Below are 45,996 nucleotides of genomic sequence, written 5' to 3' on the forward strand. Positions count from 1 at the left end.
CAGATCTGCATCCTCAAGTAATCGAATCAAATCTTGAGTCAGTTGTTCAGTATCTTTTTCAGGTGCCAGCAAACCGGTTTCGCCATGGATGACAGCTTCAGGAATGCCGCCTGTGGCAAAGCTAACAACAGGTAGTCCCATGGCCTGAGCCTCAGCAAAAACCATGCCAAACCCTTCGGCATCGCCTGACCGGGCAATAATGCTGGGACCGCAAAATACCTGAGCCCGATTCATCCAATAACATACTTGGTCGGGGGATTGTTTCCCTAGAAACTGGACACGCACTGAAAGCTGATGGGCCAGGGTTTGGAGGTGCGATCGCAAAGCCCCATCACCAATAATCACCAGTTGTACCTGAGGTATCTGACCCTGCACAGATGCCATGGCACGGACCAGATAGTCCACCCCTTTTTTCTCAACCAATCGTCCAACAAATAGCACAATCGGCTCTCGTTCTTGATCTAACCGGGGTTGAAACCGCTGTCGATCAATGCCGATATAGTGCACCACAATCTTGTCATCAGCTGCCCCCCTAAGCAGCAACTGATGACGAATAAACTCTGATACAGCAATGATGCGATGGGCCTTCGATAGTACCTGATCTCGCTTGTACAGCAGCAACAGTCGAAAGACATCACCCTGATCACGAATCGTGGTCCAAGCAGGCGTATCCCAAGTAGCGTCATATCCATGGAAAGTGACCACAAGGGGAAGATTGAGTTGCTGGCATAGGGGCAACACCAAACCGCCATCACTCCCAAAATGAGCATGCATTAGTACCGGAGTATGCTGCTTCAGCACCCTAACCCACTGGGGATGAACTGCACCGCCAAACTTATATAGCCCCTGCCAAAGACGCCTAAAAGGGCGGCCAAGGGCAAGGGTCTCACCTAAGATAATAGTGTTCTGGTGCTCAAGGTACGCTGTTAAGCGACGAGTACCCACATAGACCGGACCATAACGCGATAGACTTCCCCCCTGGGCAGGAATAAAGGTCTCCGAGTAGGGTAAAAGTTGGTCACGATAGATTAGAACCGTGGGCATGGGGGAGGGCTGCCTTTTTTGCTAAACCTTGTCCACGTCCAGAACTGGAGTTTTACCGTGGGAGAAACCACAGGTTTCAACTTGGACGTGGTTTAGGTCACTTTCTTTTTCGTCGACTGGATTAGACCTAAGACGGGTAGTGATATATCTAGTGAAATAACGTTTCCAAGCATAGATTGGGCTGAGAAAACTACTAATAAACAGCTGTAGCTCAGCCGCTGACACAACATCCTGACGTAAGTGGCGATGATGTTTGATCAAATGCTGCAGCAATTTACGCCCATCATTTCCCATGAACAAAAGGGTTAACAATAAACGCTTCCAAAAGCTTGTACCAACCATCCGAGTAGCATACTTACTGAGACCAATCCCATGGAAAAACCGAAGTAAATAGCTGCGTTCAAATCGCCAGCTGGGAATCTGATGCTCAATTTGCATCAACGGATTAAACCATATTTCCCAACCAGCTTTCTTCAAGTACAACAACGCCTCTACATCTTCCCCCTTAAAATTCAAGGAGTCTCCCACCGGACCTTGACGCATTAGAGAGTTGGGCACATGCTTTAGCCACGCCTGTCGTAAAATCACCAGCCCAGCTCCGGGAGGGACTAAATTACTCATAGCCCGCCATCCTGTGGTAAAACAAATCACTTCATCTCGCTCTACCACTGGTATAAATTGAGCAATGCGCTCAAAATTTACTGGCGGTGCAGTCTCATAGTTCGGATGAATCTGACTACCAAAGGCGGCAGCTTGGGGATGTAGAACTCCAAAGTCATAGGCCGACTGCACCCAGTCAAGACTAGGAACATTATCATCATCCAAAAAGCCAATCCAAGTACCTGCCGCCTCCGCAATTGCCCGTCGACGAGCAAACGCAGCACCTTGCTGCGTTTCAAGTACATACTTTAGAGGACAAGCTGTCCATCTCTGCTGATACATCTGAACAATATCAGCAGTCCCATCAATGCTATTATTATCTACGATAATTATTTCCCAGTCGATGCTATCAGCAATACTCTGAGCACTGAGAGCGTCTAAAATCTTCGGTAAGATCAAAGCACCGTTATAGAGACGAATAGCAACCGAAAAATCAACCATAGATCAAGTAAGGCTACAATCGCCTAGGTACCCATAGAAACGATCTGTTTTGCTTGACCCCACATCTAATCTATGGGTAGCCAAATTGAAGATGACCATGGTTAATCCATAGTAGTGCGCAGACTCATAACATCGAATCCAAGCACTGAGTCACAAAACTAGACCAAAAGGACTACTACATAAGGGATACACCCTATACCAGCAAAACCGGTATAGTTTCAAAATTTACGACTTAATTACCATTTGATTAAGCAATTGAGCATAGGGTACCCAGATCGCCATGAGTGGGTATCCCCTCAACTTTCAAGTCAATCTACAAAGTTGACCAAATAACCTATTCCTCAAATCACCAACAGCAAAACAAAAGCCCCTGACAAAAGTCATTAGACGCTGCCTAATAACTTTTTGTCAGGGGCTCTTTAGAAAATGCAGTAGTGAGTGACTCTTAAACTAGGTCCAAGCCAAAGCACAGAGCTTCTTCTACAGCAAAACTACAGCCCTGAATAAGGACAAGACTTTAACTTATATTAAAAAAGCACAAACCTCTCTAGGACAAGGCTTTCTTGCTCATGCTGTACTTACCGCCGCGACCACGGTACCACTCGCTAGTACGGGCACCAGCAGACAAGATATTGGAAACTCGATTGCGCGCCTTTAAAAAGGTGGCCTTGGGCATATCACTCTTAAAGATTGCTTCCATTACCTCAGCAATTTTGAATGCCTCGTCGGGTTGAGCCTTTAGAATGTTAGCAACAACATCAGGCAGGGGAGTCTTCCGGAAAGGATCTTGAACATAACGCTGCCAGTTGGGAGACTTACCACCGCGAGGCTTACGAGTGGCCTTAGCAGCAGGCTCTGCTTTAGCTGCCTTAGCTTTAGTGGCTGGCTTAGTTTTAGTAGCCGCCTTAGCTTTAGTGGCTGTTTTTGTAGAACCTGGCTTACGCCCACGACGTTTACCCGGTTTCTTAGCAGGAGCTGCCTCAGGCTCAGGTTCACTAACGCTAGCGACTGCATTCGTTAGGATTTCAGTGACACTGGCTGCAACACCATTAGAACCACCAGTCGACTGAAACATATCAATAACAGTCTTGAGACCGTCACGCTGCTTCTCTGTATCAGAAAGCTGACCACTTAGTGCCTCAATTTGAGAAGCAAGTTGGGATTCAACTTCCTTGAGCTGATCAAGGACATTGTTAGCCATATCGGATTAAACCTCACTTTGTTGCAATGAATGGAGCGACTTTTGAGAAAGACAATCTCATTTGTTTTTTAATTCTACAAACATATAGCACTAATTCAACAAGTTTTTAACACCAAAAAGATACCCAAGCACAAAAAAGTAATATCACTGGAAGTATTTTTTACCGGCCAACAACCTAAAATTACGCGCCCAACTGAATCTAGCAACGACTGTTTTCAAGGGTAATGCGATGGGAACAGGAAAGCACACCGAAACCCAAAGCCCTTTATTATCAAACCCTTCAGCTAAAACAACCTGCAAACAACAGCCTACCTAGAACTGATCGAGAGGAACTTATTTGGCTTTTCACGACCCCATCCCCTGTCTCCGTCCGCCTTATTATTCCTTGGGAAAGAATTATGGAAAACGTCTCTAAAAATTTAGATAATCTAACAATACAAACTCTTAACCATGGGCGAAGTCTCCCTTTAAAAAAGAACAAAAGTAGTTCATGAGAACTACTTTTGTTCTTTCGTTACTGACTTAGGGAACTAAGTCTGTCTATTCAAGGCTAATTATCCCCAACGGGTTGAGGGTAGATCGGGGGGAACATCTTGAAGTCGACCTGGGCCAATGGCCTTAATGGCTTCGACGAGATCAACATTGCCAGTGTAGAGAGCTTTGCCAACAATCACCCCGCTGACCCCCAAAGGAGCCACTCCTAACAGAGTAAGCAAATCGGTCATAGAACTGACACCACCTGAAGCAATGACCGGTGTATCAATCTTTTCGGCCAGTTCTCTAAGGGCTTCTAAATTGGGTCCTTTAAGCGTGCCATCTCGCTTGATATCGGTATAAATAATGGCAGCGGCTCCCAGGTCTCCCATCCGACGAGCAAGATCGTCGGCCATAACAGTGGATGTCTCCAGCCAACCACGGGTGGCAACTCTGCCATCACGGGCATCAATCCCGACAAAAATACGCCCTGGGAATTCGGTACTCAGTTCTCCCACTAAGTCAGGATTCTCAACAGCTACAGTGCCTAGAATGGCGTACTGTACGCCCAGATCAAATAACTCCTTAACACGATTGCGATCGCGTAGTCCTCCGCCCACTTGCACCGGGACATCAACGGCCTTAACAATCTCGGTAATTGCCTGCCAATTCTCAGGTTTACCGGCCTTAGCACCGTCTAAATCCACCAAGTGAATGCGCGATGCTCCCTGCTCAGCCCAGCGACAAGCAACAGCAACCGGATCGTCATCAAAGACCTGGGATTGTTCATAGTCTCCTTGAAACAAACGAACACAGCGACCGCCGAGTAAATCAATGGCAGGGATCACGTCCATAACTAGAATCCACCGTTATATAAGAATGAGTAATGAATCAAATTGTACAGAAAAAGGTGAAGCCACCAGAATCGAGAAGAACGTTTAACCTCCGTCGGTTAGTCCCTGACTGGCGTTTAACAATCAACGACTAACGACTATCTTCCATAAACTTTCCCGCGTTAAATTGGTGCCCATCTTTACTCTTAAAGATTGTCCGTAATGTTATCGATCAGTTGCAAAATCTGGTCTCGATCCGGCGCACTGGGACTGTAGGCTAAATACGTCTCCAAGTCACTACGAGCGGCCAACAGGTTTTGCAATTGATAATGCACCAGCCCTCGATCGCGACTGTTGCTGGGCTCATTGGGAAATAGCAGCAATAGATAGTCGAGAAATATCAGCGTATTGGATAAATCACGCCGATTTAGATAAATCAGTTTCAGATTGTTGAGTAGCCGAGCCAACAAAGCTTTGGTAGGAATCGGTGCCAGGTAGGTGGAACTCCAGGCTGCATTCACACCGTATAACCGCTGAAAGATTGCCTGACAGTCTGGTTCAAAGAGGACTTCCCCCTGATTAAACGGGTCTATATACACCTCCATATCCTCTATGGTGGGGCACACCAAAAAATGTCCTGGCATACCCACCCCTACCAGGGGAAATCCTAGACGTTGAGATACTTCCAAATAGACAAGTGCCAGGGTAATAGGAATCCCTAATCGTCTTTCTAGAACTCGATTGAGATAGCTATTGTCGGGATCGTAATAATCAATTTGGTTACCACTAAACCCCAGTTCTGTATAGAGATATTGATTGATCGCCTGGATCGTTTTCAGCGGATAAGTAGAAATGTTGGGACTAATGGCAGCAGCCAGATCATCCAGCTGTCGACAACAGGCATCAGGATCAAGCTCAGGATAAAACTCCTGCGCCGGGCAGAGAGCGGCTGCAGCCAGATCCAACGTAGGCTGGGCAATCAGATAACGAAACCGCTGTCGGGCCTGGGAAAAGCTCAGAGACATTGAATGGAACAATCAAATACAGGCTGGGTTAATGCATGGCGGCCATGGCTGATCGGAGAGTAACCCAACAAAAGACATCAGGATCAACATTTACATAGAATCTTCGCCCAAATGCGAATCCTCGCCCGAATGCGCACCATAATCACCACCGCTACCATATACCAGTGACTCTCTCCATCGTCGCCAATAGTAACCAGCCCCCTGAGGTGCGGCCGACAGCACGCGATTTAACGCACTGTAAACCGCCAAACCAAGATAATGTCCGGTCCAGTCAAAAACTGCTGGAATACCCACATGGGGCAGAATCTTGGTAATCAGCATGGGGTGATAAACCGTGGTGCGCAGTAGCGTCTTCGCCAAAGGTAAAAATTGCACCACATCTTGCAAAAACGGACGCAGCACTGGCTCCCCCAAAGCAGCCATATCTTGAAAAATAGTCGTCAGGAGGCTGTTGATCTGATTCTCATCAAGCGACTGATTGATCCCCAGGCTCATCGCCTTTTGAAACAGCCAGGTGACCGCAATATTGGGCTGGTAGGGCTGTAACCAGCCTAAAGCAGATGCACTGAGTTGATCCTGTCTCAGGGCATCATCAACGCCCTCGGTGAGACGCTCCAGGTGTCGAATCATGGCCCCAAATCCTCCAAAACTCAGAGGAGACTGGTGGCCACTGGCATCTCCCACGGCCAGTAAGCGATCCCAACCAAACCTTAGAGGGCTGTTGCGATAGGCTGGGAAGAACCCAAACAGGGCTCGCCTAACCTGAAGCTGCTCCAGGCATATCCCCTGATACTCAGGTAACAGGTCAAAGTAGTCCTCAAAAAGGTCTTCTAGACTGATCCGGTCAGGGTGAGCATCCAGATAGGTAAACAGATAGGTAGTGCGGCCATCACGGGCAGGAAATGCCTCCCAAAAATATTGACACTGGCGTTTAATCGGAGTGAATGAGGCGATCAAGTCCCCCGTTTTATTATCGTTGTAGCCAGTGGCGCAGGTCCCTACCACCAGACAAACAGCATCAGGGGATTTCCCCTGGCGCGCCTGCTGCACAATAGGTGAGAAATGCCCCATCGTATCAATCAACAGCCGAGCGGTTAGGGAACGCTCTCCAGCGGTTACGAGCACTCCATCAGGAGCCACCCGAGCAGCCGAGAATGGGGTGTGTTCTAAAAGTTCACCACCTGCAGCTAGAAAGACCTGCTTGAGCTTTTCTAGTAGGTATACTGGGTCAATACCGACATTGAGGATATCGCTTACCCAAAGATCCTCACCACCGCCAAAGCTAATGCGGGCCGGATTATATTCCGTTGCGATCGCTACATCCAATTCCGCCTCACTCAAAAGACCTAGATCAACAAACGTCCTTAACTCACTACGAGAAATATTCCATTCCTGGTCTCGCCCCTTCAGCACACCTCTTTCTAAGATCGCCACCCGCCATCCTCGACGAACCAGCGTAGCCCCCAACAAAATCCCCAAAGTGCTGCCGCAAATAATCACATCGTAGGCGTCATGCTTTCCCCCCAAAGGTTCTGCCTGAGTAGACACCACATCTGGAATCGGAATTTTGCCATGGCGATAGTGATGCCATAGAGCATCTGCCCGTTGCAGCCCCCCATAAGGATTACCAGGAAGTGATTGAAGAATCGTTCGAGTGTGAGACATAACTAAAAATGACCAGCAAAAAACCTACCGAGAAGACAGGTACCAACAAAGCTCAAGACAAACACCATGCTGTTGTGGCAGTTGAGGATAAACAGTTACGCTTTAAAACCAGGGTCATGTGTTGATTGGGGCGATCTTCTTCGAGCGTGAGGACACTAGGAGTTTCACTCACCCGAATAGCTTCAGAGACCATCTGCTACGGCTGGACGCAGTGCTAGATAGAGTGCAGGTCCCAGCAGAGGCAACAGCGAAACACTACGCCAGGCCGGAGCAGCAGCACGTCTGGCAATGTCGTCCCACAACAGTCTAGGGGTGAGTAAGGTAAGCATGCAAAAATCCAAGCTCATCACATGGATAAACTGACTGGTGAAGAACTGGTGAACAAAGTCTTGCCAGGTCTCACTACCATGACTTTGAGTGAGGCCATAGATCATCAGTAGGAGTGTCGCGATCGCAATGCCAACCCCCAATAACCTATGAGTAAGGCCCCTGAGCAAAGCACTATCTGCCACACGACAGGGGAAAGCACGGGTAGACTTTCTCAGGACCAGATAAGGCATGAGGGCAAAGGCTCCAAACCCAAAGGAACCCACCACAAATGGCCAGGCGGGTATGGACTGGTCACACCCATCACTGAGGGCCAAACTGGCATAGACAACGGGCCACAGTCCCATCAGGTTAAACAAAACAACCACAATCGGGTTGAGATCTGCCCATTGTCCAGTAGACAGCTGACGGATCACATCAAGCGTGTTGGCCGTGCTGGGTGGGGACAGTAGTACCGCATAAGCAACAAAGCCTAGCCACAGTACTGCCAGAGCCAATGATTGCCATCGTCCTGCTGAGAAAGGTTCTACAGCAATTCCATTGGGCATATTCATATAGACAGGTTGTGTTGAAAATTTAGACTTTCTTAAGTTTTAAGTTGGTATATCAACCAACGTCAACCATCCCACCTATTGTACGGGGTGCCGTCTACTCTATAAAAGAGTCACATTAAGGTCCTAACCCGCCATGAGAGTCCATGAGTTCCTGAAGCTATATGAATCAGGGCACCGAAATTTTAGGGGAGTTAACCTCAGCGGTGCTGATTTATCAAGCTGCATTCTAGTCAATGTTGACCTATCCGGAGCTAATCTCGTCGGCGTCAACTTCAATCGAGCCTTTCTCACCAAAGGTAAATTTGTTGATGCTCAGCTACAGCGGGCCAATTTACAATTTGCCAAACTCAGTGAAAGTGACTTTAGCCATGCCAACCTCACTAAGGCTCAGGCGCGTGGAGCATTTTGGATCAAATCTGAACTCTCCTATGCCCGACTTAGTGGCGCTCAGCTAGCCCATGTAAACTTTCGCCAAAGCCATTTGCACTGCGCCAATTTTTGTGGAGCGACCCTAACGGGAGTAAATCTGCGCCAGTCTCAAGTAAGCGGCGCTAATTTTGCCTGGGCAAATTTAAGTGAAGCTCGGTTATATGGAGCCAATATTGCGGCAGCACAATTCAGTGGTGTCAAGCTAGAGCACTCTCGGCTTAATGGCCTGGACTTTAGAGGTTGCGATCTAAACGGAGTTAGTTTTGCCCATGCCCATATGAAGGGGACAAACCTACAACAAGCCAACCTAACAGCGACTAATTTTTCCTATACTCAGCTGCAGCATGCCAATCTGCAACAGGCTAAACTGGTGGGAGCCAACCTAGAGCACACCCAGCTCCAACGGGCAAATCTTGTTGACGCCGATCTCCGTCGTACCAATATCGATCAGGCAAATTTAACCGGAGCCACCCTAACCAATACGCTAGTACAAGATCCTGAATTGAGAGCTGTACAAGCAAATCAAGAATCTATAACCCGAAAACCAGTGGTTATTCCCTCCCTCCATACCCAGACACCCATCGCCGCCCCCAGGTTATATATGTCGCTGTCCTCCTCTGTTCTGGTCAAATAAACCAGTTCATTTTTCAATACTTATTTTAAGTTCATCTATGGCGTCATCTTCTCAACTAGGCCTTGTACTTGTTACAGCTGCATCCGAAGCAGAAGCCCGTACCATCGCCGAACATTTGATTGACGCGCAGCTAGCCGCCTGCGTTACTCTTAATCCGGTTCAGTCTATCTATCGCTGGCAGGGAAAAACTCACCACGATTCTGAGTACCAACTCATCATCAAAACTGATCTATTACTGTTTGAACAAATTGCCGCACAAGTCACCCTACACCACAGCTATGACTTACCTGAAATCATAGCTGTACCCATGGTTGAGAGTACGGCAGGATATGGCCAATGGATAAGGGAACAGATTGGGTGAATGTGAGTGGTGAACATCTCACCACCACTCACGCTATTAAAATAACTTCGCCGTATGCTCTGCAATGTCATACTCATAGCGAGCTTTCATATTAGTCACCCCATAGAGATTAAAGGAAATTGTCGGTTCATCACCAATGGGTTCTACCTGATGAATGACACCGGGAGTAAAGCCAATAATATCCCCCGGAGCGAGGAGTTGCTCGCCAACAGATTCTAGTTTGTGAGGGTGCTCTGATGTCGGTGATCGTCGCCAGAAATGATTTTTTTCTTCGCCACCAATTAGAGCAACAATGCCCCAAGTCGCATGGTTATGAATTGTCGATACCTGACCAGGAGCCCAAGCTACCATCTGCACAGTCAGAGGAAATTCATACTCTCGGTATAAAAATTTGACCGACCATCCAGTTTTAGGTGACGGTGGATCATATTCCATCTGTAGCCAGTATGAACTCGTTAAGAGTTGACGCACAAGGGGCGTGATTTTTTGAATACGAATACTATCGTCATTCTCATCAGCCAAAATATCTTCTAAATCGGTTAAAAACCGATACATTCGATAGACACGTTCAGAGGGCTGCACGTCGGCAGTCCCAAACGTCATTCGCTGACCATCGTCGTTAATTAGCCAGTTTTGATTACTCATGGGCAGGTGCGAAAAAACAGGATCTAAGGTGTCTACTACGTCAAAGGCTTCATCTTAGATTTTCAAACATACAAAGATATGGCCATAGGCTGATACGTAGACCATTGCCCCACTGTAACAGTGTTATACGAAAGAAAAGTTTCATCTTGCAACAGCGGTGTATCCACAACGGGCATCTAGACATTAGACTTAAAGTCTTTCCCCATGACTCCAAACTGAGGACATAAGACGAGCGGATTTATTTCATCCGGCCTGGAAAAAGTTGTAGCTTGTAAAATTTGGCACAGCTGTGATGGTCGAATCAGGCGTCTTTTGTTCCATTCCTTAAATCTCAGACTGGCTTACTGATCAGTGCAAATGTGACCAGCTTTAGGGAATCTTTCAAAGAAAAATTGAATCGTTTAACACCCTCAAACGCTTTTGGTACATATGCTTAACTTCCGTTCAAAACGATGCCTCCGTCCACATTTGGTCTGGATATTGCTTGTAGTTTCTTTGGTCACTGCATGCGGTCAAGCCAACTCGCAGGTAGATTTGGACGATGAAATCAATGAGAATAGCCAAGACAGCCGTTGTGCTGATGGGTCTGTATACATTGAACGAGGCCGCTACATTGCTGGTAGCAACAAAGAAGAACGGGATTATGCATATCGTCTTTCAGCTGAGTCCTTAGCGAATACTCCCGAAGAAATCGCTGATGTGGAGACTCGTTTGCGGCAGCAGCGATGGTTTGATTTTGAACCAGATCAAAAGACCCGTCGGATGGGGGCCTTCTGTATCAATCGTGACCTGGTTACCAACGAAGAGTACCAAGAGTTTGTCCTAGCGACCGGTTATCACGAGCCCGGTATTACTGCTGAAAACTACCAGGAGCAGAATATGCTGGTGCACTCCTATCAAGAACTACGTCCCTACTTTTGGAGAAGCTACCAATTTCCTGCGGGCAAGGCCAATCATCCAGTGGTATTGGTATCCCAAAAAGATGCTTTAGCCTATGCAGCCTGGAAAAGCCAGGAAGATGGGATTGCATACCGTCTTCCCACAGCAGATGAATGGGAAAAAGCAGCTCGGGGTAATGACGGCCGCTATTTTGCCTGGGGTAACGATTGGCAAGACAAGGCCACTAATTGGCAGAAAAATGGCCCTGAGGGCACTAGCCGCACTGGCGCGTATCCCTTGAGTAAGAGCGTCTATGGTGTAGAGGATATGGCTGGCAACGTATTTGAATTTACCTCCACGGTCTATACCCAGGACAGCCAGGAACGGGCAATCATGAAAGGTTGTGCCTGGGATGATCTACCAGGCTTCTGTCGGACCGCCTATCGCCATGGTCGACCTACCACATATCGCCACATTTTGTTTGGGTTTCGTTTGGTATCGGATCCACGCTAGGAGGCTTTCCATGGAAAGCCCCTACAAACGCCCTCTACCAAGATGGGAAATGGATCAAAAACCAGGTCCATTCCCTAGACCTTCAGCTAATTAGAATATATTTCTCAGGCAAAATTAAGGTTTAACCCGCATAATGGTTTCCGGATTAATTTGTCGATTTGGTTTCGACTGCATTATTATCTGTTCAATGCTTTAAGAGGAACCCTCTAATGAAAGTTAACTACCTAGCGGCTGTAGCAGCAGCTTCTGTGTTGAGTGTTGGTGTTTTAACTGGTTGCGGTGGTGGTGCTAATCCCTGTGCAGCTGACCCCTGTGCAGCTCCTGCTGGAGAAGTTGCCCCCGATCCTTGTGCGGCTAACCCCTGTGCGGCTGACCCCTGTGCAGCTGACCCTTGTGCAGCTGATCCTTGTGCGGCTGACCCTTGTGCGGCTGACCCCTGCGCAGGTAGCTAACGCCCTCGGCGTCTAACCGACAAAGACAACAACTGGATATTTCATATGTTTAGCTCTCTGACAATGATGTTAGGGAGCTTTTGTTTTGCGCTATGTCAGGGCGGGCTATGTCAGGGCGGGCTATGCCCACCAGACAATGGGTAATGAGCTATGGCACTAAAATGGCATTCATCAGACCGATGGACGACTCCTGGCACTTAAGCTGGAATCCATAGCTATGACTTATCGATTTGGGAGCTTGCTATATGAAGGTTGCATTTATTGGCCTTGGAACTATGGGTATCCCCATGGCGATGAACTTACTCGCTGCTGGCCATCAGCTAACGGTCCATAATCGCAGTCGCGATCGCGAACTCCCCTTAGCCGAAGCCGGAGCCCAGCGAGCCGATACCCCAGCAGCAGCGGCAGCAGCGGCAGAAATCGTCATCATCTGCGTCAGCGACACCCCTGATGTAGAAGCCGTGGTCCTCGGCCCAGAGGGCATCATCTCCGGAGCACAGCCAGGCACCCTGGTCATAGACATGTCCACCATTAGCCCCACGGCCACCCGTGCCATCGCCACCCAACTAGCAGCCCAACAAATCACCATGCTTGACGCCCCTGTCTCCGGCGGCTCAGAAGGTGCTAAAAACGGCACCCTCTCCATCATGGTCGGAGGAGACGCCGAACAGTTTACCAAGGCCATGCCCGTCCTCCAGGCCATGGGTAAAACCATCACCCACGTAGGCCCCATTGGCGCTGGACAAACCACCAAAGCCATTAACCAAATTGTAGTTGCTGGGACATTTTGGGCCGTCGCTGAAGGTTTAGCCCTCGGCCTTAAAGCAGAGCTAGATATGGAAAAAGTCGTCCAAGCCGTCGGCGGTGGCGCAGCTGGGTCCTGGGCCTTCACCAACCGTTCCGGCAATATGCTCGACAATACCTATCCCCTCGGTTTTCGCATGCGTCTCCATCGCAAGGATCTCCTGATCGCCCTTCAGACCGCCAGGGAGTTAGGGCTCCCCCTACCCATGGCCGCCTACGTCGAGCAAATTGAAAGTGGCCTGATTTCTCAAGGGTTTGGGGATGAAGATATGTCGGCAATTGCCCGAAGTTTGAGGGAGATGGGAGGGATTTGAGGGAAAGGTGGCAGTGCCCACCCTACGGCACTCCAATTGTGGTGATGTAAAGCACCGCCTCATCCTCTGGAATCCCCAGGACATCATTCACCTGGTCATCAAAGAAGCCTGCAATCCCACTAACTCCCAATGCCAGCCGAGTAGCAGCCAGATTAAGCCGCTGCCCCAGATGTCCCGCATCCATATGGAGATAGCGATAAGCGCGATCGCAATGTCGCTCAATCGCCTTTTCTAAATTTGCCGTATGAATAATCGCCACACTGGCATCTCGCCCTAAATTTTGCCCCAGGCACAGATGATGTAGCTCCCGACGAAAATGCTTAAACCTAACTTGACGTAGTGTATTCGCCACCGGGTCATAGTAGTAGCACCCCGTATCCAGGTTATTCACCCCCAGCACCACAATAAACGTCTGAATTAAACTCAGATCAAAATAGTCAGGCTGAGCATCAAACCCTTGCTCGCTATAGTTTTCAGGATGATAGGTAAAATCCAGCAACTGTCGTAGCGAGTCCAGAGAAATCGACGCGCCCCGATATCGACGGGTGGAACGTCGGTGCAGCATCGCCTTGGTCAAAAACTCCAGGCCATCTCCCCAAACAATGGAAGCCACCGTTGTACTGGCATTATTTCCAAAGGGAAATCCATACTGGGAGCTGGGATACTGGGTTGGCTGAGCCAGTTGGGCCTGTTCCAGGCTTTTATCAGGCTGAGGCGTAATCCTGCTCACCTGGTGGAGTGCCCCCAGCAACTGCTCATCCTCAGGAACCGTCTCCGCCGACATCATCTGCTCATCAGACAGCTGACCATCGCTGGGGAGCACCGTACAACCACGGGACAAATTTTGCTCAACTTTGAGTAAATCTGCCAGCGCCAGCACTGCGATCGCACCCTCCTCTGCCGGGTTTAGATAGAGCAAATCATTAATCGCATCATCCACAAATCCCCCGATCAGATGGGGCCGATAATCGCACAACGAGGCCGCCAGTTCGATATTGCCCAGCAGATGCCCCGTATCCAGACATACCCGCCGATAAGCCCGAGCCTGATAGCGCCAGGCCGACCGCTGAAACACCACACTCGTAACCACTGCCAGGTGGGTATGCTCCAGGGCTGGATGCCAAAAACACGCCTCCTGCAATCGCTGCCAGGGATGATCATCCCAAAACCTCACCAGACTATGGGTTTTCACCTGATAGTTATACAAACCAGCGGGCAGCTGAGACGTCCCCCGTGAGATTAGATAAATTTCAGCCGGGTAGAGCGCCCCCGCCGATGGAGCCGAACGCAAATAGACCACATCCCCGGTAGAACTCGTAAACTTGGCTGTCAGACCATAGCTATGAAATAAAAATTGGGATAGCCGCTGCCACCATTGATCAGTTTCCCGAGCCCCGACCCCCAGATACCCCTGCAGCTCAAATCGACTACCGAGGGGATAGGTTTTATACACCTCCGGCTGCTCCGCCCAGTTCAAGGTCCCCGTAGGCAGCGCATCAGGGAAATATTTGGTGCGTTGATGGTAAAGCTGAGCGAGAGAAGGCGATGCCTCAGTCATGATTGCGGATTGAAGCTGTGAATGGGAGCAGTCGAACGAACCAACAGACAAGGACCAGGATGCCCCTGAAAACCTTAAGTGACGCTTAAGAAAGGCCTTTTTTTACGACATGTATCGTAATTTACATTTTGTAACATAACGTTCTCAAGTGCCAGGACTTCCTGGGACTACTTCCCGAGATTAGTACTATCTGGCCACGTTGAGGTCAGCCCCACCCACCGTTGGTATCTGATTAATTTTGACGTAGAAGTGTATGACAGTTGATGAATTCTTGGCAGCCTATCAAGCTGGGAAACGTAACTTTCAAGGCATTGTATTAGAGCGAGCCGATCTATTTGATTGCGATATCCGGAGTTGTGACCTTAGCCGTGCTCAGTTACAAGGAGCCTACCTACCCTATGCCAAGCTGAGTAGAGCGCGTCTAACTCAGGCCAATTTAAAGGGTGCGAATATCGGTAATGCATTTCTTCAGGCTGCTGACTTATCAGCAGCCGATTTGCAAGGAGCACTGCTATCCTTTGTAAATCTGCGGGGAGCTATCCTGCATAAGGCAAATCTCTATCAGGTCAACCTCCATGGAGCCGACCTCAGCGGTGCTGACCTCACCGGAGCCGATCTACGTCTAGCTGATCTGAGCAGAACAAAATTGTCCAATACCCTGTTCACTCAGGCTGATCTACGGGGAGTCAATCTATTTCGAGCCCAGAATGTAAATTTAATCGGAGCTATTTGCGATCGCACCACCATCGGCCCCGAGGGCTATCCCCTAGAAAATTTCGAAACGCTGTAGAGACCTTCCATGGAAGGTCTCTACAGCGTTATATCACCAACCGAACCCTCAAGTCAGGGAATCTCTCCACCAAAGACTAAAGCAAGCCGCTCCCCCTCAGGTATGCTATGAGCAGCCTAAATCACCCACCTGCCATTCCCCTGTCCCTATGACTGTGAGCGCACCATCAAAATCCGCTAACTGGCCCAAACTGGCCCTCCTGCTGATAGTGATGTGTAGCCCCATCCAGCCAGGTTTAGCCCAAACCGCCCTTAATCCGCCAGTAGACGAAGCCACCACCTCCACGGTTGTAGGCCAAAGTCCTGTGAGCCAACAACCTGAGAACAGTAGCGACCTGAGTGTCATTCTGCTGATTGGTCTGATTGGCACCCTTGTTTTGCTCCTGGGCATGGGCATGGCTATGCTCTGGGTGATGCGTCGAGCTGTAGAAACTGAGGTGACCAAGAACGTTACCAAGAATGTCCTAAGCCAGCTCAACGAAATCGAAAACCTGGAGGGCAAAATCCAGGCCGCCACCCGTAGGATTGATGGCATTCTAGCCGAAGCAGATGATCGAGCAGATGAACTCGTTGAACGATCCAGTAGTTTTCAACAGGACCTGACGACCCAGCGCCATAGTCTCACCAAGCTACTGGCCGATATCACCGATTTAAAAGCCAAAACCGCTAAAGATTGGCAAACTGAACTGGATAATGCCCTGCAGTCCCTAGGCACTAATCAAACGGCCTTTCTCCAGGAACTGGACAACCTCAAGCAAACGGCTATCCAACAGCTACAAACCCTTCAGGCAGATACCCGTCGTCAGCAGCAGTCCGTATTTCAAGGATTAGACGGCGCTCAGTCCACCCTCGACAATCACTTATCGGGACTCAAGGCCACCGCTGACCATCGTCAGGGTATTTTTCTCGATGAGCTTGAACGCAAGGAATCTATCTTCTCCGATGAAATTGGCACGCTCCAGACTGACACCCTTGAGCAGCGCGATCGCTGGTTAGAAAACCTGGCCTCCCTAGAAAAAGATATCGGCCCCCAGCTCGAAGATCTGCGCAAGTCAATGAAAAACCAGCTGGAACAGCAGCGGGACAGCATTATCAACGAAATGCAGCAGGAGCGTGGAGAATTTGCCCAGCAGATGAATGATATGCAGGTCAATGCCCTGGGTCATAAAGAACTCGCCCTGCAAACCATTGAACGCTCAGTGAGCGACCTGCAAGAGCAGTTTCAGCAACTGCGCAACGATACCGAAGGTCGCAAAGCCGACCTGATGCAGCAGCTGCGCCAGTCCACCGATGACTTTTTGACCCAGTTTGCCACCCTCAGGGTAGATGTGGAAGGTCGCAAGGGAGTGTTGCTGGGGGATATGGACCAGGTTGCCGCTGACTTTAAAAACCAGCTGGATCGGTTACAGGGAGATCTCAGTACCGAGCGCGATGAGTCATTTCGTGCCCTCCAGCAGACTGCCAATAGCTTTTCCAATCAGCTCAATCAACTCCAAAGTGAAACCGGCGACCAACAGGGACGCACAATTCAAACCCTTGAAGCTGCCGCCAGCGCCTTTACCCGCCAGCTAGCTGAATTACAGTCAGATATCACCCAGCAACAGCAGCAGTCCTTTCAAAGTTTGCGTCAGCTAGAGGGCGAATTTACCCAGCAGTTAGGCGAAGTAAGGGATGTGGTCTTTGGTCGTCGCGACTTGGTGATCGACAAGCTCGATAAATTTGACGCCAACCTGGGCGATCAGATTAGCGAATTAGCCAATGCCGCCCGTGGCCGTCAGCAAGAAGCCCAGCAGCGTTTGGTAGTCATTGCCGAGCGCTTTGCCACTGCCCTGGATGACCTCAAAACCAAGTTTGAAGGCGATCAGTCCGCCAGCGCCGCTGACCTGGAGCAGCTCAAACAGAGCTTTGCCCAGCAGCTAGAGGGATTACAAACCGAGGCCAAGGTACAAAAAGACCAGATCATGCGTCAGCTCGGCGAAGTCACCCCCGAGTATGTGGCCGACTCCTTTGTAGATACAGCCCAGACCCAGCTACAGAACCTGACCGAACGCCTATCGCGGCTACAGTCCAACCGACCTGAGTTATTTGAAACCATCGACGAACTGGTAGCTGAAGCCGAGGGACATATCAATGCAGGTAAATTGGAAGAAGCGGTGGCCACCTATGACCGCGCCTTAGCCATTCAGCCCAGTAATGCTGACCTCTGGTTAGCTCGCAGTAAGCCCCTGGGTCAGCTCAAGCGACGCGATGAGGCCCTGGCAGCCCTACAAAAGGTGATTGACCTGCAGCCCCAGCGGATAGAAGCCTGGTATCAGCGGGGGCTGGTATTACGGGAGCTCCGCCGCTATGAAGATGCCCTGGGTACCTTTGAGCGGGTGATCGACCTGGATGACACGGACCCCAGGGCATGGCTCAATAAGGGCATGGTCCTCAGCCGTCTCAAGCAGCGGGAAAAGGCCATTACCTCCTTTGATAAAGCGATTGAACTCAACCCCAGCTACCACGAAGCCTGGGTCAATCGCGGTGTCGCCTACGGTATCTTGCAACAGGCCGAAGAAGCATTTAAGTCCTTTGATCGGGCGGTCAAGATTCAAGAAAATGATGGTGTCGCCTGGTTAAACCGTGGTTTAGCGCTCCTAGATCTAGAACGATTTGAAGAGGCGGTACCGTCCTTTGAGCAAGCGACTCGGTTTAAGCCAGATTTAGTCAAAGCTTGGGACAATCGCGGACTGGCCCTGGTGAAATTGGGCCGGGACCGGGATGCGATGAAAAGTTTTGAAAAGGCTCTGGAGTTAAACCCAGGCTATGCAAAGACATACTACAATCGCGCCGTTTGTTATGCCCTCCAACGGGAGACTGACAAGTCCCTAGAGAATTTGCAAAAGGCCGTACAGATCGATCCACGCTACAAGGAAGAAGCCCAGGCAGACGAGAGTTTTGAAGACATTTGGCAGGACAACTGGTTTAAGGAACTGGTGGGGTAAGAGCCACTGGCTTCGGCTGCGCTCAACCAGCCAATTATACGCAATCCTGACTGATAGCACCCGATACCGAAGGGCACCCACAAGGGGATGCCCCTACAGAATTGTCCATTTTGAATCGGGCTTAAGGAATTCGGATTTGGGATTATACGAAATCCTGGCTGATAGCGCCCGGTGTCGCAGGGCATCCACAAGGGAGTGCCCCTACAAGATTGTCCATTTTGAATCGGGCTTAAGAAATTCGGATTTGGGATTATTTGTGTTTATCTAGCTGTCTTGTTCTTTAGACAGCTATAAAAGGAACTGGGTAATTTGCTTTAGAGTCTTATTGTTCTAGCGATCGCACCCCCACCCATGGCAAACCGCTTAAATATTCGAGATAGCAACACTCTGGGCGATGATGGTCCCATCTTTGTACTGGATTTCTTAACTGAGCAAATTACAGTGCGGGAGTTAATTCGCAGTCGAGTTTACCAAGAAGTAAAAGACTTTAATACCCAGCAACCAGAGTTCTTTAGAGGACTGGTACAGCCCACGGAGACAGAACAGATCAATATGCTAAATACAACGATTCTGGCGCATTACAAAGGGCTCGACAAATTCTGACCGCCATCCTGCTGATTCTGAATCGTAAATTAACCCTTCACGGCAGAGAATGTGATGGATTTTTTGGCTGCAGGCCAAAAGCAAGGTCTCCATGGTAGCCATTGGTATACACCGATGAAAAAGCTGGTGCAGGACTATCTCAACGACAATGATCTGACACCTGAACTGCACGCTGCTGTTGAGTCAACCTGCGATAATTTGGCTCAGGGCTATGAAAGCGATCGCAAAACCGCTAACCAGCTACGCATGTTAATCTCTGCCGAAACAAAGACCCTGAAATTCCAGGCATCGGTCCCCGGTGTGTGAAATTGGGCAATGCCTGTGTATGGGCCTTGGGACAAATACCAACGGCTGACGCCATTGGTCAGCTGGCCTTGCTCAAGGTAAACGTAAAATTTGGGACAGCTCAAAAGGGAATTGAAAAAGCACTGACGGCAGCGGCAGAGCGAGAGGGATTGCCCCGCGAAGAAATCGAAGAGTTGGCGGTACCCACCTATGGGTTGAGAGAGGTGGGCGTACGGCGGCAGTCGTTGGGAGAATTTACGACTGAGCTATTGGTAACGGGGACCAATAGTACCCTGTTGCGGTGGATTAAGGCCGATGGCAAGGTACAAAAGTCAGTGCCTAAGGCGGTAAAAGATAACTATGGAGATGAGCTGAAGGAACTGAAGCAGGCAGCAAAAGATAGTCAGAAGATGTTGCCTGCCCAAAGAGACCGAATTGAAGCGTTTTATCTGCAGCAAAAGACATGGGATTTTGCCACCTGGCAGGAACGTTATGTCAATCATCCATTGGTAGGTACTTTAGCGAGACGAATTCTCTGGCAGTTTGAGGATGAGGGGAAACATGCCGTTGGTATTTGGTTTGAAGGGGAAGATGGTCCCCCCGGCCCCCCAAGTTTGGGGGGAGAATCGGCTCAAAGTCCTCCAGATTTTGGGGATTTAGGGGGCCAACAAGGGCATCCCCATAAGACAAATCTAGTCGATCTAGCAGGGAAACCCATCGACTGGCTAACAGACAAAACTCATGTTAGTCTCTGGCATCCGATTACAGCAAAAACAGAGACCATTCAAGCCTGGCGTGAGTGGCTCGTCACCCATCAAGTCCAGCAGCCCTTTAAGCAAGCTCACCGGGAGATTTATCTACTCACCGCCGCTGAGGAAACCACTCGTGTCTATTCCAATCGGTTTGCAGCCCACATTCTCAAGCAGCATCAGTTTAATGCGCTGTGTGGTCAGCGGGGCTGGAAGAATCAACTCAGGCTAATGGTGGATGATAGCTATACTCCGGCTCGGCTGCTGTTGCCGAAATGGGATATGCGGGCGGAGTTTTGGATTGAGGGGATTGGTGATGATTATGGCACCGATACCACTGAGGCAGGGAGCTATCTTTATTTGGCGACAGACCAGGTAAGGTTTTACCCCAGCGTGGGCAATGACCCAAACTGGATGGATGGGGGCACTGAGGGACGACGACAGCATTATGACTACTGGCAGAGTTATTCGTTTGGAGAGCTGTCAATGACGGCACAGACGCGGCGACAGGTGTTGGAGAAGTTGGTGCCAAAGTTGAAGAAGATCGCAGATCGCTGTTCGTTTCAGGAACGATTTTTGGTAGTGAGGGGAGATATTCGCACCTATAAGATTCACTTGGGCAGTGGGAATATTTTGATGGAGCCGAACGATCAGTATTTGTGTATTGTGCGATCAAGGAAGGGGTTGGCGGATAAGGTGTTTTTGCCATTTGAGGGGGATAAGACCCTGGCATTGATTTTGAGTAAGGCGTTTTTGCTAGCGGCAGATACGAAAATTACAGACGAGACGATTTTGAGTCAGATTAACCCGTAGGTTGGGTTCGACTCCGCTCTCCCAAAGCTTTTTGCGATTTTACTGTCTCTCGAAACCCAACAATCGATACCCCATGCTGCATCTCCCGAAACTCAACAATCAATACCCATAATCATTGGTACATACACAATGTGAATCATGGATTGGATTTTTGCATAATGGATGGCTGTTGAAGAGGAGTTATATATCTGAAGAATTAATTGGGGAACACCTCCTATGCGAAAAAATGCATTCAGTTTACTGGTTGTTGGCACGGTCTATGGTTGCTTAAATCTAGCCACATCCCACCAGGTTCAGGCTGTTCCATTAGCCTTATCTCCCCAAACAGGACACCCCAGCAACGGCTTGCTCACGGCTGACACTGCCGGTAACTCGATAGCTGCCAGCCTGTCTGATATCGAGGCGTTGCAGTGGGCGTTGGACATTCTCAACACAGTTGACGGGTCCTTGATGAAATCGTTAATGGCAGTTGATATTGCCATTGCGTTAGACAGGCTAGACGAGCGAGAGCGGGCTTTAGCCCTGTTGGAGAAAACGCGGGAGAGTACAACTATCATTGAGCAACCTGAGGATAGGGCTACCGTACTTAACGCTGTTGCCAATGCCTATGGTCAACTACAGGAAACCGAAATAGCCTTAGTTGTTTTAGACCAAACCCTGGACATCATCGATACCATCGACATCATCACTAATCGTGATCAGGGAAGTAAAACTAGCAGCCTAACCCATGCAGCGAAGACCTACATCCAGTTAGGTGAGACTGAGTCAGCCCTCAACCTGTTAAATCAGTCCCTAGAGACTGTTGATGCTATAGACCCTCCCAGGACCGCATTTTTCAGGTTGCTAGATATTGGTCGTACCTATGGTCAGCTGGACCAGACAGACCAGGCCCTGGTTGTCTTAGGACAGGCTCTAACCCGCGCTGATCAGATTGAGCGGACTCAAGACCAATGCAGGGCATTGGCCGATGTCGCCATTGCCTACGACCAACTGGACCAGGGAGAACGGGCTCAAACAATTTTAGAAGAGGCGTTGATCATGGTTGAGGCCTTTTCTCCACCAGCCGGTGACTTTCGTGATTTTAGAGGTGACCATGCCTACGATGTCTATAATTTTGATGCTTATGCCTTGCATGTCATTGTTCAGGCGGCTAGTCAGTTGCAAGATCGGCCCAAGGGCCTAGCTGTTTTAGAAAAATCGCAGGCGGTTGCGAACTCCATGGACGATGCAGGCTCCATATTTAGAGCCTGGCATAGTATTGCTGTGGGGTATGAGCAACTTGGTGAAACAGGGCAGGCCCTGGCTGCCCTTGCTAAGGCCCTGTCAGTGGTAGGGACTGTTGATCATGATGTTTTGACTCAGGCAGATGGGTTGAGTGACATTGCCCTTGTCTATGAGCGGTTAGGTAAACGAGAACAGGCCCTGACACTATTCGACAGAGCCTCACAGGTGGCAGGCAAGATTGACTTTCTGGAGGGAAAGGTTGATGTGTTGAGTGATATTGCTCGTGGGTATAAACAGCTGGGGCAGCCGGAGAAAAGTATGGCTGTTTTGGAGCGGGCCGAAGAGGATATCGCTGTCATGGCGGTGAGGGATTCTTCGGCAGAGTTTAATGGGTGGAAGACGATTGTGGCTGCCTATATTCAGCTTGGGTATGAGGAACAGGCTCAAAGGATTTTGGAAACTCTGCTAGCTGATCTGGATACCGTTGAAAAGGATTGGGTGAAAGTTTTTGTGTTGAATAATGTTGCTAGCTCGGCGGGTGAGTTGCAGGATAGGGAAAAGGCTTTAGGGATTTTGGCAGATGTATATGTGGGCTATGGGTCGCTTGGGGAGGAGAATAGGAACTCTCTGACGATGCTGTTTATGGTGAATGCGCTGATGGAGTTGGTAGATTCGGCTAGGGTGCCGGTGTTGGTTGATTAGCTGGACGGTAGGTAAAGGGAGCAATTGGTCAATGTTATAAGGTATTTGAAAAGATTTACCCACCTTACGAGGGGGAGCTGTGTGATGTTAATGTCTCTCAAAACCAGTAATCAATACCCTTTTGGGGTTATGACAATCCATTCTGTGGGCTCAATGAGTTAACATTGAGATGTTGCAGGTAGCTCACAAATGACTCCTTCTGTTTACCGTAAGGCGATTGATCAGATTAAGTCAGTGGCTAATGATTTAGCTCTCCAGCATGATCATTAGGTAAATAATATTATGGTTGCTGCTGTCTCAAATCCTCTGACTCTAAAACAGTTTTTGGCCCTGCCAGAAATTGAGGCATCGCCTGCTTGGGAATTTATCTGCGGAGAAGTTAGTCAAAAGCCGATGCCTGGAGGTAAGCACAGTCGTTTACAGTCTCGATTAGGCGGTGCTATCAATGCTACGAATGCTGCTTATGAAGCGTTGCCGGAGCTGCGCTGTACTTTTGGTGGGCAGTCTATTGTGCCGGATTTAGTGGTTTTATCCGCCAAGGATATTCCGGTGGATGACAATGGTGATATCAGCAGCACGGGCATTGAGTTTGCGCCTCCTTGGATGATTGAGATTTTGTCACCGGAACAGAGTCAGATGAAGGTGACTCGTAAGATTTTGCATAGCCTGCGGCATGGGGGGCAATTGGGCTGGCTGATTGATCCCTATGAGCGGGTGGTGTTGGTTTATTATCCGGATTGTTTGCCGGATGAGTTGACAGGGAGTGGGATGTTGCCCTGTTTGTCGGGGGTGAGCTTGGCATTAGAGGTGGATCAGTTGTTTGGGTGGTTAAAGGTGGCTAGGGGGTGATAATCATCGCCATTTGCCAATTCATCCCCTCTCGGGAGCAATAGCACCTCTCTATTGAGAAGTGGGCAGTCCTATTAGGGAAAGGATGGAGACAAAGAAGCAAGATGTTCTTGTTTGCGTCGTAACTGCTCGTTGTAGTGATGGATGAAATACCAAATAGCGGCAATATGATTTTCGAGCTTTTTCGAAAACGATAATGTTTTGCGGACCAGTCGAGATACCCGCTGCCGGAGCGTGTTGTTAAATCGCTCAATATAACTAGTACAGCCACTATCCTTGTCCACAGGACGATGACGTTTGCTGGGTAGGGCAACGGGATAGGAACTTAACCGGTCGGTGTAAATCACGGCACATTGTCGATAGACAGGGGGTAAAGACAGCCATAAAGCCTCACCTGACTCGCCACTGCGGTCACCAATATAGGCACCGACAAGTAGCGCCCCGTACTACATGCTCACAGGTCAGAATGTATCCCGGCGCAATAAAGAAGCCTGTGCCCACTTGTCCATTTTCAGACACCGATAGCTTGACCGTACACTATTGCAATAGCTCGTCAATGCGGATTTTGGTCACAACATATCTCTATTAGGCCACACATATCCCAGGGTAGGCACAAGGCCAGACCCTACTCCGCATATCCCACAAGACCAGCCCCTACGGTTTCTCCCATTCCAACGTAATCTCCAAACTCGTCGTCGCCGATCCCTTCGCCAACGCTGCAATCAACTGCCCCTCCTGCACCTCTACCTCTACGCCAAATGTGACACTCGCCTTCGACGGTTTGGCCGCATTGATGGGTTTTGCGATCGCTTTCACAATCCCCTCAATCGACGACGTTACCGCCCCAAACGTCTGCCTTGGCCCCAGCCCGCGACCACCAGCAACATCCCGCCGTGCAGGACCATTCGCCTCAACTTTCACATACATCACCGAGCCATCTTCAAGCTCAACCGGCACCGTCTGAGTAGGAAGGTTCATAAACCACGTAAGAATCAACTTTCCTCGTTATAGCTTTCCTATCGTTGTCTGCCCAACCCATTAGCAATATTTCAGTCCTCGCCCATATGACTTAATCCAGCACAACAGCCAAAACTTATGACTTCTCCCACCAACATTTATGACTAAAGCAGCTGTAGTATCTAGAACTCATTGGTTAACCTAGAACCCATAAACTGCATCAGGCTGGAGCATGCTACTGCGATCAAAACTTGAACGACTGATCACCCTCTTGGGAATTACCGGATTTATTGTTGCCATACTTTTCAGCCAGCGAGTATTTCCTAGTGCGGCCATTGATCTAAACGTCCCTCGCCAAACGATCTATCAAACCGCTCAAACCTACCTCAAAACACAGAACCAGAACGATTTTAGCCAATACCAATCTATTCAGCGTTTTAGTGAAGATTGGATGGCATCGATTTATTTACAACAAACCCTGGGCATTGCAGACACCAATCGCCTCATCAAAGATGAAAAACTTCCCATCTACTATTGGGGTCTTCGCTGGTTTCAACCCTCTCAGCAAGAAGAATTCTATGTCTCAGTTTCCACAACCGGAGACGTTATCGGCTATCACCACACAGTACCCGAAACTGCACCAGGGGCTCAGCTCACCATAGAATCGGCCCAAACCATTGCTGAAACCTACCTCAGAAATGAACAGGGATGGAATCTGACTGACTGGGACTCTTTAGATAATTCAACGGCCCAACGACCAAATCGTACCGATCACACCTTTCAATGGAAACGCAAAGATTGGTCCCTTGATGGATCCGAACTTCGCATGTCTGTAACCGTTCAAGGAGATGAAATCGGCTCCTATGGCTATTGGCTCAAGATCCCGGAAGCCTTTGCCCGAGAATACAGAGAAACGAGAAATCTAGCCCGTTTCTTTTACGTCAACACCTCCAGCATTTTGCGTAATGGCTCCCTATGTGTTGCCTGTTTGTTTTATCTGATCGCCATAGCCCGTGGACAAATCAACTGGCGTTCAGGTTTAATCCCGGCCTTTATTGTCTTGGCGGTCAGTCTACTCTCCCAGTGGAATACACTACCCCTTGCCAAAAACTATTACAGTACAACCGAAAATTACTATCTGTTCTGGATTCAAGCAGGATTTGACAGTCTTTTTAATGCCGTTGTGCGTGCCATTCCTATTTATTTTCTATGGATAGGTGGTCAACAGCTTGCTAAGCGCGTGTGGCCCCAGCAAGATATGATTCTGCCGCGTCATCCTAATCGCATCGCGACATTTACCCAATCCTATTGGCGCGGACTCATGCTAGCGGGTATCCGCATGGCTTACATGGTGGTGTTTTACTTCATTGCGACCCACGTATTGCATGCCTGGTCGCCGATGAAGGTCGATTACAGTAACCTGTTTTCCACGCCTATACCATTTATGAGTTCATTAAGGGGCGGTATTTTACCTGCAATTGGCGAAGAACTAGAAGCTCGACTCATTGGTATTGGTATTCTCCTATTGCTCTTCCGTCATCGCTGGTTAGCCTTAATTATCCCCGGAGGTATTTGGGCATTTGCTCATTTAGGCTATGTGAGTGAGCCATTTTATTTACGTGGCATTGAGCTGTGGGTACCGGCTATTTTTTTATATGGCTTATTCTTTTTACGGTTTGGCCTATTGACAACAATGGTTGGACATTGCACATACAATAGTCTGCTAGGTGCAATGCTTTTGCTAAAAGCGCAGGACACTTATCTAGTTTTTTCAGGAATCTTAGTAATAGCCATACTGTTACTGCCCCTTGTGCCAGGACTGTGGCATCAGGGGCAACGGCCTAAGGAATGGCACGATGCTTTGCATAAAGAACGCTTACAACCAGTACCAGCGACAGCTGAAGACTATGAACAGATATGCTCTCTACCCCTAGGGAAAGTAACGTTACCAAAGCAATCAGACAATAACTGGTTTCCCTCTGACTATGAAATCATTTGTCTGAAATCGTCGGACTCTATAGAAGGTGTCAGCATTGCCAAACTTGAATCAAGCACTACAGCCGTAATTCAAACGGTCTATGTTAAACCCAAATATCGTCGTTGCTACTATGGCAGCCAGCTGATAGACGTTCTTGTCGCAAGACTCAAACAACGGGGGGTGATGCAGGTGAGTGCGATCGCAAAAACAGCCAGCCCCCAGGAAAAACGATTTTGGGCCAATCAGAATTGGAAAATCGTTCACAACGTTCTGCAAGCTAGGGGCTAGCATCTGGATAACGGGGTGGAACTTTGTTCCACCCCTACCTTACTTTTGCCTAACCGAAGCCGCCCGCTCCAACAGCCAAGACGCAGACCAAAATCTCACCGTCCCATCCGCACTGCTACTCATCAACATCTTCCCCTCATCCCCAAACTCCACACCCCACACCGCCATTTTATGGCCCTTGAGTGTCTGCACCAGCTGATGACTCTGCGTGTCCCACAGTTTCACCGTACGGTCATAGCTACCGCTCGCCACCGTACGACCATCAGGACTATAGGCCACCGAATAGACCGCCCGGTCATGGCCCTCAAACATGCATATGGGCGCAAATTTTCGTAAATCCCACAAAATCGCCGACCGATCCTGACTGCCGCTCACCAGCATCCGACCATCAGGACTAAACGCCAGATCCCATACCGTACGTTTATGACCGTGCAGGGTAATCTGCTTCATCCCACTATCGATATCCCACACATGCAGCATGCCGCGCCGGTCACCACTGACCAGCATTTTGCCATCAGGGCTGATGGCCACTGACGTAATGCCATGGGGATGCTCAAAACTCTGCAACAACTCCCCCGACCACACATCCCAAATCTTGGCAGTTTTATCAAAACTACCACTGATCAAAAGGCTGCCATCCTCACTCATGGCTAACGATTTCACATCATCCGTATGGCCGACCAAATCGTGAAACATTTGCCCTGTCATTAAATTCCAAATCCGAATATCGTTGTCCCAACCACCACTGGCAAAGAGTTTGCCACTCGGGCTCAACACCACATCCTCCACGGCATCGGAGTGCACCTGATGGGATTGCAGCAGCTCACCAGACACCGAGTCCCACACGCTGACCGTGCCATCAAAATGCCCCGTCGCAAAAATCTGACTCTCTGCATGCACCGCACTGGCATAGGTAACCGCATCGGTTAAGAATGTTTGCCTGGAGCCAAATCGACTATCAAACCCCAAAGATGCATGGTCATCGGCTGCACCCGCAGCGACATCGGCGGTCCGCATCCGAGTGGCCATGGGTGGGGCAGCCATGTCTACACCAATGGTGATACAGGCAGCAACCAAGCTAATTAAGCCAATGACTTCAACTTTTGAACCTTTCTTTTTACGAGACTTTTTAGCTTTGGATTTGTGAGCCAAACGTTGTTTTGATCGAGGCTTCTGAGTGACAGGATTTTTTAGAAAAGATAGTATGTTGAACGTTTTAGTTGATTTGGACGTGACGATCATGATTTAACTGTTGCACCACTAACAGACGTTAAGGAGACTCTTGTCTCGGGAAATAATACGAAATCCTGACGGATATCACCCGATATCGAAGGGCACCCACAAGGGGATGCCCCTACAGAATTGTCCATTTTGAATCGGGATTAAGGAATTCGGATTTGGGATCAGAGGCATGGAACTCTCTAACCGAAATTGTTGCTAAATGTTTGGCAACATCTAGACATTAAGAATTGAGATTGAGGTGTTTCTTAGTTGGGACTCGATTTGGCTAGGGCTTTTTGGAACTCAGCCCCCTTGCGCATCAAAAACAAAGATGTAATTGAGATAATCCCGATAGCGGCAATGGGGGTGACCAGGGTCCACTGTCCTGACATCTTATTTAGAATGTGCCAGGTCAATAGAAACATTGCAGCATAGGTCAATGTATGGAGACGTTTCCAATTACGTTTGAGCCGCTTTATACTCCAATCATTGGATGTGATTGTTAGTATCGTAAAAATTATCAGCGTTGCCAGTCCCTCAGAACTGGCTCTATAAGTATTAAAATCAAAAAAATCGAAGTTTCGCTTACGAATGACAAAGTAAGCATGGCCCATCGCCAGCACAAAGGCCAATATGCCAATAGCCCGTCGCTGTTTTAGCAACCAACGAACGACGTCATGGGCCTTAAATGAAGGAAATACAATACGGATAATGGTCGGCACTAGGGTGGCAATGTAAGCAACTAGTGCCAGTAGCCCCAAATGATTCCCAAGGGGCACAGATTCAAGGTAGAGACGCATTTCAGGTAGAACACTCACTGGTGTCAATTTATCAATCGAAGATGCAAAAACGTTTAAGACGCACCCATTGTGTCCCCGTAAACGATAACCATTTGCCTTCAACTGTCAAGCACAATTTACAGTGAATCTACAGATGTTCTCGTTTACGAATACATGGTAAAACAGACTAATTTCTTTGATCATACAGATCCGGATACTTTATGAAAAGTTCCTAAGTTTTCCCTGAGACTCTAAAGATTCTATGGCTATGTGGCTAAGTTCTTGACGTTCAAAGGCTTGTGGTGATAACCCTACAATCAACAGATATACCTATGAATATTGATATTATTGGAGTTTAAAACCCATCATCCCCCTGTATCAGTATCGTGAAATACAGGGGGATGATGGATTTAGTGAGTTGATCGTTCGTCTATAGCCTGGGCCTCGCTAAACCTATGATGAAAGGGCCTGTTGATAGGTGGATTCTTTAGGCAGTAAACTGAGGGGTAAAGACGCGAGGGCCTCGCTTGCTGATTTGAAGCGAACATGGTGATTGGGACTAACCATACGCTCAAATAGTTTGACTATCTTGGAATCTGCTTTTACCAAGTCTGTCAAATTACGCTGACCACTGGCAGTGACTAACCACTCGGGAGACTGTCCTGTCAGGGATTGTAGAACAATCATACCGATGGCATAGACATCGCTGCTGAGTTGAGGAGTCCCGGCGCGCTGTTCTGCTGGTTGATATTGGCCTTGTTTCAAAATGGCCTGACGGTAGGTCAACGAGTGCGATCGCAGGTTAACAAACATCCGCTTTAATAAACCGTAATCTACTAAAACAATACGGTTATCAGACTGGCGACGGATAAAACTATGGGGATGACATTCGCAATGCACCATCTTTCCTTGATGAAACGGGTGCACCGAACTTAATAAACTGTGGGTAAGCTTGAGGACATGCCCCATGGACTGGGCACTGCCTAACTCATTGGCCAAGGATGTCCCCAAAATATGGTCTTGTACCCAATAAAATGTCTCATCTTGTTCAAAATAATCAAGGCAGGTGGCGATATCGTCCTGCTTACTGATCACCCTTAAGAACTTCATTTCTGACGCTAGGGACTCACGCACTAGGGTCAACAGGGTCGGGTCGTCGACCGGTAAGTCAAAGGCATTGATAATCACCGATTGGGAGCCTGAACCCTTGACATCTTTGGCTAATAGACACTGGCCAAAGGAGTCTTTTCGCAGGACCTGACCAATCTCATAGCGGTCGTTCAAAAGCCCGTTAGATGCCTTATTAAGGGTGGGAATTTGGGCGGAGGGGACAGAGATAGTGCTCTCTGACATTGAAAATGAAGACGTGGCCGACAATAAAACATCTACGGGGTCAGGCTCTGCTGGAGTTGTAGGAGAAGATGCCAAACCTAATAATGTATTGACTTTGCCTAGTAACCGTTTGAGAACGAGGGGCTTAGTATCATAGTCATTGCATCCAACTTCCAGCGCCGTTTTCCAATTTCCTGATTTGGTATTGGTGGTCAGCGCAATGATAGGAATGTTGGCGGTTACAACAGATGCTTTGAGAATTTTGATGGCTTGCCATCCACCCATCACGGGTAAGTCCGTGTCCATGATCACCAGATCGGGCTGTTGATCAGTGGCGATGGTTACGCCTTGTTCGCCATCGGTTGCCAACAGAACCTCATATCCACAATGCCGCAGTCGCCGTTCCAGCATCTTGCGGTTTAACGCATTGTCTTCGACTAACAAAACCTTGGGCATAGCGAATAATGGATAGATTTAACACTCGGCGATGTCAATTAGGTGTCCCAAAAAACTTAAACTGCTGCACAAACCTGGAGTTCTTCTAGAAAGTCTTGTAGGTTCAAATCATTGCGATAGTAAATACTTTGAATGTCATTAGCAATTTGGATGCTGACATCTGCCTCAATCACGGAGTTTGCGATCGCAATAATCGGAATCTCCTCAAACTCAGTTGTCTGTCGTAGAACTTTGATGCACTGAACGGCATCCGGTTCCAAACTTAGATCGACCAATGCCAACACCGGTAGATCTACCTGGGCTAACGTCAACGCATCGGCATTATTGTCAACGCATTTAACAGTCCAGTTCTCTTGCCGCAGCATCTGAGTAATAATTTCCTCATTCTTTTCCTTGGCCTGTAATACCAAGATCCAAGGCTGTTCCTTCTCAATCGATACACTGCCCCCTTTCACCGTTTGAGGTAACCGCAAGGTAAACTGAGACCCTTTGTTAAGTTGACTTTCTACCATGATTTCTCCCCCCATCATGGCGATGAACTGTTTGGTAATGGTGAGGCCAAGACCTGTACCGCCAAACTGTCGAGTCGTAGAATTGTCGGCTTGAGCAAACGCATCAAACACCGTCTTTTGCTGCTCCGGCGTCATGCCAATCCCTGTATCTGTGATGATAAAGTCAACCCAAGGCTGGTCCATAAAGGTGGTTGATTTGACCGTCAGGGCAATCGTGCCATCTTGGGTAAACTTGTTGGCATTGCTTAACAGGTTCAACAAGCTTTGGTGGACCTTAGGCCGATCCGCCACAATCACATCCAGGTCTGTTTCATGGTGCACAATTAGCTTATTGCCATTTTTCTGAACCAGGGGTGTGAGGACATCAACCACCTGTTCTACTAAAAATGAAATGGAGAACTCTTCCACAAATAACTCCATCCGCCCCGACTCAATCTTGGAGAGATCGAGCACCGAGTTAATCAAGGTTAGCAGCTGTTTACCAGCGCCTTGGATGCGGTACAAATCAGTTTGAGCATCTTCCTTAGACAGATTCTCTGCATCTTCAGCCAGCATCTCGCTATAGCCGATAATGGCATTTAGCGGTGTGCGGAGCTCATGACTCATATTGGCCAAGAAATCGCTTTTGGCTTGGGTAGCGGCCTCAGCGCTCTCTTTGGCATGGCTCAAAGACTGTTCCCGCAGCACCACTTCATTGGCCATGTGCTCAAAGGCTCGGGCTAACTGACCAGGCTCATCACTACGGGTGGCCAGGCTACTCAAGGCGTTGGAATCATCATTGCTGGGCAGGGTGACCCGTTGACCCAAGCTAATATCACGGATGAGCTTATTCAGTTGACTCAAGGGCTGAATCACGGTTGTCTTTAGCAATCGGTTAATGACGCTAATAACCACGGCAAATACACCGCTAAAGATTGCAATCACTAGCAAAAGGTAACGATTCCCCTCTGTAAATACCTGGCTAGACGGGAGGTATATGGTCTGGGCCGCCACCGTTTCTCCTAGTTTCCAGCCAAAGCCATTTTTCTTGCCGTAGGTGCTGATCATGCTACGGGGCGCGGCTGAGGGACTCCCATGGCATTCGAGGCAGCTCTCTTTTTGAATCGTCAGAGGCCGACTAATGTATAGCAGCTTGGCACCATCCATCGTGCGGTAGCCTTTGAGCTCTTTGAGCTCAGAATTCTCTCGAAACTTATTGACAATCTGGGTTTCAAAATCGTCTGCTTGATCCCTCGGATTTGTCGGGTTTAGGGTAGCTTCCTTGTAGAGAAAGTCTTTGTAGGTATCTTCGGCACGAAATCCTTCAAACACCTCCCGTGCAGAATAGGCCGGTACGGTTTCAGGAATAAATTTTGAGGATTCAGCTAGCTCATCTGCTAACTGAGGCTTGACCTTGCCACTGGTATAGGTCCTGACAGCATTCATGGTCTGGATTAATATCTCAGCCTGCTGCACGATTTCTCCCTCAGCTTTCTGGCGCATAGCTGCTGAAAGAATTAACCCACTTGCAATAATGCCAACGAAGAAAATAATCGTTAGCATCTTGGTAAATTGCTTACCTAAGCTAGAAAGACGGCGTTTGGACCTCATAGTATATGACTCACCCCCAAAAAGTTAGGTCAAGAATAGCTACTCTATGGGTCGATTATGTGTTATGCGGTCCTGATTCAAGAAGGGTATCTTTACCGTAGAATCAACAATTTATAGATGTGTGGATATTCTCTAAACCATTCTGATTATGTCCTGGTTGTAGGAATTACTTAGGACATAGGGCAAGACTTGGAAATTTTTACGCATTACCGCAGCGCTGTAATTTGCCAAGGCTGTGGTTCATTTTGGACGACTGGTATCCACTGCAACCCAGATCTGCCGAGGCAACATTAGCGAATATCATAGCCAAACAAGTTGGGGTCGGCTTCGCCCATGTCGAGATCCCCTAGACCGTACTCGGACCAGCGACGTTCCACCATGGCGGCCACATCGGGGTCAGACTTGAGTTCGTCGCCCCACTGATGATCAGTTTCGGGGGGAATCTTGGTGGTGGCATCGATACCCATGCGGCCCCCCAGACCCAGTTTTTCGTTGGCAAAGTCCAGGGAATCAAAGGGATTGTCCGGCAGGATAAACACATCGCGGGTGGGGTCTACCTTGGAGGTCAAGGCCCAGATCACCTGACGTGGATCGCGGATATTGATATCGTGGTCGACGACAATGACAAACTTGGTATAGGTGAACTGGGGTAGGGCAGTCCAGAAGGCCATGGCGGCGCGGCGGGCCTGACCGGGGTAAGCTTTTTTGATGGAAATCACGGCAGCTTTATAGCTGAGGGCCTCCATGGGTAGAAAGAAATCGACGATTTCGGACACCTGCTGTCGCAAAATCGGTGTGTAAATGCGGTTGAGGGCAATGGCAATCATTGCTTCTTCCTTGGGGGGACGACCACTAAAGGTGGTGAGGTAAATGGGATCTTTGCGATGGGTAACGCATTGAAAACGCACCAGAGGAGCCGCATCATTAACAGGACCGTAGTAGCCCATATGATCACCAAAAGGACCATCGGTAGCAACTTCACCGGGGGTGATGGTGCCTTCGAGAACAAATTCTGAGGCAGCAGGAACTTCAAGGTCAATGGTTTTACATTTGGCCAGATGCACACCACTACCGCCATAGAGTCCAGCAAACAGCCATTCGGAGAGATCCACCGGAATGGGGGTGGCAGCGGCCATGATGATCAAAGGATGGACACCGATTGCGATCGCAATCTCCAGTTTTTTGCCATTCTCCGCTGCTTTACGCAAATGTCTGGCTCCCCCCCGCACCGACAGCCACTGGACCGTCATGGTGTTTTTGCTTTGCAGCTGCAGGCGATACACCCCTACATTGGGAATACCCGTTTCACAATCTTTGGTAATCACCAGCCCCAGGGTAACCACCTTCCCACCGTCCTGGGGGTAGGGCTGGATCATGGGAATTTGGGTGAGATCTACGTCATCGCCTTTAAGCACAACCTGATGACAGGCAGGCAGCAGATCGCGCTGAGGTTTGGCTTTGACCACATCAAACAGGACCTTGCCAAATTCGATCGCCTGGGAGATTTTCTTAGGCGGCTTGGGCTGTTGCAACATGCCCAGCTTTTTACCCAGGGTCTCTAATTCCTCAGGGTGTTCCATATCCATGGACCAACAGGTCCGTTCTAGGGTACCGAGGAGATTTACCGCGATGGGGTGGGGAGATCCCTTGACGTTTTCAAAGAGGAGGGCGGGGCCACCGCATTGGAGCATGCGGTTTGAGATTTCGGCTATTTCGAGTTCGGGTGCCACCAGGGCCTTGATGCGGCGCAGTTGGCCACGTTGTTCGACTAGGTTGATAAATTCGCGGAGATCTCGGGCCATGGGGGGATGAAGTGTTTCGGTAAAGAGAACCCTAAAGATACTTTCCCCCTTAGTAAGGGGGACTAAGAGGTCCTCGAAAGGTGAAGCCACTTTACGGAATGTAAAGCTGCTTCTTTATTATGCGAGGAAATGGGATTTAGGTGGTTGTTCTGGTGATGCCGCATAATGGGCTGCTCAGGGCTTTCCTCCCCGAACCCCTCCTATTCGTGGGGACCTCAACGTCCCCACACCCCTTGCACAAGAGTTTTTCTGGAGAATGGCTCAGTTAATTGCACTAGGTCGGTGGGGTAATTACGCTGCTCCGCGTTCGCTCCACACCGTAAAACGTTAGTTATCTCTCTGAATAGAGGGCTGAGCGAAGTCGAAGCCTACTCTGCCTCCAATACCGTCACCTCATACCGTCCATAGTCCAGATCAATCGAGGTAATCACTCGCACCGGCCTTACCTCACCGGACAGCATGGGGGCATCACTCCCGTAGACGGCCAATACGTCTTTGCTGAGGATGAGTTGGTTCTGTTTGTTAAAAAAGTCGACCTGTAGCTTGAGCTGACGGATGGCGGTATCGCCGGTATTAGTAACAGCCCATTCGGCGTTGAAATAGGCGCTATCGGTGATGTCGTAGACGTCGAGGTTTTCGCTGCGGGCGGTGAGGTCGAAGGTGAGTTGGGTGGGTGGTTTGCCCCCCCAGTTGTACTTTATTTTTGGGGCTGGGGTATAGGTTGCAGGAGCGGGTACCTGGTCGCTGGTGACGACACTGAGACGGATATTGGCCAGGTCGGGCGTGGTTTTGTGGATCAGGTCAAAGGCATGGTAATCGCCGGGACGAACAGAGGCATCACTATCGCCAATCGCTTCTTTACTATCGACTTCGAGCACGGTGCCATCTTTATCCAGATACTCTACATTCAGCCGCAGGGCATCGATTTCTTGATCGCTGATGTTGAGCAATACGCCTTGGAGGGTGTAATAGGAGGAGTCTTTATAGTTATCTAACCGTGATAGCCGAGAGTCCAGGGTCAATCCTTCATAATCAAACGTGATGGGAATGTCGATTTCGGGAGGGATTTCGGAGGTGGTCGTACCGGTTTCTGCAATGGGTATGTCGGAATTCAGAGTGGACGGGCTGTCCGAGGCAGGCGCTGGATCTGGGGTAATCGCTGCTTCGGTGAGCTGTCGGATTTCTGCCTGGGTGGAAATATAATTCATCACAGGCCGAAAAACGCCAAAACCCACTAAAACGGCCAACCCCAGCCCAATCAACAGTTGGCTTTTATTAGCTTCCGTTTCACGAGAGCTAATCAGAATAACAGACTCTGCATCGTTGGGATTTAGCTCTAGACAGCGCTTGGCCAGGGCAATGGCCTGCTTTTTATCGGCAATGTTTCTTTCTTTGCCGTAGCGTTGATCGTAGGCATAGGTGAGAGTTTGCAGGATTTCAAAATCTAATGGGTCCAATGATGTTGCCTGGGTCAGCTCTTCTATGGCCTCATCAAAACAATTAAATTCTAGATAGCTGCGTCCCCGCTCCAAATGGTTCTGAGCCGTTTGCTTGATCGCAGCAATATCGTCTGGCCCCAACCCCACTTCTTCGGCCAATGCATTTAAGGTGTCGGCTGTAACCGGTTCTTCCCAATCGAGTAAACGTTGAATATAGTTTTCAATGATGCGATCGCGACCCATGAAAAATCCCGTTGACTGTTTTAAACGTAACTGCCTATGCACACCATACTCAGTATGGCCTGCATAAATTGATACTGTGTTTGTAAAAGCTTGGATAAAGCATAACCAAGGTGAAGAGTCATTAGTTCACGCTTATGTTATGCCTCAAAGCTAGGTAATTTTATTTATGCTAATAGATTGTGACTAGACTCATTTGTGACACAGATGAAGTATCAACAAAGATTACTCTGCTTCTAGCACAGTCACCTGATAGCGCTCATAGCCTCTAGCAACAGCTTCGATCACACGGAAAGGGCGTGATTCACCGGGTAGCAGAGGCGCATCGTTATTCTCGATGGCAATGATTTCTTCGCTTTGTAAGCGTCGATCGTTGGCGTCGTAGAATTCTGCCTTTAGTTTAAGTTCGTTAATGGGGTATTCACTGGTGTTGATAATAACCCATTCGGAATTAAACGAAGCTCGGCTGGGTTGAGCCTGGCTAGCACTTTCAGCACTACTTTTACCAGGCTTGCTATCAGGTTTGCTATCAGGCTTTTTATCAGCCGTGCTATTGGTACTGCCATTGGCACTATTAACCGCAACGGAGGTAGAGGATGCGGGCTTGGTCACGGATACATTTTGTCTCGCGGCCCCAAAGTCTTCACTGCGGCTAGCCAGTTCAAAGCTAATATTGTCAGGTTTTACGAATCCCCAGCTGTAGTTGATGGGCGTAGGAGGAACGTAGGTGCTGCGGGCGGTTGCCTGCTCAATGGTGGTCACACTCAGACGAATGGAGTCTAGTTCGGGGGTGATTTTTTGGATCAGGTTAAAGGCATGGGTATCACCGGGACGCAAAATGGCATCATCGATGCCAATCGCGTCTTTGCTCTCGGTTGCGATCGCAACATCATTACGGTCTAGAAACTCAACATTTAGCGTCAGTTTTCTAAACTCCTGATCGCTAGCATTGATAAAAACTCCCCGCAGCTGGTAATAAACCGCATCTTCAAAATCGCCCAGCTCCGATGAACGTGCTTCAAGCACTAGACCTGGATGATCAAAAACAACCGGAATATCAACATCCACCGACAGATCAATGTCAGCCGTGCTCGTAGCAGTAGCCGCCGCCGCGTCTGCCGCACTAGTGCTACTGGCATCATAGATCGCCGAGCCGGGCACAATCGTACCCGGAGCAGGCCCCAAGGGAGCCGGTGGGGCCGAGAATACAGGCAGTCGGCTCACACCAAAAATACCCACCCCCAGAATGGCGCAGCCCCCAGCCACAACAGCCATCTTCTGCTGTGTCCACTTAGATAGTTTTTCCTGGGTGTTAGCCGCAGTGTGCTCTAGAAAACTAATTAACACCAGAGCTTCTTTGTCATTCGGCTTAAGTTCTAAGCAGCGCTTGGCTACCAGCAGCGCTCGCTGTCTATCGGTAGGGTCGTTTTCGCGGTTATAGCGCAGGTTGTAAGCATTGGCTAACGCATGCAGGATATCTAAATTAAGCGGATCCAGAGATGTCGCCTGGGTCATCTCATCAACAGCATCGTTGAGACAACCAAACTCTACGTAGCTGCGACCACGGGTAAAATGAGCCTTAGCCTGACGCTTGATCGCATGCATTTCTGCTGGGGTAATCCCCACTTCCTTGGAAATCGCAGCGAGGGTATCTGCCGTCACTGGCTTTTCCCAGGCGAGCAGCCGTTGAATATAAACCTCTATGATGCGATCTCGATCCATATAACCCATTCACTCCGTGGTGTCGCGAATAATCAGCGCGGCAACACCAATTGCATGTCATCTACTCAATCAATTCCCTAGTTCACTCCCTGGATACGGATAAAATTCCGACTAATTTCAATAAAGTCTTCGTGGCGTCATCATCGTTCAAAGCGATCACATCAGAAAAACTCAATCCGCCCTAAACCTTGTTCACGTCTAGAATCCCTCTAGAACAATAGTAAACCGACCAGTGTTATCGGTCCTATTCACCACCAAAAATAGTCGACAGCCCCACTCCGCTATCATCGTCTACTTTTTCGTTACGGCTAAAAAGCTCAAGTTGTTCAATATCATTCACACTCACTCGCACACTGATCAGCGCCGGTGTAATCTTGTGGAACAGGTTAAAGGATTGAGTAGCCCCAGGACGAATAGTAGCGCCACTATTTGTAATCGCCACTTGATGAATCGTTGAAATCGGATCACCATCACCATTCAACAACTCTACCTTGAGGTTTAGCCGTCTCACTTCTTGACCACTGTCATTAATCACAACGCCGTGGAGCTTATAGTAAGCCTCACCTTTATATTTTCCAAGGCGTGACAGTTTAGGTTCAATCAGTAACCCCGGATGATTAAACGTGACTGGAATATTGGGTCCTGGTGCAAATGAAGGCGCTTCAAACGTAGGTTCTGGCGCTTTAGAAAACAGCGATAAGCGTTCCGCTCCCACCAGACCCATGCCAGTCGTCGCCATACTGCTGGCCAAAACCGCCAATAGCGCCGTCACCCACTGAGTTGTTGTTGGCAGGTTGATCGGTTTCTGCAGAAAGACAATCAAAACTGCAATCTTCGTTTTTGTCCGCCGGGAAAATTTCTTCCGACTAAAGATATTCTCCAAAAAGCCGATCAAAATAAAAATATTCGGCTTAGTCTGGGTAGAAATGACTTGAGCACCGAAGTTACGCTCTAGCGATCGCAATAAAGCCTGGGCCCCTTTTCCATTGGGCTTTAGAGAGACACAGCGCTTAGCGACCCGTAGCGCCTGGTGCCGATCAGCCACGTTACTGTCCTGGTTGTAGCGCAGTTTATAGGCATTAGCGAGGTAAATAAGCACCTCTAGGTTGATCGGATTTAGATTCTGTGCCTGGGTCAGCTCATCGATAGCATTATCAAGGTAGCCCAGCTCTATATAATCATGGGCACTGGTAAGGTGAGCCTGCACCTTAAGAGCAATGGCGTCCAACTCACCTTGAGTAATCCCTACCTCGTCAGCAATTGCCTTGAGGATAGAGGGTGTAATCGGCTGTTTCCATTCAAGCAACCGCTGAATATAGGCTTCGATAATACTAGCGCGACCCATAGTTTTCTCCGTTTTAGCAATGCCTTGAGGTAGATTGCGTAATCGGCAGTTTCTGGACAAACAACGATTGAATGTGAGCTGCAATCATGCTTGTGCGACCCATGGTATTTACTGTCCTTGTTTAATGCATTCGTTATTTCTGGGATGAGATACGGATAAAGTTTCGACTAATTTCAATAAAGTCTTTACAGAGCAACCATGATTCGACATCGATAACCGGGGACGATGCAACGTTAAACTACAACGTGACTGTGTCGTTCCCAGCCAACGGTGTCTGCTAATCTCACTCCCGACCAATTACACTCCATTAAGGGGCAGCTCGATTTGGTGTTGCTTGCCCTAGAAACCTTGGTGGGAATTGGTTCAGAGGCGATTTTAGACCAAGCCAAGTCCCTCCAATTGGATACACTGCTATCGGACCGAGTCAACCTGTGGCGACTACGGCAGTCAAGTCCATTACGCAAGGGTCAGGGACGTAAAAAGCTAGATGTAGACGAAGCCCGTGCCCTGGTTTTGATCACCGCTCAGCTAGCAGGACAGCATCAGCAAGCCATCCATCAAGCTGTAACAGCGCTGGAAAAAGCCACCGTAAACGGCTCCCCACCCCACCGGGTAGCGATTCTAGGCGACTATCTGGATCGCTTTAGCAATACCTACACTGAGCGCATGGAAGCGGATGTAAAACCTCAGACATTGGAACGGTTAGCCTTCCAACTGCTGATCGACCTGCTGTTCTACAGCGGTGGCGGTGGCCCTCAAAGACTGTGGCAGGCGCTTTTAGAACGGGCTGAGTAAGTTGGATGATAGAAGAGACGTTCCATGGAACGTCTGTACAGCGGGTAAAGTTAGGCCGATAATAATTGGGTTAAAAACGCATATTGGTTCAATACTCGGCATGACGGCAGAGTTTCTAAAGGGTACAAACCTCTACCTAGTGGGCATGATGGGCTCCGGCAAAAGCACCCTCGGCAAATACCTGGCCCACACCCTCAACTACCGATTTATCGACACAGACGATGTGATCGTGCAGGCCATAGGCCACAGCATCAATGACATTTTTGCTGACCAGGGTGAAGCCGCCTTTCGCAATATCGAGACCCAAGTACTGGCTCAAGTCGCTCCTTATACCAACACCGTCATAGCCACCGGCGGTGGCATGGTGATCCAACAGAAAAACTGGAGCTATCTCCAATCCGGCCTAGTCGTGTGGCTAAATGTATCCATCGATGAGCTAATGACACGCCTCAGCCGAGACAAATCCCGCCCCCTGCTCAAAGCAGGTAACCTCCGGGACAAGCTCACCACATTGCTAGACCAGCGTCAGCAACGCTATGCCCAGGCCGATGTCACAGTCACCTACCAGACCGGGGAAAAGGTAGATGCCGTTGCCAAGCGCACCCTAGAAGCCATCCAAACCTTTATCACCGAAAACCCCTCCACCAGCTCCACCATCGATCGTTAATTCTATTTTCCACCACCTTCCACACCTATGGAAACTGCCGACAACCGCGTCCAAATTCTTAGCGAAGCCCTACCCTACATCCAACAATTTCGAGGCCGTACCGTCGTCGTCAAATATGGCGGTGCTGCCATGAAAGACGACAACCTCAAAGACAAGGTCATTCGTGACATCGTCTTTATGGCCTGTGTCGGCATTCACCCCGTCGTCGTCCATGGTGGTGGTCCCGAAATCAACACCTGGCTAGGCAAGCTCAACATCGAAGCCCAGTTCAAAAACGGGTTGCGTGTTACCGATGCAGCCACCATGGATGTGGTGGAAATGGTTCTAGTCGGTCGGGTCAATAAAGAACTCGTCGGTCTAGTCAATAGCGCCGGTGGCAGTGCCGTAGGCCTCTGCGGCAAGGATGGCAATATGATCACGGCCCGTCCCCATGCAGCTGAGGGGGTGGGCTTTGTCGGCGAAGTCACCCGGATTGAACCTAAACTCGTCAAATCCCTGGTCGATGCCGGTTATATCCCGATTATTTCCAGTGTCGCTGCCGATACTAACGGTCAACCTTACAACATCAACGCCGACACCGTTGCTGGTGAGCTAGCTGCCGCCCTAGGTGCTGAGAAACTAATTCTCCTCACCGATACTCCCGGTATCCTTAAGGACTACCACGATCCCTCCACCCTCTACAATAAAATCGACATTCAAGAAGCCCGTGACCTGATTGACTCCGGCATCGTTTCCGGTGGCATGATTCCCAAGGTCAGCTGCTGCGTCCGCGCCCTGGCCCAAGGCGTCCGTGCCGCCCACATCCTCGATGGCCGTCGGCCCCATTCCCTCCTGCTTGAAACCTTTACTAACACTGGCATTGGCTCCATGCTAGTCGCTTCGCATCAGACAGCTTAGAATAGGCCAATATCAAAATATAGTTGGCTAGTGGTGGTTGAAAGTTGGTGGTTGATAGTTGGCAACAGTTCACGACTAACCAACCACCGCTAACCATCACCAACCACCAACTTTCCAGTCCCCCATAACTCCTCTGACCAATATGGCAGTCACCTGGTGGAATAAACTCAAACAAAACTCCCTGGCCCGGTTCGGTGCCACAGTTTTGATCATCTTCTATCTGACAGTAACGTTTGCGGAACTGACGGCTCCCTATGATCCCTATGAGCAGCAGGCAAATGGGTCATTGTTACCGCCGACTACGGTGTATTGGCGTGACCAGACATCGCAAACGTTTATCGGTCCCCATGTGTATCCGGTGACCCAGGGGCCAGTGGACATTGAAACCGGTGATCGGGTGACCGAGACAGATTTCTCACAACCGTCACCGATCCGTTTGTGGGTAAAGGGTTCTGAGTACAAGTTATTTCAGTTCAAGCTGCCCTTTGTGAAGAGTATTTCCTTTGAGGATTCGATGCAGATGGAGGAGGTGGAGCTGTTTAAGGGGATTACGTTTGACCGGCATTTGTTTGGCACGGTGGGTGAGGGGCGATGGAATATTTTTGGCACGGATGAGTCGGCCCGCGATCAGCTGACGCGGTTGATCCATGGGGGGCGCATTAGTCTCAGCATTGGTCTCGTGGGGATTATCATTACGTTTCCCTTGGGTCTGCTGATTGGAGGAATCTCTGGTTACTTTGGCGGCACGGTGGACACGATCATCATGCGCTTTGTTGAGGTGATTATGACGATTCCGGGATTCTTTCTGTTGGTCACGTTGGCGGCGGTGTTGCCAGCGGGTCTGAGTAGCTCCCAGCGGTTTTTGTTAATCGTCTTGATTCTGTCGTTTATTGGTTGGACAGGATTGGCACGAATTATTCGCGGTGAGGTGTTGTCACTGAAAGAACGCACATTTGTGCAGGCAAGCCAGGCCATGGGAGGCCGGTCGTTGCACATTATTTTGCGTCATATTTTGCCCCAGACGGCCACCTATGTGGTTATCTCGGCCACATTGGCGATTCCGGGGTATATTCTCTCAGAGTCGGCGCTGAGCTTTATTGGGCTGGGGATTCAGCAGCCGGATGCATCTTGGGGAAATATGTTGTCTTCGGCAACGAATGCGTCGATTTTGGTGTTGCATCCTTGGTTGATTTGGCCTCCGGCGGCGTTGATTGTGATTACGGTATTGTGTTTTAACTTACTGGGTGATGGGCTGCGGGATGCGTTGGATCCACGTAGTTTGGAAGAATAGTTTGGCAAAATAATGGGCACGTTATCCTAGAGTCAAGCACAACCGATAATCCCTATGACGTAGGAGTATTACGATGACCTGGCAAGAATTACAAAGTCAAGCATTACACCTGCCTATTGATCAGCGCTGGTATTTGGTACAAGCATTGTTGGCATCGATTCAACAGGAGACACACCAGCCCCAAATGACTGCGCCTTCATCTAAAACAGAGCCAATTTCTAATTTAGATAGCTGGACCCAACGGTTGATTGGGGTGATTCAATTGCCTCCAGAAGACAACACTAACTCCTACGTAGACTATTTGGAGGAAAAATATAGTTGAAACGGGTCTTGTTGGATAGTGACGTACTGCTGGATGTCTTATAGAAGGCTATGTATCAGGTCATGCGATTACCAATATTTTTTACATTTTGCGACGACAGACTGGCAGCCAGAAAGCTCGTGAGCTTTTATCTGTTCTATTAGAACGACTTCAGATAGCTAGTGTGACTGACTCGGTTATTCGGGCTGCTTTACAAAGTTCTGTAAGTGACTTTGAGGATGCTGTAACAGTAGTCGCTGCGAATGCAGCTGATGTGGATGTTATCGTAACTCGCAACATATCAGATTTTGCAGATGTCACAGTGCCTGCAATGCTTCCACAAGATTTCTTAGCTACGTTGACTCAACCAAAAGCATTGGAGTAATAATGGGCACGTTATCCTAGAGTCAATCGCAACCGGTAATCCCTATGACGATTGCTACGAATAAAACCTTAACTCTGGAGGAGTATCTGACCTATGACGATGGTACAGGTGCTCGTTATGAGTTGGTCAATGGGGTATTAGTGGAGATGCCGACCGAGAGCCCGATTAATAAGACCATCGTCATGTTTTTGGTGAGCTATTTTTTGCGGTTGGGGATACCCTACTATCGGCTTGCGGTAGGGCATCAGCTAGAGGTGACGTCTGAGCAGGCTTCGGCACGAGAACCTGATTTGGTGGTGCATTCGGAGGAGTCGGCGGCGGCGATTTTGCGGGATGGTAAGTTGTTGCGGTTGGGGATGCCGGTGCCGGATTTGGTGGTGGAGGTGGTATCGAGCAGTGATACGGATCCGATATCGCGAGAGCGGGATTATGTGGAGAAACGGCAGGAGTATGGGGCACGTCAGGTGCCAGAGTATTGGATTGTGGACCCGGTGGCGGCAGTGGTTTATGTCTTAACGCTGGTGGATGGGAACTATCAGGAATGTAAGTTTGAGGATGACCAGATATTGATGTCGCCTGAATTTACTGCGGTAAATTTAACCGCTGCTCAGTTACTGCGAGCTGGCCTGTAGAAAGATTTAGATGTAATCAATTAGGATAAAGCCAGGACAGAACCCTATGGGGTCCAATCATGACGCAAGCGCCTTCCCGTACATCTCTATCTAGCGATCAGCGGATTGTGTATTCCGGCATTAGCTGGTCAAAGTTTCAGCTGATTCGTTCAGGGTTTGCTGAGTCTCCTGGTATCCGGCTTGCTTATTATGACGATACTATCGAAATTCTGATGCCAGGGCGCGAGCACGAGATGTTTAGCCGACTGATCGGCTTTTTGATTGGGTTATTTTGTCTGGAAAAGGGCATTGAGTTTGAGCCGACTGGATCGATGACCCATGAGCGAGAGGGTGAAGTCTCTGCTCAAGCGGATGAGTCTTATTGTTTTGGTAAGTCTAAACTGACTCCTGATTTGGTCATTGAGGTGGTGTTTACCAGCGGGGGGCTTAGTAAACTAGCGCGTTATCGGGCATTGGGGATTCCTGAGGTATGGTTTTGGCAGGATGGGCTGTTTAGTCTTTATCGGCTGAAAGATGGGGATTATATTCAGATTATGCGCAGTGAGATTCCGGAACTTGCAGGCTTGGATATTGATGTGCTGACTCGCTGTGTGTTGATGGCTAAAACATCTCGATTAGATGCAGCGAATGAGTTTCGTAAGGCACTGTGCTTGTAGTTACTGACAGCAAGTCCCATCACTATTGGAACAAATAAAAATCTAACTCTAGAGGAATAGAAGATTTAATATTGAATAAATAATTAAACACCGTCAAAGCAGTATCTTTGAACTAAAATACTTCTGATATTGACTGCTTCAAAACAGTTTTTTGGGCAAGCAGTGTATCACGGGTGCAATCATAAAAAGCCAGTTACGCAACAGCTTGGTTGTACGGATAACTTTGTGAATTGAGGACGTTTTTAGGGGCTAACTTGGCGAGAAGGATCTCATCACAAAACGAATTCCATGAGCCAGCAGCCCATTGACATCGACACAGTAAGATCAACTCAGCATGATGTTTCAACCAAAACTTCCCCGTTCCTTTAATGCGCAGATTCACCACCTGTCGGATTAAACTCTCAATTGCGCCACTGCCAATAGGTAGGTTCAGACGTTGAGCGTGTTGATAATCAAAACGTTGGACTTGCTTGGTAAAATAGGTTAACTTTTTGTGTGCCAATACACGTCTTTTCTTGGATGTAGCCTGGGGTGCCCGTGTCTGCATCTGGGAAATTAATGTCTGAATGTGTCCGCGCTTGAGTTGAGAACACGCTCGTTTAGCCCATGCCTTAGCGGCCTTTTTGCTGGAGAAAGCAGCCTCAGCAAAGGCATACAAATATTCACTGGCATGATAAAAGTCAATCAATTCAATCACCTGTTCGCTCGGCACCGCGAGTTTCTCAAGTAAGTTCGGAAACCGATTCCAGATCCAATCAGCCCCATCGGCCACTAGCAAAACCTGTTGGGCATGAACAATGCCCAAGCGGACTAAATGCATCTCACTCAGATCTTGCACCCGTCTCAAATGAGACAGTAGTACATATAGATTAACCAAAATAGCCCAATTTCTGAGAAAAC

At 48.9% G+C, this 45,996-nt stretch carries 38 protein-coding genes and 3 pseudogenes (1 of these 41 cut by a window edge); 21 read left to right on the forward strand and 20 right to left on the reverse strand.

The genetic code is table 11. From position 1 onward, the window contains the following. The 7 genes from IXB50_RS04250 to IXB50_RS04280 all read right to left on the reverse strand — a co-directional run. Window positions 1–1,044: the 5' portion of a glycosyltransferase gene (locus IXB50_RS04250; RefSeq protein ID WP_215607698.1), read on the reverse strand. It extends 114 nt beyond the left edge of the window; 1,044 of the gene's 1,158 nt are visible here — the first part of the coding sequence; its start codon is at window positions 1,042–1,044; the stop codon falls past the left edge of the window. Between the two features lie 21 nt (window positions 1,045–1,065). Beyond that, window positions 1,066–2,145, reverse strand: coding sequence for a hormogonium polysaccharide biosynthesis glycosyltransferase HpsE (gene hpsE / locus IXB50_RS04255; RefSeq protein WP_215607699.1), 1,080 nt, complete (start codon window positions 2,143–2,145; stop codon window positions 1,066–1,068). A 547-nt stretch (window positions 2,146–2,692) separates the two neighbouring features. Next, window positions 2,693–3,346 (reverse strand): hypothetical protein, encoded by a 654-nt coding sequence (locus IXB50_RS04260; protein WP_215607700.1) that lies wholly within the window; start codon window positions 3,344–3,346, stop codon window positions 2,693–2,695. Between the two features lie 554 nt (window positions 3,347–3,900). Then, window positions 3,901–4,674, reverse strand: coding sequence for a 1-(5-phosphoribosyl)-5-[(5-phosphoribosylamino)methylideneamino]imidazole-4-carboxamide isomerase (gene hisA, locus IXB50_RS04265; protein WP_215607701.1), 774 nt, complete (start codon window positions 4,672–4,674; stop codon window positions 3,901–3,903). Window positions 4,675–4,859: 185 nt separating this feature from the next. Continuing rightward, window positions 4,860–5,678, reverse strand: coding sequence for a SirB1 family protein (locus IXB50_RS04270; protein WP_215607702.1), 819 nt, complete (start codon window positions 5,676–5,678; stop codon window positions 4,860–4,862). Window positions 5,679–5,768: 90 nt separating this feature from the next. After that, window positions 5,769–7,343 carry an FAD-dependent oxidoreductase gene (locus IXB50_RS04275; RefSeq protein ID WP_215607703.1) on the reverse strand — a complete coding sequence of 525 codons (1,575 nt, stop codon included), beginning with the start codon at window positions 7,341–7,343 and terminating at the stop codon, window positions 5,769–5,771. Window positions 7,344–7,525: 182 nt separating this feature from the next. Beyond that, the gene (locus IXB50_RS04280) at window positions 7,526–8,224 is read right to left on the reverse strand and encodes a DUF2834 domain-containing protein (RefSeq protein WP_246564081.1); all 699 of its coding nucleotides are present in this window, start codon (window positions 8,222–8,224) and stop codon (window positions 7,526–7,528) included. 133 nt (window positions 8,225–8,357) lie between these two features. Between IXB50_RS04280 and IXB50_RS04285 the strand changes: the two genes are divergently transcribed. Continuing rightward, the gene (locus IXB50_RS04285; RefSeq protein WP_215607704.1) at window positions 8,358–9,287 is read left to right on the forward strand and encodes a pentapeptide repeat-containing protein; all 930 of its coding nucleotides are present in this window, start codon (window positions 8,358–8,360) and stop codon (window positions 9,285–9,287) included. Between the two features lie 37 nt (window positions 9,288–9,324). Next, a complete protein-coding gene (gene cutA, locus IXB50_RS04290; RefSeq protein ID WP_215607705.1) occupies window positions 9,325–9,648 on the forward strand; it encodes a divalent-cation tolerance protein CutA in 324 nt (107 codons plus the stop codon). Between the two features lie 36 nt (window positions 9,649–9,684). Here cutA and IXB50_RS04295 read toward each other — a convergent pair whose 3' ends face one another. Continuing rightward, window positions 9,685–10,293: a cysteine dioxygenase family protein gene (locus IXB50_RS04295; protein WP_215607706.1), complete on the reverse strand. Its 609-nt coding sequence runs from the start codon at window positions 10,291–10,293 to the stop codon at window positions 9,685–9,687. A 495-nt stretch (window positions 10,294–10,788) separates the two neighbouring features. Between IXB50_RS04295 and IXB50_RS04300 the strand changes: the two genes are divergently transcribed. The 3 genes from IXB50_RS04300 (at window position 10,789) to IXB50_RS04310 (ending at window position 13,255) form a co-directional block, all read left to right on the forward strand. Beyond that, on the forward strand, window positions 10,789–11,685 hold the full coding sequence (locus IXB50_RS04300) for a formylglycine-generating enzyme family protein (protein ID WP_246564082.1): 897 nt from the start codon (window positions 10,789–10,791) through the stop codon (window positions 11,683–11,685). Window positions 11,686–11,894: 209 nt separating this feature from the next. Continuing rightward, window positions 11,895–12,137 carry a hypothetical protein gene (locus tag IXB50_RS04305; RefSeq protein ID WP_215607707.1) on the forward strand — a complete coding sequence of 81 codons (243 nt, stop codon included), beginning with the start codon at window positions 11,895–11,897 and terminating at the stop codon, window positions 12,135–12,137. 245 nt (window positions 12,138–12,382) lie between these two features. After that, entirely contained in the window at window positions 12,383–13,255 is an 873-nt protein-coding gene (locus tag IXB50_RS04310; RefSeq protein ID WP_215607708.1) for an NAD(P)-dependent oxidoreductase, read from the forward strand. Between the two features lie 22 nt (window positions 13,256–13,277). Here IXB50_RS04310 and IXB50_RS04315 read toward each other — a convergent pair whose 3' ends face one another. Continuing rightward, the gene (locus IXB50_RS04315; protein WP_215607709.1) at window positions 13,278–14,813 is read right to left on the reverse strand and encodes a SagB/ThcOx family dehydrogenase; all 1,536 of its coding nucleotides are present in this window, start codon (window positions 14,811–14,813) and stop codon (window positions 13,278–13,280) included. Window positions 14,814–15,066: 253 nt separating this feature from the next. Here IXB50_RS04315 and IXB50_RS04320 point away from each other — a divergent pair, with 253 nt between their 5' ends. The 7 genes and pseudogenes from IXB50_RS04320 to IXB50_RS04350 all read left to right on the forward strand — a co-directional run bounded on the left by IXB50_RS04320 (window position 15,067) and on the right by IXB50_RS04350 (window position 23,811). Then, the gene (locus IXB50_RS04320; RefSeq protein ID WP_215607710.1) at window positions 15,067–15,603 is read left to right on the forward strand and encodes a pentapeptide repeat-containing protein; all 537 of its coding nucleotides are present in this window, start codon (window positions 15,067–15,069) and stop codon (window positions 15,601–15,603) included. A gap of 148 nt (window positions 15,604–15,751) precedes the next feature. After that, window positions 15,752–18,586 (forward strand): tetratricopeptide repeat protein, encoded by a 2,835-nt coding sequence (locus IXB50_RS04325; protein ID WP_215607711.1) that lies wholly within the window; start codon window positions 15,752–15,754, stop codon window positions 18,584–18,586. Window positions 18,587–18,937: 351 nt separating this feature from the next. Next, a complete protein-coding gene (locus IXB50_RS04330; RefSeq protein ID WP_215607712.1) occupies window positions 18,938–19,189 on the forward strand; it encodes a hypothetical protein in 252 nt (83 codons plus the stop codon). Window positions 19,190–19,243: 54 nt separating this feature from the next. Beyond that, on the forward strand, window positions 19,244–19,495 hold the full coding sequence (locus tag IXB50_RS04335; RefSeq protein ID WP_215607713.1) for a hypothetical protein: 252 nt from the start codon (window positions 19,244–19,246) through the stop codon (window positions 19,493–19,495). Continuing rightward, a pseudogene (locus IXB50_RS04340) lies at window positions 19,471–21,036 on the forward strand (DUF4132 domain-containing protein); the annotation flags it as partial. The gene IXB50_RS04335 and the pseudogene IXB50_RS04340, both read left to right, overlap by 25 nt. A gap of 216 nt (window positions 21,037–21,252) precedes the next feature. Further along, on the forward strand, window positions 21,253–22,962 hold the full coding sequence (locus IXB50_RS04345; protein ID WP_215607715.1) for a tetratricopeptide repeat protein: 1,710 nt from the start codon (window positions 21,253–21,255) through the stop codon (window positions 22,960–22,962). Window positions 22,963–23,244: 282 nt separating this feature from the next. Beyond that, window positions 23,245–23,811 (forward strand): Uma2 family endonuclease, encoded by a 567-nt coding sequence (locus tag IXB50_RS04350; protein WP_215607716.1) that lies wholly within the window; start codon window positions 23,245–23,247, stop codon window positions 23,809–23,811. Window positions 23,812–23,885: 74 nt separating this feature from the next. Here IXB50_RS04350 and IXB50_RS04355 read toward each other — a convergent pair. After that, window positions 23,886–24,245, reverse strand: a pseudogene (locus tag IXB50_RS04355) (IS1 family transposase); the annotation flags it as partial. Window positions 24,246–24,465: 220 nt separating this feature from the next. After that, a complete protein-coding gene (locus IXB50_RS04360) occupies window positions 24,466–24,789 on the reverse strand; it encodes a CU044_2847 family protein (protein WP_215607717.1) in 324 nt (107 codons plus the stop codon). Window positions 24,790–25,000: 211 nt separating this feature from the next. Here IXB50_RS04360 and IXB50_RS04365 point away from each other — a divergent pair, with 211 nt between their 5' ends. Beyond that, on the forward strand, window positions 25,001–27,034 hold the full coding sequence (locus IXB50_RS04365; RefSeq protein ID WP_215607718.1) for a GNAT family N-acetyltransferase: 2,034 nt from the start codon (window positions 25,001–25,003) through the stop codon (window positions 27,032–27,034). A 39-nt stretch (window positions 27,035–27,073) separates the two neighbouring features. Here IXB50_RS04365 and IXB50_RS04370 read toward each other — a convergent pair whose 3' ends face one another. From IXB50_RS04370 to IXB50_RS04405, 8 genes are all read right to left on the reverse strand, one after another. Beyond that, entirely contained in the window at window positions 27,074–28,276 is a 1,203-nt protein-coding gene (locus IXB50_RS04370; RefSeq protein ID WP_215607719.1) for a WD40 repeat domain-containing protein, read from the reverse strand. A gap of 245 nt (window positions 28,277–28,521) precedes the next feature. Further along, entirely contained in the window at window positions 28,522–29,073 is a 552-nt protein-coding gene (locus tag IXB50_RS04375; protein WP_215607720.1) for a ferric reductase-like transmembrane domain-containing protein, read from the reverse strand. 414 nt (window positions 29,074–29,487) lie between these two features. Then, window positions 29,488–30,822, reverse strand: coding sequence for a response regulator (locus tag IXB50_RS04380; RefSeq protein WP_215607721.1), 1,335 nt, complete (start codon window positions 30,820–30,822; stop codon window positions 29,488–29,490). A gap of 56 nt (window positions 30,823–30,878) precedes the next feature. Further along, window positions 30,879–32,924: a c-type heme family protein gene (locus IXB50_RS04385; protein ID WP_215607722.1), complete on the reverse strand. Its 2,046-nt coding sequence runs from the start codon at window positions 32,922–32,924 to the stop codon at window positions 30,879–30,881. A 290-nt stretch (window positions 32,925–33,214) separates the two neighbouring features. After that, window positions 33,215–34,726 (reverse strand): UbiD family decarboxylase, encoded by a 1,512-nt coding sequence (locus IXB50_RS04390; RefSeq protein ID WP_215607723.1) that lies wholly within the window; start codon window positions 34,724–34,726, stop codon window positions 33,215–33,217. A 368-nt stretch (window positions 34,727–35,094) separates the two neighbouring features. Beyond that, window positions 35,095–36,450, reverse strand: a complete 1,356-nt coding sequence (locus IXB50_RS04395; protein WP_215607724.1) for a hypothetical protein — start codon at window positions 36,448–36,450, stop codon at window positions 35,095–35,097. Window positions 36,451–36,630: 180 nt separating this feature from the next. Further along, window positions 36,631–38,127 (reverse strand): FxLYD domain-containing protein, encoded by a 1,497-nt coding sequence (locus IXB50_RS04400; protein ID WP_215607725.1) that lies wholly within the window; start codon window positions 38,125–38,127, stop codon window positions 36,631–36,633. Window positions 38,128–38,371: 244 nt separating this feature from the next. Further along, the gene (locus tag IXB50_RS04405; RefSeq protein ID WP_215607726.1) at window positions 38,372–39,472 is read right to left on the reverse strand and encodes a hypothetical protein; all 1,101 of its coding nucleotides are present in this window, start codon (window positions 39,470–39,472) and stop codon (window positions 38,372–38,374) included. A 270-nt stretch (window positions 39,473–39,742) separates the two neighbouring features. On the opposite strand from IXB50_RS04405, the gene IXB50_RS04410 reads away from it, so the two are divergent. From IXB50_RS04410 to IXB50_RS04445, 8 genes are all read left to right on the forward strand, one after another. Then, window positions 39,743–40,267, forward strand: a complete 525-nt coding sequence (locus tag IXB50_RS04410) for a DUF3038 domain-containing protein (protein ID WP_326520723.1) — start codon at window positions 39,743–39,745, stop codon at window positions 40,265–40,267. A 100-nt stretch (window positions 40,268–40,367) separates the two neighbouring features. Beyond that, a complete protein-coding gene (locus IXB50_RS04415; protein ID WP_215607727.1) occupies window positions 40,368–40,934 on the forward strand; it encodes a shikimate kinase in 567 nt (188 codons plus the stop codon). Window positions 40,935–40,961: 27 nt separating this feature from the next. After that, entirely contained in the window at window positions 40,962–41,831 is an 870-nt protein-coding gene (argB, locus tag IXB50_RS04420) for an acetylglutamate kinase (protein WP_215607728.1), read from the forward strand. 142 nt (window positions 41,832–41,973) lie between these two features. Further along, the gene (locus IXB50_RS04425; RefSeq protein ID WP_215607729.1) at window positions 41,974–43,122 is read left to right on the forward strand and encodes an ABC transporter permease; all 1,149 of its coding nucleotides are present in this window, start codon (window positions 41,974–41,976) and stop codon (window positions 43,120–43,122) included. Between the two features lie 73 nt (window positions 43,123–43,195). Next, window positions 43,196–43,444: a hypothetical protein gene (locus IXB50_RS04430; protein ID WP_215607730.1), complete on the forward strand. Its 249-nt coding sequence runs from the start codon at window positions 43,196–43,198 to the stop codon at window positions 43,442–43,444. Window positions 43,445–43,532: 88 nt separating this feature from the next. Further along, window positions 43,533–43,808, forward strand: coding sequence for a PIN domain-containing protein (locus IXB50_RS04435; protein ID WP_246564083.1), 276 nt, complete (start codon window positions 43,533–43,535; stop codon window positions 43,806–43,808). Between the two features lie 44 nt (window positions 43,809–43,852). Next, entirely contained in the window at window positions 43,853–44,440 is a 588-nt protein-coding gene (locus tag IXB50_RS04440; RefSeq protein WP_215607731.1) for a Uma2 family endonuclease, read from the forward strand. Window positions 44,441–44,499: 59 nt separating this feature from the next. Then, window positions 44,500–45,096: a Uma2 family endonuclease gene (locus IXB50_RS04445; protein WP_215607732.1), complete on the forward strand. Its 597-nt coding sequence runs from the start codon at window positions 44,500–44,502 to the stop codon at window positions 45,094–45,096. Window positions 45,097–45,289: 193 nt separating this feature from the next. Here IXB50_RS04445 and IXB50_RS04450 read toward each other — a convergent pair. After that, window positions 45,290–45,996: pseudogene (locus IXB50_RS04450) on the reverse strand (hypothetical protein); the annotation flags it as partial.

Origin of the sequence: Leptothoe spongobia TAU-MAC 1115, from assembly GCF_018739885.1 — a bacterium.
GTDB classification, from domain to species: Bacteria; Cyanobacteriota; Cyanobacteriia; order Phormidesmidales; family Phormidesmidaceae; genus Leptothoe; species Leptothoe spongobia.

Bases quoted from the DNA above. Each gene is read 5' to 3' on its own strand.
- hpsE (WP_215607699.1), bottom strand. From the start codon at position 2,145: ATGGTTGATTTTTCGGTTGCTATTCGTCTCTATAACGGTGCTTTGATC.
- IXB50_RS04260 (WP_215607700.1), bottom strand. From the start codon at position 3,346: ATGGCTAACAATGTCCTTGATCAGCTCAAGGAAGTTGAATCCCAACTT.
- hisA (WP_215607701.1), bottom strand. From the start codon at position 4,674: ATGGACGTGATCCCTGCCATTGATTTACTCGGCGGTCGCTGTGTTCGT.
- IXB50_RS04270 (WP_215607702.1), bottom strand. From the start codon at position 5,678: ATGTCTCTGAGCTTTTCCCAGGCCCGACAGCGGTTTCGTTATCTGATT.
- IXB50_RS04275 (WP_215607703.1), bottom strand. From the start codon at position 7,343: ATGTCTCACACTCGAACGATTCTTCAATCACTTCCTGGTAATCCTTAT.
- IXB50_RS04280 (WP_246564081.1), bottom strand. From the start codon at position 8,224: ATGAATATGCCCAATGGAATTGCTGTAGAACCTTTCTCAGCAGGACGA.
- IXB50_RS04285 (WP_215607704.1), top strand. From the start codon at position 8,358: ATGAGAGTCCATGAGTTCCTGAAGCTATATGAATCAGGGCACCGAAAT.
- cutA (WP_215607705.1), top strand. From the start codon at position 9,325: ATGGCGTCATCTTCTCAACTAGGCCTTGTACTTGTTACAGCTGCATCC.
- IXB50_RS04295 (WP_215607706.1), bottom strand. From the start codon at position 10,293: ATGAGTAATCAAAACTGGCTAATTAACGACGATGGTCAGCGAATGACG.
- IXB50_RS04305 (WP_215607707.1), top strand. From the start codon at position 11,895: ATGAAAGTTAACTACCTAGCGGCTGTAGCAGCAGCTTCTGTGTTGAGT.
- IXB50_RS04310 (WP_215607708.1), top strand. From the start codon at position 12,383: ATGAAGGTTGCATTTATTGGCCTTGGAACTATGGGTATCCCCATGGCG.
- IXB50_RS04315 (WP_215607709.1), bottom strand. From the start codon at position 14,813: ATGACTGAGGCATCGCCTTCTCTCGCTCAGCTTTACCATCAACGCACC.
- IXB50_RS04320 (WP_215607710.1), top strand. From the start codon at position 15,067: ATGACAGTTGATGAATTCTTGGCAGCCTATCAAGCTGGGAAACGTAAC.
- IXB50_RS04325 (WP_215607711.1), top strand. From the start codon at position 15,752: ATGACTGTGAGCGCACCATCAAAATCCGCTAACTGGCCCAAACTGGCC.
- IXB50_RS04330 (WP_215607712.1), top strand. From the start codon at position 18,938: ATGGCAAACCGCTTAAATATTCGAGATAGCAACACTCTGGGCGATGAT.
- IXB50_RS04335 (WP_215607713.1), top strand. From the start codon at position 19,244: ATGGATTTTTTGGCTGCAGGCCAAAAGCAAGGTCTCCATGGTAGCCAT.
- IXB50_RS04345 (WP_215607715.1), top strand. From the start codon at position 21,253: ATGCGAAAAAATGCATTCAGTTTACTGGTTGTTGGCACGGTCTATGGT.
- IXB50_RS04350 (WP_215607716.1), top strand. From the start codon at position 23,245: ATGGTTGCTGCTGTCTCAAATCCTCTGACTCTAAAACAGTTTTTGGCC.
- IXB50_RS04360 (WP_215607717.1), bottom strand. From the start codon at position 24,789: ATGAACCTTCCTACTCAGACGGTGCCGGTTGAGCTTGAAGATGGCTCG.
- IXB50_RS04365 (WP_215607718.1), top strand. From the start codon at position 25,001: ATGCTACTGCGATCAAAACTTGAACGACTGATCACCCTCTTGGGAATT.
- IXB50_RS04370 (WP_215607719.1), bottom strand. From the start codon at position 28,276: ATGATCGTCACGTCCAAATCAACTAAAACGTTCAACATACTATCTTTT.
- IXB50_RS04380 (WP_215607721.1), bottom strand. From the start codon at position 30,822: ATGCCCAAGGTTTTGTTAGTCGAAGACAATGCGTTAAACCGCAAGATG.
- IXB50_RS04385 (WP_215607722.1), bottom strand. From the start codon at position 32,924: ATGAGGTCCAAACGCCGTCTTTCTAGCTTAGGTAAGCAATTTACCAAG.
- IXB50_RS04390 (WP_215607723.1), bottom strand. From the start codon at position 34,726: ATGGCCCGAGATCTCCGCGAATTTATCAACCTAGTCGAACAACGTGGC.
- IXB50_RS04400 (WP_215607725.1), bottom strand. From the start codon at position 38,127: ATGGATCGAGATCGCATCATAGAGGTTTATATTCAACGGCTGCTCGCC.
- IXB50_RS04405 (WP_215607726.1), bottom strand. From the start codon at position 39,472: ATGGGTCGCGCTAGTATTATCGAAGCCTATATTCAGCGGTTGCTTGAA.
- IXB50_RS04415 (WP_215607727.1), top strand. From the start codon at position 40,368: ATGACGGCAGAGTTTCTAAAGGGTACAAACCTCTACCTAGTGGGCATG.
- argB (WP_215607728.1), top strand. From the start codon at position 40,962: ATGGAAACTGCCGACAACCGCGTCCAAATTCTTAGCGAAGCCCTACCC.
- IXB50_RS04425 (WP_215607729.1), top strand. From the start codon at position 41,974: ATGGCAGTCACCTGGTGGAATAAACTCAAACAAAACTCCCTGGCCCGG.
- IXB50_RS04430 (WP_215607730.1), top strand. From the start codon at position 43,196: ATGACCTGGCAAGAATTACAAAGTCAAGCATTACACCTGCCTATTGAT.
- IXB50_RS04440 (WP_215607731.1), top strand. From the start codon at position 43,853: ATGACGATTGCTACGAATAAAACCTTAACTCTGGAGGAGTATCTGACC.
- IXB50_RS04445 (WP_215607732.1), top strand. From the start codon at position 44,500: ATGACGCAAGCGCCTTCCCGTACATCTCTATCTAGCGATCAGCGGATT.